The organism is Bacillus sp. NP157 (assembly GCA_018889975.1).
GTDB lineage: Bacteria > Pseudomonadota > Gammaproteobacteria > Xanthomonadales > Rhodanobacteraceae > Luteibacter.
Genome location: CP076546.1, coordinates 4,436,273 through 4,490,000 on the forward strand (window position 1 = coordinate 4,436,273; position 53,728 = coordinate 4,490,000).

54 protein-coding genes (1 of these 54 only partly in view) are annotated in these 53,728 nt (G+C 67.0%); 36 read left to right on the forward strand and 18 right to left on the reverse strand.

Translation table 11 applies throughout. The features are described from left to right. Window positions 1–22, forward strand: partial view of an amidohydrolase family protein gene (locus tag KPL74_20090; protein ID QWT20036.1) — the 3' portion only. The gene continues 1,280 nt to the left of window position 1, outside the view; the window shows 22 of its 1,302 coding nt (coding positions 1,281–1,302); its start codon lies beyond the left edge, outside the window; it ends in the stop codon at window positions 20–22. Between the two features lie 40 nt (window positions 23–62). Continuing rightward, on the forward strand, window positions 63–926 hold the full coding sequence (locus tag KPL74_20095) for a DUF4339 domain-containing protein (GenBank protein ID QWT20037.1): 864 nt from the start codon (window positions 63–65) through the stop codon (window positions 924–926). Here KPL74_20095 and KPL74_20100 read toward each other — a convergent pair. After that, entirely contained in the window at window positions 856–1,836 is a 981-nt protein-coding gene (locus tag KPL74_20100; GenBank protein QWT20038.1) for an SDR family NAD(P)-dependent oxidoreductase, read from the reverse strand. The two genes, KPL74_20095 and KPL74_20100, sit on opposite strands and share 71 nt — an antisense overlap. A 76-nt stretch (window positions 1,837–1,912) precedes the next feature. Between KPL74_20100 and KPL74_20105 the strand changes: the two genes are divergently transcribed. The 9 genes from KPL74_20105 to KPL74_20145 all read left to right on the forward strand — a co-directional run bounded on the left by KPL74_20105 (window position 1,913) and on the right by KPL74_20145 (window position 8,746). Continuing rightward, complete coding sequence (locus KPL74_20105) at window positions 1,913–2,842, forward strand: AraC family transcriptional regulator (GenBank protein ID QWT20039.1); 930 nt, start codon at window positions 1,913–1,915, stop codon at window positions 2,840–2,842. A gap of 72 nt (window positions 2,843–2,914) precedes the next feature. Then, window positions 2,915–3,646 (forward strand): hypothetical protein, encoded by a 732-nt coding sequence (locus KPL74_20110; protein ID QWT20040.1) that lies wholly within the window; start codon window positions 2,915–2,917, stop codon window positions 3,644–3,646. Window positions 3,647–3,693: 47 nt separating this feature from the next. After that, the gene (locus KPL74_20115) at window positions 3,694–4,500 is read left to right on the forward strand and encodes a DUF4339 domain-containing protein (GenBank protein ID QWT20041.1); all 807 of its coding nucleotides are present in this window, start codon (window positions 3,694–3,696) and stop codon (window positions 4,498–4,500) included. A 109-nt stretch (window positions 4,501–4,609) separates the two neighbouring features. Then, window positions 4,610–5,227: a guanylate kinase gene (gmk, locus tag KPL74_20120; protein ID QWT20042.1), complete on the forward strand. Its 618-nt coding sequence runs from the start codon at window positions 4,610–4,612 to the stop codon at window positions 5,225–5,227. Beyond that, window positions 5,224–6,036, forward strand: coding sequence for an ATP-binding cassette domain-containing protein (locus tag KPL74_20125; protein QWT20043.1), 813 nt, complete (start codon window positions 5,224–5,226; stop codon window positions 6,034–6,036). The genes gmk and KPL74_20125 overlap by 4 nt, the downstream gene beginning before the upstream one ends. Continuing rightward, a complete protein-coding gene (mlaE, locus tag KPL74_20130; protein QWT20044.1) occupies window positions 6,033–6,800 on the forward strand; it encodes a lipid asymmetry maintenance ABC transporter permease subunit MlaE in 768 nt (255 codons plus the stop codon). The genes KPL74_20125 and mlaE overlap by 4 nt, the downstream gene beginning before the upstream one ends. A gap of 58 nt (window positions 6,801–6,858) precedes the next feature. Continuing rightward, window positions 6,859–7,746: an outer membrane lipid asymmetry maintenance protein MlaD gene (gene mlaD, locus KPL74_20135; protein QWT20045.1), complete on the forward strand. Its 888-nt coding sequence runs from the start codon at window positions 6,859–6,861 to the stop codon at window positions 7,744–7,746. A 20-nt stretch (window positions 7,747–7,766) separates the two neighbouring features. After that, a complete protein-coding gene (locus tag KPL74_20140) occupies window positions 7,767–8,456 on the forward strand; it encodes an ABC transporter substrate-binding protein (protein QWT20046.1) in 690 nt (229 codons plus the stop codon). Next, the gene (locus tag KPL74_20145) at window positions 8,453–8,746 is read left to right on the forward strand and encodes an STAS domain-containing protein (protein ID QWT20047.1); all 294 of its coding nucleotides are present in this window, start codon (window positions 8,453–8,455) and stop codon (window positions 8,744–8,746) included. The genes KPL74_20140 and KPL74_20145 overlap by 4 nt, the downstream gene beginning before the upstream one ends. Window positions 8,747–9,761: 1,015 nt before the next feature. On the opposite strand, the gene KPL74_20150 is transcribed toward KPL74_20145, so the two are convergent. After that, window positions 9,762–10,595 carry a VacJ family lipoprotein gene (locus KPL74_20150; GenBank protein QWT20048.1) on the reverse strand — a complete coding sequence of 278 codons (834 nt, stop codon included), beginning with the start codon at window positions 10,593–10,595 and terminating at the stop codon, window positions 9,762–9,764. 177 nt (window positions 10,596–10,772) lie between these two features. Between KPL74_20150 and rpoZ the strand changes: the two genes are divergently transcribed. From rpoZ to recG, 4 genes are all read left to right on the forward strand, one after another. After that, complete coding sequence (gene rpoZ, locus KPL74_20155) at window positions 10,773–11,063, forward strand: DNA-directed RNA polymerase subunit omega (GenBank protein ID QWT20049.1); 291 nt, start codon at window positions 10,773–10,775, stop codon at window positions 11,061–11,063. 116 nt (window positions 11,064–11,179) lie between these two features. Beyond that, window positions 11,180–13,360, forward strand: a complete 2,181-nt coding sequence (locus KPL74_20160) for a bifunctional (p)ppGpp synthetase/guanosine-3',5'-bis(diphosphate) 3'-pyrophosphohydrolase (GenBank protein ID QWT20050.1) — start codon at window positions 11,180–11,182, stop codon at window positions 13,358–13,360. 117 nt (window positions 13,361–13,477) lie between these two features. After that, the gene (locus KPL74_20165) at window positions 13,478–13,861 is read left to right on the forward strand and encodes a RidA family protein (GenBank protein ID QWT20051.1); all 384 of its coding nucleotides are present in this window, start codon (window positions 13,478–13,480) and stop codon (window positions 13,859–13,861) included. 22 nt (window positions 13,862–13,883) lie between these two features. After that, on the forward strand, window positions 13,884–16,001 hold the full coding sequence (gene recG, locus KPL74_20170) for an ATP-dependent DNA helicase RecG (protein ID QWT20052.1): 2,118 nt from the start codon (window positions 13,884–13,886) through the stop codon (window positions 15,999–16,001). On the opposite strand, the gene KPL74_20175 is transcribed toward recG, so the two are convergent. Further along, window positions 15,986–16,975 carry a mitochondrial fission ELM1 family protein gene (locus KPL74_20175; protein QWT20053.1) on the reverse strand — a complete coding sequence of 330 codons (990 nt, stop codon included), beginning with the start codon at window positions 16,973–16,975 and terminating at the stop codon, window positions 15,986–15,988. The two genes, recG and KPL74_20175, sit on opposite strands and share 16 nt — an antisense overlap. Window positions 16,976–17,112: 137 nt before the next feature. On the opposite strand from KPL74_20175, the gene KPL74_20180 reads away from it, so the two are divergent. The 6 genes from KPL74_20180 (at window position 17,113) to KPL74_20205 (ending at window position 22,102) form a co-directional block, all read left to right on the forward strand. Further along, window positions 17,113–17,706 carry a malonic semialdehyde reductase gene (locus KPL74_20180; GenBank protein ID QWT20054.1) on the forward strand — a complete coding sequence of 198 codons (594 nt, stop codon included), beginning with the start codon at window positions 17,113–17,115 and terminating at the stop codon, window positions 17,704–17,706. 71 nt (window positions 17,707–17,777) lie between these two features. Further along, complete coding sequence (locus KPL74_20185) at window positions 17,778–18,362, forward strand: YceI family protein (GenBank protein QWT20055.1); 585 nt, start codon at window positions 17,778–17,780, stop codon at window positions 18,360–18,362. A gap of 272 nt (window positions 18,363–18,634) precedes the next feature. Then, window positions 18,635–18,841 (forward strand): zinc-finger domain-containing protein, encoded by a 207-nt coding sequence (locus KPL74_20190; protein QWT20056.1) that lies wholly within the window; start codon window positions 18,635–18,637, stop codon window positions 18,839–18,841. 60 nt (window positions 18,842–18,901) lie between these two features. After that, entirely contained in the window at window positions 18,902–20,041 is a 1,140-nt protein-coding gene (locus KPL74_20195) for a glycosyltransferase family 4 protein (protein QWT20057.1), read from the forward strand. After that, window positions 20,038–21,318 carry an O-antigen ligase family protein gene (locus KPL74_20200; GenBank protein QWT20058.1) on the forward strand — a complete coding sequence of 427 codons (1,281 nt, stop codon included), beginning with the start codon at window positions 20,038–20,040 and terminating at the stop codon, window positions 21,316–21,318. Before KPL74_20195 ends, KPL74_20200 begins: the two co-directional genes overlap by 4 nt. Beyond that, window positions 21,308–22,102, forward strand: a complete 795-nt coding sequence (locus tag KPL74_20205; GenBank protein QWT20059.1) for a glycosyltransferase family 2 protein — start codon at window positions 21,308–21,310, stop codon at window positions 22,100–22,102. Before KPL74_20200 ends, KPL74_20205 begins: the two co-directional genes overlap by 11 nt. On the opposite strand, the gene KPL74_20210 is transcribed toward KPL74_20205, so the two are convergent. Continuing rightward, on the reverse strand, window positions 22,049–22,963 hold the full coding sequence (locus KPL74_20210; GenBank protein QWT20060.1) for a VirK/YbjX family protein: 915 nt from the start codon (window positions 22,961–22,963) through the stop codon (window positions 22,049–22,051). The two genes, KPL74_20205 and KPL74_20210, sit on opposite strands and share 54 nt — an antisense overlap. A 171-nt stretch (window positions 22,964–23,134) precedes the next feature. Further along, window positions 23,135–24,052 carry an LpxL/LpxP family Kdo(2)-lipid IV(A) lauroyl/palmitoleoyl acyltransferase gene (gene lpxL / locus KPL74_20215; GenBank protein ID QWT20061.1) on the reverse strand — a complete coding sequence of 306 codons (918 nt, stop codon included), beginning with the start codon at window positions 24,050–24,052 and terminating at the stop codon, window positions 23,135–23,137. A gap of 74 nt (window positions 24,053–24,126) precedes the next feature. Between lpxL and waaA the strand changes: the two genes are divergently transcribed. Beyond that, the gene (waaA, locus tag KPL74_20220; protein ID QWT20062.1) at window positions 24,127–25,398 is read left to right on the forward strand and encodes a lipid IV(A) 3-deoxy-D-manno-octulosonic acid transferase; all 1,272 of its coding nucleotides are present in this window, start codon (window positions 24,127–24,129) and stop codon (window positions 25,396–25,398) included. Window positions 25,399–25,405: 7 nt separating this feature from the next. On the opposite strand, the gene KPL74_20225 is transcribed toward waaA, so the two are convergent. From KPL74_20225 to KPL74_20235, 3 genes are all read right to left on the reverse strand, one after another. Then, the gene (locus KPL74_20225) at window positions 25,406–26,002 is read right to left on the reverse strand and encodes a hypothetical protein (protein QWT20063.1); all 597 of its coding nucleotides are present in this window, start codon (window positions 26,000–26,002) and stop codon (window positions 25,406–25,408) included. Between the two features lie 240 nt (window positions 26,003–26,242). Next, window positions 26,243–27,628: a TolC family outer membrane protein gene (locus tag KPL74_20230; GenBank protein ID QWT20064.1), complete on the reverse strand. Its 1,386-nt coding sequence runs from the start codon at window positions 27,626–27,628 to the stop codon at window positions 26,243–26,245. 35 nt (window positions 27,629–27,663) lie between these two features. Then, window positions 27,664–28,323: a protein-L-isoaspartate O-methyltransferase gene (locus tag KPL74_20235; GenBank protein QWT20065.1), complete on the reverse strand. Its 660-nt coding sequence runs from the start codon at window positions 28,321–28,323 to the stop codon at window positions 27,664–27,666. Window positions 28,324–28,679: 356 nt separating this feature from the next. On the opposite strand from KPL74_20235, the gene KPL74_20240 reads away from it, so the two are divergent. From KPL74_20240 to KPL74_20250, 3 genes are all read left to right on the forward strand, one after another. Continuing rightward, window positions 28,680–29,336: a TetR/AcrR family transcriptional regulator gene (locus KPL74_20240; protein ID QWT20066.1), complete on the forward strand. Its 657-nt coding sequence runs from the start codon at window positions 28,680–28,682 to the stop codon at window positions 29,334–29,336. An 80-nt stretch (window positions 29,337–29,416) separates the two neighbouring features. Further along, a complete protein-coding gene (locus KPL74_20245; protein ID QWT20067.1) occupies window positions 29,417–29,989 on the forward strand; it encodes a hypothetical protein in 573 nt (190 codons plus the stop codon). Between the two features lie 44 nt (window positions 29,990–30,033). Continuing rightward, on the forward strand, window positions 30,034–31,056 hold the full coding sequence (locus tag KPL74_20250) for a DUF2333 family protein (GenBank protein QWT20068.1): 1,023 nt from the start codon (window positions 30,034–30,036) through the stop codon (window positions 31,054–31,056). A gap of 167 nt (window positions 31,057–31,223) precedes the next feature. On the opposite strand, the gene ppa is transcribed toward KPL74_20250, so the two are convergent. The 7 genes from ppa to KPL74_20285 all read right to left on the reverse strand — a co-directional run bounded on the left by ppa (window position 31,224) and on the right by KPL74_20285 (window position 39,077). Next, window positions 31,224–31,757, reverse strand: a complete 534-nt coding sequence (gene ppa, locus KPL74_20255; GenBank protein QWT20069.1) for an inorganic diphosphatase — start codon at window positions 31,755–31,757, stop codon at window positions 31,224–31,226. A gap of 59 nt (window positions 31,758–31,816) precedes the next feature. Next, window positions 31,817–33,943, reverse strand: coding sequence for a prolyl oligopeptidase family serine peptidase (locus tag KPL74_20260; GenBank protein QWT20070.1), 2,127 nt, complete (start codon window positions 33,941–33,943; stop codon window positions 31,817–31,819). Window positions 33,944–34,136: 193 nt separating this feature from the next. After that, entirely contained in the window at window positions 34,137–36,185 is a 2,049-nt protein-coding gene (locus KPL74_20265) for a sodium-translocating pyrophosphatase (GenBank protein QWT20071.1), read from the reverse strand. Between the two features lie 307 nt (window positions 36,186–36,492). Continuing rightward, window positions 36,493–36,873, reverse strand: coding sequence for an RcnB family protein (locus KPL74_20270; GenBank protein QWT20072.1), 381 nt, complete (start codon window positions 36,871–36,873; stop codon window positions 36,493–36,495). 13 nt (window positions 36,874–36,886) lie between these two features. Further along, window positions 36,887–37,297, reverse strand: a complete 411-nt coding sequence (locus KPL74_20275; protein ID QWT20073.1) for an RcnB family protein — start codon at window positions 37,295–37,297, stop codon at window positions 36,887–36,889. Window positions 37,298–37,439: 142 nt separating this feature from the next. After that, window positions 37,440–38,726: an amidohydrolase family protein gene (locus KPL74_20280; GenBank protein ID QWT20074.1), complete on the reverse strand. Its 1,287-nt coding sequence runs from the start codon at window positions 38,724–38,726 to the stop codon at window positions 37,440–37,442. A 12-nt stretch (window positions 38,727–38,738) separates the two neighbouring features. Further along, window positions 38,739–39,077: a hypothetical protein gene (locus KPL74_20285; GenBank protein ID QWT20075.1), complete on the reverse strand. Its 339-nt coding sequence runs from the start codon at window positions 39,075–39,077 to the stop codon at window positions 38,739–38,741. 230 nt (window positions 39,078–39,307) lie between these two features. Between KPL74_20285 and KPL74_20290 the strand changes: the two genes are divergently transcribed. The 4 genes from KPL74_20290 to KPL74_20305 all read left to right on the forward strand — a co-directional run bounded on the left by KPL74_20290 (window position 39,308) and on the right by KPL74_20305 (window position 43,179). Next, on the forward strand, window positions 39,308–40,522 hold the full coding sequence (locus KPL74_20290) for a putative DNA modification/repair radical SAM protein (protein QWT20076.1): 1,215 nt from the start codon (window positions 39,308–39,310) through the stop codon (window positions 40,520–40,522). Continuing rightward, the gene (locus KPL74_20295) at window positions 40,522–41,931 is read left to right on the forward strand and encodes a UdgX family uracil-DNA binding protein (protein QWT20077.1); all 1,410 of its coding nucleotides are present in this window, start codon (window positions 40,522–40,524) and stop codon (window positions 41,929–41,931) included. Before KPL74_20290 ends, KPL74_20295 begins: the two co-directional genes overlap by 1 nt. Before the next feature lie 151 nt (window positions 41,932–42,082). Further along, a complete protein-coding gene (locus tag KPL74_20300; GenBank protein ID QWT20078.1) occupies window positions 42,083–42,352 on the forward strand; it encodes a transposase in 270 nt (89 codons plus the stop codon). Window positions 42,353–42,402: 50 nt separating this feature from the next. Beyond that, the gene (locus KPL74_20305) at window positions 42,403–43,179 is read left to right on the forward strand and encodes an IS3 family transposase (GenBank protein ID QWT20079.1); all 777 of its coding nucleotides are present in this window, start codon (window positions 42,403–42,405) and stop codon (window positions 43,177–43,179) included. Between the two features lie 57 nt (window positions 43,180–43,236). Here KPL74_20305 and KPL74_20310 read toward each other — a convergent pair whose 3' ends face one another. Then, entirely contained in the window at window positions 43,237–44,493 is a 1,257-nt protein-coding gene (locus tag KPL74_20310; protein ID QWT20080.1) for a 6-phosphofructokinase, read from the reverse strand. Window positions 44,494–44,693: 200 nt separating this feature from the next. Between KPL74_20310 and KPL74_20315 the strand changes: the two genes are divergently transcribed. The 6 genes from KPL74_20315 to KPL74_20340 all read left to right on the forward strand — a co-directional run bounded on the left by KPL74_20315 (window position 44,694) and on the right by KPL74_20340 (window position 51,367). Further along, entirely contained in the window at window positions 44,694–45,278 is a 585-nt protein-coding gene (locus KPL74_20315; GenBank protein QWT20081.1) for an adenylate kinase, read from the forward strand. A 72-nt stretch (window positions 45,279–45,350) separates the two neighbouring features. After that, complete coding sequence (mpl, locus tag KPL74_20320; protein QWT20082.1) at window positions 45,351–46,709, forward strand: UDP-N-acetylmuramate:L-alanyl-gamma-D-glutamyl-meso-diaminopimelate ligase; 1,359 nt, start codon at window positions 45,351–45,353, stop codon at window positions 46,707–46,709. Between the two features lie 10 nt (window positions 46,710–46,719). Further along, window positions 46,720–47,322, forward strand: coding sequence for an LON peptidase substrate-binding domain-containing protein (locus KPL74_20325; GenBank protein ID QWT20083.1), 603 nt, complete (start codon window positions 46,720–46,722; stop codon window positions 47,320–47,322). Window positions 47,323–47,335: 13 nt separating this feature from the next. Beyond that, the gene (locus KPL74_20330) at window positions 47,336–48,151 is read left to right on the forward strand and encodes an NAD(P)-dependent oxidoreductase (protein ID QWT20084.1); all 816 of its coding nucleotides are present in this window, start codon (window positions 47,336–47,338) and stop codon (window positions 48,149–48,151) included. A 314-nt stretch (window positions 48,152–48,465) separates the two neighbouring features. Continuing rightward, a complete protein-coding gene (locus KPL74_20335) occupies window positions 48,466–49,710 on the forward strand; it encodes a sigma-54 dependent transcriptional regulator (protein ID QWT20085.1) in 1,245 nt (414 codons plus the stop codon). A gap of 406 nt (window positions 49,711–50,116) precedes the next feature. Next, complete coding sequence (locus tag KPL74_20340; protein QWT20086.1) at window positions 50,117–51,367, forward strand: acetylornithine/succinylornithine family transaminase; 1,251 nt, start codon at window positions 50,117–50,119, stop codon at window positions 51,365–51,367. 132 nt (window positions 51,368–51,499) lie between these two features. Here KPL74_20340 and hemL read toward each other — a convergent pair whose 3' ends face one another. Both hemL and thiE read right to left on the reverse strand, forming a co-directional pair. Beyond that, complete coding sequence (gene hemL / locus KPL74_20345; GenBank protein QWT20087.1) at window positions 51,500–52,783, reverse strand: glutamate-1-semialdehyde 2,1-aminomutase; 1,284 nt, start codon at window positions 52,781–52,783, stop codon at window positions 51,500–51,502. Beyond that, window positions 52,780–53,430 (reverse strand): thiamine phosphate synthase, encoded by a 651-nt coding sequence (gene thiE / locus KPL74_20350; protein ID QWT20088.1) that lies wholly within the window; start codon window positions 53,428–53,430, stop codon window positions 52,780–52,782. The genes hemL and thiE overlap by 4 nt, the downstream gene beginning before the upstream one ends. Before the next feature lie 130 nt (window positions 53,431–53,560). Between thiE and KPL74_20355 the strand changes: the two genes are divergently transcribed. Continuing rightward, window positions 53,561–53,716, forward strand: a complete 156-nt coding sequence (locus KPL74_20355) for a rubredoxin (protein ID QWT22642.1) — start codon at window positions 53,561–53,563, stop codon at window positions 53,714–53,716. Window positions 53,717–53,728: the final 12 nt, after the last annotated feature.

Sequence of the window (53,728 nt, forward strand, 5' to 3'; positions counted from 1 at the left end):
GGCGGTGTACAAACGGCCCTGACGGGGCATACTCCGCGCAATCACACCCACAGGGACGTCGCATGGAAGGCGCGGGTTACATCTGGCTCGGCGATCCGGACGGCCGCAAGCAGGCATACGGCGAAGACGTGCTGCGCGATGGCATCGCGCACGGGAAGGTCGATGCCGCCGCGCTGGCATGGCGCGAGGGCATGGCGGGCTGGCAACCGCTCTACCGCGTGCTCGGCATGGCCGCGCCGGCCGGCTTGCCCGGGACGGACGTCGAAGGCGAGCAGGCCTTGCGCGACGCCCTTCCGGAGCCGCCCGGCCTGCACTGGACCTGGTTGCTCCTCCTCATCGTCGCGACGCTGGGTTTCGGCGGGCTGGCCTGGGGGTTCGTCCAGGCACGCTGGATACGACGGATCGATCCGGCCAACAAGGCAGCGTGGCTGCTGGCGATCGCGGCACCTTGCTGGGCGATCCATCTCTATTACCTCTCCACGCTTCCCTGGGTTGCACCACCCCTGCCGCCGCTCGGCCTGATGTTGCTCGAGGTGCCTGCCGCCATGGGCGGCACGGCGTGCGTGCTGCTCGCATGGTTCGCCATGGCAAGAAGCCTGCGCCGCCGGCTGCCCGCGTACGGCCTGGTGCCCGATATCGACAGCGCGTACGTCATCTTCTTCAACGTGCTCTACATCCAGGGCCAGCTGCGCTGGATCCGGCGCTGGCGGCATACCGGCGACACGCTGCCAAGGCCGCCGCGGCTCATCCTGTGGCTGGTCATGGCCGTGGCCTGCGTGGGCCTGGTCGCCTTGCAGGTAGCCAACACGATACGCATGGCACGGGAGATGGCTCCCGTGCCAGCGCCGCATGCCGTCAGGCAATGCCCACGCCCGTCTCCTTCTCACTCAGCTCCCACAACGCGTCCGCCGCATCCGGATCGATAGCGTAGGGGCGCACGCCGTGCAGGTTGCGCAGGTCTTCCGCGGCCACGGTGGCATCGTCGAGCATCGGTGCGATGTCGCTGTCTTCCAGGTAGAGGCCGCCCTTGCCGTCGAGCATCGGGCTGGTCGCCGCCCACACGCTGGTCGCCGCGCCCTGCGCCACGCTCTTCATGCCGCGCGCCAGGTCGACCACCGGCTTGCCCTCGTCGTCGATCGCGCCGAAGTTGCGCATGTCGTCGACGCTCATGTAGCGGGCCAGGTCGGTCACGATCGCGCCGGGGTGTAGCGAGAACACCCGGATGCCATCGGCCTTGCCGCGCGCATCGGCGCCCACGGCGAACAGGATGTTGGCCGTCTTCGACTGCCCATAGCCGAGCCACGGATCGTAGTCGCGGCGTTCGAAATGCACGTCGTCGAACACGACCGGCGAGTAGCGATGCCCGCGCGAAGACACGGCGACGACGCGCGCACCCTTCGCCCGGCGCAACGCGGGCCACAGCCGCGCGGTGAGCTGGTAGTGGCCCAGGTGGTTAGTCGCGAACTGGCGCTCGTAACCGCGTGCATCGCGTTCGAGCGGGCAGGCCATCACGCCGGCGTTGTTGACGAGGATGTGCAGCGCTTCGCCGCGGTCGAGCACCTGCCTTGCGAAAGCGTCGATCGAGGCCGGGTCGGCCAGGTCCATCGGCAGCACGTCGATGCCGGCTTCGCCGTCGAGGGCCTTGCGCGCCTTGGCCATGTCGCGGGCCGGCACGATCACGCGGGCACCGGCGTCGCGCAGGGTGCGGGCGGTTTCCAGGCCAAGGCCCGCGTAGCCGCCGGTCACGATGGCGTTCTTCCCGGTGAGATCGAGGCCGGCGATGACGTCGGCGGCGGTGCTGGCAGCGTTGAAACCGGAGGGGATGGGGGTCTGCATGGGAGGCTCCTTGGTGGGTGCCTAACCAAGGTAAGGGCGCTGGCCGGGACGATGAATGCTTGAAAGTGCGCCATGCATGCGCAATCGTACGGATATGAGCGACGACCCGATTACCTCGATCCTGCGCCTGGCCGAGTTCGAATCGGTGATGTCCGGCGGCTTCACGGCCGGCGGCGACTGGGCCGTCGCCTTCCCGCCGCCCGACAAGCTGAAGTTCTTCGCCGTGGCGCGCGGTCGCGTGGTGATGCGGATCGAGGGCGAGCCCCGCGACATCGCCATGACCGAGGGCGACGTGATCCTGCTCGCCGCGCCGCGCCCCTTCGTGCTCGCCAGCGATCCGGACCTGCCCACGCGTTGGGCCGGCGATTTCGAGTGGCACGGCGCCGAGCGCCTCGTCGCCTTCAACGAAGGCACCGAGACCCTGCAGATCGGCGGGCACGTGCGGGTGCATCCCGCCTACGAACCCATGCTGCTCGCCGCATTGCCGCCGTGGATCCTGATCGACGGCAAGGCGCCGGAGGCCGCGACCATGCGCTGGCTGATCGACCAGATGGTGACCGAGAGCCAGCAGGCGCTGCCCGGCTCGGGCCTGGCCCAGGCGCAGCTGGCCCACCTGCTGTTCGTGCAGGTCCTGCGTGCGCACATGGCCTCCGGCGACCTGCTGCCGCCGGGCTGGCTACGCGCGGTCGCCGACCCGCGCCTCGCGCCCGTGCTGCGCCGGATGCACGCCGACCCCGGCAAGGACTGGCGCCTGGACGAACTCGCCCGCCTCGCCGCGATGTCGCGCACCGTGTTCGCCGAACACTTCCGCAAGGTCTCCGGCAGCGCACCGCTGACCTACCTCACCGAATGGCGCATGCGCCTCGCCTGCCAGGCCCTGCAGCGCGGCTCGGTGCCGGTCGCGACGCTGGCGCGAGACCTGGGCTACGGCTCGGAGAGCGCTTTCAGCCATGCGTTCAAGCGCGTCATGGGGGTCTCCCCGGCACGCTACGCGCCAGCCGCCTGAGCTTGCGGCATACTGCCCGCGGAATGGGGCAGGGGTGCCCCTGTCACCGCATGGATCCAGGGGAAAGGGACGATGGCCGAGGAAAGGCAGGTCTGGTTGAAGCAGGGGGAAAACACCTATGGCCCTTACGACGAGTCGCTGGTCCAGCGCTGGCTCGACGAAGGGAAAATCCGTCCGGATGTGCTCGGCCGTGGCGACGACGGCGAGGCATGGGTGGAGGTCGTTGAACTGGTCGGCGACACCGTCACGCGCTTTCCCGCGAGAGGCGCCGCGCTCCCCGAACCGGCCGGTCCGGGCTGGGGCCTGGTCCTCATGCTTTGCCTGGTCACGCTGGGCTTCATCGCCTGGGTCTGGGCCTTCCTCCAGGTGAACTGGGTACGCCGGATCGATCCCGGCAACCGCTCGCGCGAATGGTTGATCGCCTCCGCAGCCGGCTCCATCGCGGTCATCGCGTTGCGTGAAACGTTCCTGCTCGGATCGCTTCCTTACGAAACGCGGATCACGTTGCTCCGCGTCGCCATGGTGCTGAACATCGGGACCATCGCCGCGTACCTCGCCTCGGCGTATTCCATGGTGCATTCCATGCGGCGCGTGCTGCCCATGTATGGCCTGCGCCCGCAGGTCAGCGGCATCACGCTGTTCTTCTTCAACACGATCTACCTGCAGGCGCAGATGGACTGGGTGCGTCGTGCACGCACGGATCCCGCGGCCGCCGCGCCGGTGTCCACCCCGGCGATATGGGCGGTATGCCTGCCGCTCTTCACCATCCTGAGCTTCCTCGTCATGACGATGGGTAGCCCGTGACTCTTTCGTACCGTAACGTTGTCGTACCCCTGGGGAATTGAAAGCCGATGAGCGACGAAAGGAAGATCTGGGTAGGCCGTGATGGCCAGCGTTTCGGACCTTACGACGAACCCACGCTGCGTGCCTGGATCGCCGAGGGCAAGATCGCGGCGACGGCCATGGGCTGGCACGACGGCATGGCCGAATGGCGGCCGCTGCACGAGATCCTCGGGATCCCGTTGCCGCCGCCGATGATGGGTGGCGTGGCCGCCGTCCAGCACAGTGACCTGCCGGCGCCGCCGGACCTGCACTGGTTCCTCATCGCCGTGATCGACATGTTCACCGGCGGCCTGATGAGCCTGGTCTGGATCTTCCTGCAGTCGTCCTGGATCAAGAAGATCGATCCGTCCAGTCGCGCGACGCTGTGGCTGATCGTCTCGGTGTGCCTGCTGCCGCTGGGCTGGTTGCTGATGATGGGGTCGATTTTCGGCTCGTCCGCGCTGCGTAGCGGGAGCCCACCGGACTTCGCGGACTTCGCCCATGCGATGGCGCTGTTCCCGCTGGTGATGCTCGTCGGCCTCGGCAGCCTCGTGTTCCGCTACATCGCCATCTTTTCCATGGCCCGCTCCATGCGCGAAAAGCTGCCGGCCTACGGCCTGGTGCCAGATATCGGCGGCGTGACCCTGTTCTTCTTCACCCACTATTACCTGCAGGCGCAGATGACCTGGGTGGCTCGCTGGCGCACCACGGGCCAGGTCGACCCGCCGGCGAACAAGGTGGTTTTCTGGATCCTGCTGTCGGTGTGGGCCGGTTTCATGTTCCTCGTGGTCATGGCGATGTCGCTGGCCATGTTCGGCAGCGTCAACCACGGCTGAAACGGCGTCGGAACCCCGGCGAAAGGCGTCGGGGCCACGATTCCGGCTACAATCCCGCTTTGCGATGCGTTCCGGGAACGGCCATGAACCCCCAACGAGATCCCCGCGGATGAGCGACGGCACCCTGTTCGTGGTGGCCGCGCCGTCGGGTGCGGGCAAGTCCACGCTGGTCAATGCGCTGCTCGAGCGCGAACCGCAAATCTCCCTGTCCATCTCGCACACCACCCGCCCGCCGCGGGTGGGCGAGGAATACGGCCGCCACTACTTCTTCGTCGAACGGCCAGACTTCGAGCGCGAAATCGAGGAAGGCATCTTCCTGGAACATGCCGAAGTGCACGGCAACCTCTACGGCACGTCGCGCACGGTGGTCGAGGGCAAGCTGGTGTCCGGCGTGGACGTGCTGCTGGAGATCGACTGGCAGGGGGCCCGCCAGGTCCGCAAGGGCAAGGGCGATTGCGTCAGCGTGTTCATCCTGCCGCCGTCGCGGGTGGAACTTGAGCGCCGCCTGCGCGGTCGAGGTTCGGACGCGCCCGACGTGATCGAGCGCCGCCTGTTCAATTCCCGCGAGGAGATCGCCCATGCCCACGAATTCGACTACATCATCGTGAACGATCGCTTCGAAGATGCGCTGGCCGACCTGCAGTCCATCGTCCGCGCGGTGCGCCTGCGCTCGGCGTGGGCGGCGAAACGCCACGAGTCCCTGATCGAGGAACTGCTCGCACCATGACCGACGACGCCATCGTCCGCGTACGCGGCCTGACCACGGTCCTCAACGGCAAGACCATCTTCGACGCACTGGACCTCGACATCCCGCGCGGCAAGGTCACGGCCATCATGGGGCCCAGCGGCACCGGCAAGACCACCCTGCTCAAGCACATCACCGGGCAGATGCGCGGCGATGCCGGCACCGTCGAGGTCGACGGCCAGAACGTGCCCACGCTGTCGCGCGAGAAGCTGTTCGAGCTGCGCGAACGGATCGGCTACCTGTTCCAGAATTCCGCCCTGCTGACCGACTTCGACGTGTTCGAGAACGTGGCGTTCCCGCTGCGCCAGCACACGAAGCTGCCGGAAGAGCTGATCCGCAACATCGTGCTGAACAAGCTGCAGGCCGTGGGCCTGCGTGGCGCCGCGCGGCTGGAGCCCACCGAGCTCTCCGGCGGCATGGCCCGCCGCGTCGCTCTGGCCCGCGCCATCGTGTTCGACCCGGCGCTGATCCTCTACGACGAGCCCTTCGTCGGCCTGGATCCGATCGCGTTGAACCAGGTGTTGCTGCTCATCCGCACGTTGAACGAAACGCTCGGCATCACCAGCATCCTCGTGGCGCACGAACTGGCCGCGGTGCAGAAGGTGGCCGACCACGTGTATCTCATCGCCAACGGCAAGGTCGTCGCCCAGGGCGCGCCCGACAAGCTGGCCAGCGACGGCTCGCCGTGGACGGCGCAGTTCTTCGGTGGCGAGCCCGATGGCCCGGTTCCGTTCCAGTACCCGGCCGGCGATTACGCCACGGCGCTGGGTTTCCCCGGAGGCAAGGCATGACCACCCGGGACGACAACGTCGTCGCCCGCAGCCTGGCGCAGATCGGCGCCTGCGGGCTGTTCCTGCTGACCATCCTGGCGGCCATCCCGCGCAGCATGAAGCACGGCCGTGAAACGCTGCGGCAGATCTGGTTCGTCGGTGCGATGAGCCTCACCATCGTGATGACCTGCGGCCTGTTCGTGGGCATGGTGCTGGGCCTGCAGCTGTACGACGTGCTGTCGATCTTCGGCGGCACCTCGGCGACCGGCACGGTCGTCGCGATCGCGATCTACCGCGAACTGGGACCGGTGGTCACCGCACTGCTGTTCGCCGGCCGCGCCGGTACCTCGGTCACCGCCGAGATCGGCCTGATGCGCGCGACCGACCAGCTCGACGCCATGGAAATGATGGCGGTGGATCCGGTCGCTTACGTGGTCGCCCCGCGCTTCCTCGCCGGCGTGGTCGCTTTGCCGCTGCTGGGCATCGTGTTCTGCGCCATGGGCGTGTTCGGTGGCCACCTGGTCGGCGTGACCTGGCTGGGCATCGACAACGGCACCTTCTGGTCGAACATGACCGCCGCGGTGGACGTCCACAAGGACATCATCGACGGCGTCCTGCTCAAGTCCATCGCCTTTGGCATCGTGGTGTCGCTCATCGCGGTGTTCCAGGGCTACACCACGCCGCCCACCAGCGAAGGCGTGGCTTATGCCACGACCCGTACCGTGGTCGCATCGTCCATCGCCATCCTGGCGCTGGACTTCGTCCTCACCTCATTCCTGATCTGAGGCCACGGAGGCCCGCCATGACCATAACCCTTCCTGTTTCCCATTCGAGGATCGTGCCGTGACCCAGAGACGTTCCTATGCCGTCGGCACCGGCCTGTTCATCGTGCTTGGTTTTGCCGCGCTGGCTTATCTCGCCACCCAGACCACCTCCGTCGCCAACCAGCACGGCGGTTCCACCTATAACGTGGAGACCCGCTTCGCCAACGTCGGCCAGCTCAAGGTCCGCGCCCCGGTGAAGGTCGCCGGCGTCCGCGTCGGCTCGGTGCAGTCGATCGAGCTGGTCCCGGGCAAGGAAGAGGCCAAGGTGACCCTGGCCATCGACAATGCCCAGAAAGACATCCCCGACGATTCGGTGGCCACGATCTACACCAGCGGCCTGCTGGGCGACCAGTACATCGGCCTGCAGTTCGGCCATTCGAAGAACCCGGTGAAGGAAGGCAGCGAGCTGGCGTTTACCCGCCCGGCCCAGCAGCTGGAAGAGATGATCGGCAAGTTCTTCGGCGGCGGCAGCGCCCCGGACCGCCTCGGTGGCACGTTCCATGTCAGCGGCAACTTCACCAATATCGGTGGCTTGCAGCCGGGCGCGGCCGTGAAGATGGCTGGCGTGCCGATCGGCAGCGTCGAGTCGGTGGTGGTCAAGCCGGGTTCGGTGGAAGCCACGGTGACCCTTGCGATCGACAAGACTTACTCCCAGATACCTGATGACTCGGCCGCTGCCGTATTCACAAGCGGTTTGATCGGTAGCCAGTATGTTGCGATCCAGCCCGGCGGCTCGCCGAGCTTCCTCGCCGACGGCGACGAGCTGGTGCTTACCCAGTCCGCGCTGCAGCTGGAAGACCTGATCGGCAAGTTCCTCGTGAACGGCTCGCCGGGCGACAACAAGAATGGCAACGGCCAGGGCAATGCCCAGGGCGGTGCCCAACCCGATAACGCCGGCAAGAAGTAAGCCGGGCCAGGAGATACCGCATGTTGCGTCAGCTTTCCCTCGCCATTGCCCTTGCCGTCGGCACGGTCGCCGCCGCCCCGGCCTTCGCGCAGGCGGCAGCCCCGGCTGCGGCCACCCAGGGCATGCAGCCCCAGCAGGTTGTCCAGCAGATCTCCGATGACCTGTCCAAGGCCATCGAGGGTCACCAGGCCGAGCTGAAGAACGACAAGGAGAAGCTGATCGCCGTCATCGACGATACCTTCCTGCCGCACTTCGACATCGACTACGCCTCGATCCTTGTCCTGGGCCAGAACGCCACCAAGGCGACTCCGCAGCAGCGCGAGCGCTTCGCCAAGGCGTTCTACAACTCGATCACCCACCGCTATGCGGAAGGCCTGCTCAACTACACCCGTGGCCGCGTGAAGGTCCTGCCGTTCAGCGGCGACCTGAACAACAAGCGTACCGTGGTGCGTACCCAGGTCATGCTGGACGACGGCAAGTCGGTCTCGGTCGACTATGCGTTCCGCAAGAGCCAGAGCGGTGACTGGAAGGCGTACGACGTGATCATCGAGGGCATCTCGTACATCACGAACTATCGCAACCAGGTCGATGCCGAGATCAAGAAGGAAGGCCTCGACAAGCTGACCGCGGACCTGGAGCAGAAGGGTTCGCAGGCGATCGACGAGATGAAGCAGGATGCCGGCGGCAACGCGGCCGGTGGCGCTAAGTGACCCAGCCGGCTTTCCAGCTGGCCGATGCGCCGGGGGCCCTCGCGGTCTCCGGCGCGTTGACGTTTGCGACGGCGGCGGCTGCGCTTGAGGCGGGCCGTGCGCAGATTGACCGGCTGAAGCCGGCGACGCTGGATCTTGCCGGCGTGACGCAGGCCGACAGTGCCGGCCTCGCGACGGTGCTGGCCTTGCTGGCGCATGCCCGCCAGGCGGGCGGTGTCCTGAAGGTGGCCAACGCCCCCAGGGGCCTCGAAGCCCTGGCCCGCGTCTCTGGCGTCGACACGCTTCTCTAAGCGTTTGCCGCATTGCGGCCATGTCCAACGGCCTCCGGCCGAACCTCAGCCCTGTAGGAGCGCGCCTGCGCGCGAATGCCGTCCGCGCGGCGCTCGAACATGGTCGCATGACAGCCCTCGGTGCCTACCCTCGCTGCTCAGACAGCGTTCTGGCGTGCGATAGGGAGGGGCTGCTCCGCAGCCCGTTTTCTTCATTGGCCTACGGCCGCGCACCGGGTGCCGGGCGGAGGTTTCTGACTCGACATCCTGTCTCGGCAGAAACGGCCGGCCGTCGTGGCCGGCCCCCTGCGGGCTTTTTCCGCCCGCCACCCTCGCCGCCACGAACTCGCCTCGAGGGTAGGCACCGAGGGCTGTCTTCATCCGTGTCGCGACCGGGTTGGACGGCCGCTGCGTCGGCGATCCCGACGCAGCGGCAGCTCTCGTAGGAGCGCGCCCGCGCGCGAACCCTCAGCTCGGCTCCGAGCGAATGAGGCCATGCATTGATGCACGCCATCGGTTCACCCTACGACACCATCGTTCGTGGGCGGCAGGTTCGGCGTGGGTCGAAACCATTGAGCTACGACGCGGAAGAGCCAGGACACGTCTTCGATGTGTTTTGAAGACGCGCGTGCGGGTCGGTGACCCAGGTTCCTGCATGACCGCGTTGTTGGCTGTTCGCGCGCGGGCGCGCTCCTACAGGAGCTGCCGGCTGGTGGCGTGGCTGTCCCACCCAGCTCGCGGCAAGGATGAGGAGAGCCCTCGGTGCCTACCCTCGAGGCGAGTTCCGCACAAGCGAGCGGCCGTAGGCCGATTAAGTACATGGGCCGCGGCTGCGGCCAGCGTTGTCGAGCGCGGAGGACCTGTCTGAGCAGCGAGGGTAGGCATCGAGGGCTGTCCTGCGGGCAGGTTCGAGCGCCGCGCGGACGGCCATCGCGCGCAGGCGCGCTCCTACAACAGCCATGCCAGCGCCGTGATTCGGCCGAAGGCCGTGGCCGCACCGTGGCATTAAAAAAGCCGCCCGGGGGCGGCTTTTGGGTCAGTCGGGGTTCTGGCCGTTTTTTCGTTCCCAGTTGTGCTGCTCATTGAGCAACGCATCGGGGTCGAAATCCTTGTTGCTATCGTTCAGGCCCTGCATCTGCTCGATCACGTCCGCCGGCGGATTGCCGTCGTAGATCTGATAGAGGCGCTGCTGGCGATACGCATCACGCATGAACACATACGGATCGTAAGCCGAAGCCAGGAAGCTCTCCGCATCGATCGCACGGGCACGCAGCGTCACCAGGTACAGCACCGACGGCACGTAGTACTCGCCGTGGTGGAAGTCGTGGTTACGCGACAGGTAGCTCAGCGGGTCGAAGAAGTAGCTGTCCACCGGCAGCTTCCACACGTCGCGGACCGTGGTCGGGCCGACGAACGGCAGGACCAGGTAGTCACCCTCGGGAACGCCCCAGCGGGCCAGGGTCACGCCAAAGTCGCTGTCGTACAGCGGCATGCCCAGCTGGCTGGCCGGGTCCTTGAAGCCAAGGAAACCGATGCCGAGGTTAACCACGAAGCGGCCGGTGGTGACGGCGGCCTGGCCCGGACGACCCTGCAACAGCTGGTTACCGATGGTGATCGGCAACCGGATATTGGTGTAGAAGTCGCTGACGGCCGTGCGTACGCCCGGCGTGGTCACGTTGCGGTAGCCGACAGCCACGGGGCGGATGATCGCCTTGTCGAGCTTGTCGTTGAACGCGTAGACCTTGCGGTTGACGTGCTCGTTCGGGTCGTCGGTGCGCGGCGGGGCAATGTGGCACGCGGCCAGCAGGGCAATCGCAGCGAGGCCGATCGCGTTGCGAATCAGCCGTTTAAAGGAAGATGAGGGAACCATCGGGGTGACTCTGGGGGTGGGGCGATGCTTTAGTGTACCGCTTAGTTTTATTATTTGCACTAATGCCCATCCTTCCTGGTCAGAACCCGGCATGATACCCCTCCCCCTAATGGACAGCCAACGGCCCGGACCGCTAAACTGCACGGTCATAAGTGTCTTTGTTGTCAAGGATTTGAAATGGCCCGTATTACTGTCGAAGACTGCCTCGAGGTAGTCGACAATCGCTTTGAGCTCGTGCTCATGGCGACCAAGCGCGCTCGCCAGCTCTCCAAGGGCGCCGAGCCGACCCTCGATCCGAACAATGACAAGCCGACCGTGCTCGCCCTGCGCGAGATCGCGGACCGTCGCGTCAACGAGCAGATGATCGACGAAATCGATCGTGCCGCGCGTGAGCGCGCCGAGCGTGAAGCCCTCGAGTGGGCCGCCACGGAAGTGGACGATGACCTCTCGAAGGGCGGGGATGACTGATGTCGCCGGGTCCTTGTCGGCCCAGCGTCCATCTGCTCACTGCGCACGTTGAAGCGCGGCCTTCGGAGCCGCGCGCGGGAGGCCATGCCGCCTGATCCCAGGCGCGAGGCATTCCCATGGAAGTCATTCCTGCCAAAAAACTGACCGACGTCTCCGACGACACCCCGGTGCCGGCCTATGTGCAGGCGCTGGAAGAGCGCGTGGGTGCCTACCTGCCCAAAGAGCAGGTGTTGCGCATCCGTCGCGCCTTCCTCGTCGGTGCGCTCGCCCACGACGGGCAGACGCGCAAGTCGGGCGAACCGTACATCACCCATCCGGTGGCGGTGGCGCAGGTGCTGGCCGAACTCGGCCTCGATGCCGAGACGATCATCGCGGCGATCCTGCACGACACGCTGGAAGACACCCAGCTCAGCCGTGAGGAACTCGCCGGTGCGTTCGGCGAAACCGTCGCCGAACTGGTCGACGGCGTCACCAAGCTGGACAAGATGCGCTTTTCCAGCCGCGCCGAAGCCGATGCGGAAAGCTTCCGCAAGATGCTGCTGGCGATGGCACGCGACCTGCGCGTCATCCTGATCAAGCTGTCCGACCGCCTGCATAACATGCGTACGCTGGGTGCGAAGGATGGCGCGTCGCGCCGCCGCATCGCGCGCGAAACGCTCGAAATCTACGCGCCCATCGCCCAGCGCCTGGGCATGAACAAGTTCAAGGCGGAATTGCAGGACCTTGGCTTCAAGGCCCTCTATCCCGACCGCCATCGGATCATCGGCGAGCGCATCCGCGCCGCGCTCGGTAATCGTCGCGAGGCCATGGCGAAGATCGAGATGGCGCTGGAGGGCCGGCTCGCCGCCGACAAGATTCCTGGCCGTGCGGTCAGCCGGATCAAGTCGGCCTGGAGCATCTATTCGAAGATGCGCAACGAGCACAAGTCGTTCGCGCAGCTCATGGATGTCTACGGCTTCCGCGTCATCACCGACTCCGCCATGCATTGCTACATGGCCCTGGGTTCGGTGCACGGCCTGTACAAGCCGGTCGATGCACGCTTCAAGGATTTCATCGCGATCCCGAAGGGCAACGGCTACCAGTCGCTGCACACCGTGTTGCTGGGGCCGTTCGGTGCGCCCATCGAAATCCAGATCCGCACCTCGGAAATGGAATCCGTTGCCGAGCGCGGCGTGGCGGCGCACTGGGCGTACAAGACCGATTCCGGCCCGGCCAACTCGGCGCAGCTTCGCGCGCGCGAGTGGATCTCGGCGCTGGCCGACAGCCAGGCGCATACGTCGTCCAGCACCGAATTCCTGGAGAACGTGAAGATCGACCTGTTCCCGGACGAGGTCTATCTGTTCACCCCGCGCGGCGACATCTTCTCGCTGCCGCGCAATGCCACCGCGCTGGACTTCGCCTACGCCGTGCATACCGACGTGGGCGACCACGCCGTGGCCGCGCGCGTCGACAAGAAGCTGGTCCCGCTGCGCACGCGGCTGGTCTCGGGGCAGGTCGTGGAAGTCATCACCGCGCCCTCGGCCGTGCCCAACCCGGCGTGGCTGGAAGCCGTCGTCACCGGCAAGGCGCGCACCGCGATCCGCCAGTACCTGAAACACCTGCAGCACGAAGACGCCGTGGACTTCGGCCATCGCATGCTCGATCGCGCGCTCGATGCGCGCGGCCTCAGCCTGGATGCCGTGCCGCCGGCCGTGCTCGATCGTTTCCTCGACGAGTCGAAGTTCAAGCGACTGGAAGAACTGCTCTCCGAAATCGCGCTCGGCAACCGCTTCGCCGACCAGGTCGCCGCGCAGCTGGTCAGCGTCATCGGCCCCCGCGACAGCCACCCGCAGGCCTCCACCGAGCACAGCGTCGAGAAGATCCGGATCAGTGGTGCCGAACGCGGCGTGCTCAGCTTCGGCAACTGCTGTCACCCGCTGCCGGGCGACGAGATCATCGGTTTCCTGTCGTCGGGCAAGGGCATCGTCGTGCACCGGGTGGAATGCCCGAACGTCGCCGAGTTCCGCAAGACGCCCGAGCGCATCGTCGCCATCGAATGGGACCGCGACGTCTCCGGCGACTACCGCGCCGAACTGCGCATCGAAGTGCTCAACCGCCCGGGCGTCCTCGCCACGGTCGCGGCCGCGATCGCCGACGCAGGCTCGAACATCGAGAACGTCGAGTACATCGAGCGCGACAGCACGGCGGCGACGCTGCTCTTCGCGATCGAGGTCAAGGGCCGCAAGCACCTGGCCGACGTAATGCGCCGCGTACGCCGCACCGGCGTGGTCAGCGGCGTCTATCGCCACCCCCTGTAGGAGCGCGCCTGCGCGCGAATCGGCGCACGTCCGGCGCATCGAACCGACGCACGATCCAGCGCACGATCCAGCGCACGATCCGGTTAATATCGTTGCCTGACCCCACAAGGCATCCCCATGACCCGCAGCATCATCGCCACCGACAAGGCTCCGGCCGCCATTGGCCCGTATTCGCAGGGCGTTCGCGCCGGCAACACCGTGTATTTCTCGGGCCAGATCCCGCTGGATCCGGCCACGGGCAGCCTCGTCGAGGGCGATATCACGGTGCAGACCCGGCGTGTGTTCGACAACCTGGTCGCCGTGGCCGAAGCGGCTGGCGGCAAGCTCTCCGACATCGTCCGCGTGGGCATCTACGTCACCGACCTGGGCGACTTCGCCGCCGTGAACGCGGTGATGGCCGAGTACTTCCAGCAGCCGTACCCGGCGCGTTCCACCATCGAAGTCTCGGCCCTGCCCAAGGGTGCGAACGTCGAGGTCGACGCGATCCTCGTCCTGCCGTAACCGCAAGGCCGCCGCCATTCCCGTGGCCCGTATCGCCAGCCCTTCGTCCGCCGCGCCGTCGGCGGATCCGGGTCGCGCGCCGCTGACCACGCTCGGCGGCGTCGGGCCAGCGCTTGCCGAAACGCTGGGCAAGCTCGGCCTGCGCGAGGTGCAGGACCTCTGGTTCCACCTGCCGCTGCGTTACGAAGACCGCACCACGGTCGTGCCGATCGCCGAGCTGCGCCCGGGCGATCGCGCCCAGGTCGAAGGCGCGGTGGATGTCGTCGAGCGTACGTTCCGCGGGCGCATGCAACTGAAGGTGATCATCAGCGACGACTCCGGCCGTGCGCTGTTGCTGCGCTTCTTCCACTTCCGCAAGGCGCAGGTGGAGCAGTTGCAGAAGGGCACGCGCGTGCTCTGCTTCGGCGAGGTGCGCCAGGGGCCGCAGGGCCTGGAGATCGTCCACCCGCAGTACCAGCGCATCGAGAACGACGAACCGGTGGTCGTCGACGAGCGGCTGACGCCGGTCTATCCGGCGACGGAAGGGCTGGGTCCACGCCGCCTCGCCAGCGTCATCGCCAAGGCGCTGCATCATCTGCCGACCGACGACCGGCTGGAGCTGATTCCGGAGGATGTCGGCCGGCCGCTGGGCCTGACCTCGCTGCGCGATGCGCTGCTCTACGTGCATCGCCCGCCCAACGATGTCGACCTGCGCCAGCTTGGCGAAGGTGCGCACCCCGCGCAGAAACGCCTTGCCTTCGAGGAGTTGCTGACCCAGCACCTGACCCTGCGTCGCATGCGTGCGGCGGTAAAGAAGCGCAAGGCGCCGGCGTTGAAAAGCGCAGGTGTCTTGCGCGAGCGCCTGCTGGCATCGCTGCCCTTTGCCCTGACCAGGGCGCAGTCGCGGGTCGCCGCGGAGGTGAATCGCGACCTGGTGCGTGCGCATCCGATGCTGCGGCTGGTGCAGGGCGACGTGGGCAGCGGCAAGACCGTGGTCGCCGCACTTGCCGCGCTTGCCGCGGTGGAGGCCGGCTACCAGGTCGCGCTGGTCGCGCCGACGGAACTGCTCGCCGAGCAGCACCTGCGTAACTTCCGTGCCTGGCTTGAACCGCTCGACCTGCACGTGGAGTGGCTCGCGGGCAAGGTGCAGGGCAGGGCACGCAAGAGCGCGCTGGCGCATGCCGCCGAAGGCAGCGCGCATATCGTCGTCGGTACCCATGCGTTGATGCAGGAAGGCGTCGCCTTCCAGAAGCTCGGCCTGGTGATCGTCGACGAGCAGCACCGCTTCGGCGTGCACCAGCGCCTGGCCCTGCGCGACAAGGGCACCCGTGGTGAACAGATCCCGCACCAGCTGGTCCTCACCGCGACGCCGATCCCGCGCACGCTGGCGATGAGCGCCTATGCCGACCTCGATGTGTCGTCGATCGACGAACTGCCACCGGGGCGTACGCCGGTGCAGACCGTGGCGCTTTCCAACGAGCGTCGCTACGACGTCATGGAGCGGATCCACGCCGCCTGCATGGAAGGCCGCCAGGTGTACTGGGTCTGCACGCTGATCGAAGAGAACGAGCAGATGAACGCACAGGCGGCCGAGGTCGCCCACGCGGAGCTGGTCGCCGGGCTGGAAAACATCAGCGTGGGGCTGATCCACGGCCGGATGAAGCCGAAGGAAAAGCAGGCGGTGATGGACGCGTTCAAGCGTGGCGAGATCGCCGTGCTGGTCGCGACCACGGTCATCGAAGTGGGCGTGGACGTACCCAACGCCAGCCTGATGGTGATCGAGAACAGTGAGCGGCTCGGCCTTGCGCAGCTGCACCAGTTGCGCGGCCGTGTCGGCCGTGGCGCCATCGCGTCGTCGTGCGTGTTGCTTTACCAGACGCCGTTGTCGCGGCTCGCGAAGGAACGCCTGCAGGTGATGCGCGAGACCAACGACGGCTTCCGCATCGCGGAAAAAGACCTCGAACTGCGCGGCCCCGGCGAGGTGCTCGGCACTCGCCAGACCGGCCAGCTACAGTTCCGCATCGCCGACCTGGCCCGCGACGCGCACCTGATGCCGGACGTGCAACGCGTCGCCGAAGCGATGATGCGCGACCACCCCGCACGCTGCGAACGCCTGATCGCCCGCTGGGTCGGCGACGCCGCCCGTTACGTCGACGCGTAAGCCGCCGCAAGGCCCAGGTGTTCGCGGACACGCATGGCTACCCACGCGGTCTCGCGCAGCACCGGTTGCACCGGTGGGGTGCTGGCGTCGATGGCGTGCAGGCGGCGGGTGTCGCGTAGCTCGGCGTGGAAGCGCTCGAGCTTCGCCGGCAGGGGCTGGGTCGCCAGGGTGTGCACGGGGCGGCCGGTGGCGCAGGCTTCGCTCAGCATGTTGACCGAATCGGCCGTGACCACCAGTCGGTCGGCCCAGCCGAGCACGCCGGGGTAGGGATTGGGATCGTCGTCGCCGGGCGCCCAGAAGAAACCCGGCATGCCCTGCACGGCGGCGCGGACCATCGGCAGCAATGCCGACGGCGTGCGTCGCGAGGCGAGCACCATCACCGAACCGCCCTCGCTGGCATGCCGGCGCTTCACGCCTTCCAGCAACGCCGCGAGTTCCCCCGCATCCATCGTGCCGCCGTGGCGCGGGCCGCCGAGCAAGACGCCCAGGCGGGGGCCGGGCAGGTCGCCGAATTCCGCGAAGGCCTCGCGTGCATCCGCCAGCCACGCGTCGTCGACCGGGTTGAGCGAGCCCAGCGGGGTCAGCACGTTGTCGCCGTGCAGCTGGTCGTGCTTCGGTGCGACCACCAGGTCCCAGGCGTCGGTGCCGACGCGCGGGTCGAGGATCTGCACGGCCAGCGTGCGGCCTCCGGATCCGTCGCGGACCTGCCGGGTCGCCCACGCCGCGGCCCGGCCGCAGCCGATCACCAGGGCCGGCCAGGGCGGCCGCAAGCCCCCTGCCTGGCGGGACAGGGCAAGCCGCGAGCCGGGTAGCAGGCGCGGCGCAAACCAGGCCCACGGCGCGCGCAGGTCGACCACGATCTCGCGGATCGACGGGGTCAGCGCCTCGGCCAGGGCAAGGGCCTGGCGGCGGTTGCCGGCGGCGCCATCGGTCACCACCCAGCACGAACCCGGAGCGAGCGAAGTGGCACTCACGCGGGGTCCGGTCGGTCGATTGTTGTCGATTTCGGCACAGTTCGTTCCTTAGCCGACCAGTCCACGAGCCCACGAGCCCGCTTACACTGTCGGAATGCCGGGCTCGTCCGGCGCCCGATCACTGTACAAGGAAATCCATGAGCGCCCCGTTGCCCGATGCCTCGCTTGACCAGCTTTTCCGCAACGCCCGCACCTTCAACGCGTGGCAGGAGAAGGACGTCACCGACGAACAGCTGCACCAGCTGTACGACCTGGTGAAGATGGGCCCGACCTCGGCGAACTCGTCGCCGATGCGCCTGGTCTTCATCAAGTCGAAGGACGCTAAGGAACGTCTCAAGCCGTTTCTCTCTGAGAACAATCTTGAGAAGACCATGCTGGCCCCGGTGACCGCCATCGTCGCCACCGACTTCTCGTTCCACGACCAGCTGCCGAAGCTGTTCCCGCACGTGGACGCGCGCAGCTGGTTCACCGGCAACGAGCCGCTGATCCAGGCCACCGCGTTCCGCAACTCGTCGCTGCAGGGTGCCTACGTGATCCTGGCCGCCCGCGCGCTGGGGCTGGATTGCGGCCCGATGTCGGGCTACGACCAGGCCGGCCTCGATGCGGAGTTCTTCGCCGGCTCGCAGGTCAAGTCGAACTTCCTGATCAACATCGGCTACGGCAACCCGGACAAGAACCTCTTTGGCCGCCTGCCGCGCCTCGATTTCGAAGAAGCCGCCCAGGTCCTCTGAACCCCTTTCCCGCGGTGGCGTCGACGCCCCGCAGATACTGGCCGTACCCACCCTACTGCAGGAGCTACATCATGCGCGCTCTCCGTTACGTCGCCCTCGCGGGCCTGCTCGCCGTCGCCGGCAATGCCGCCGCCGCCCCGGTCACCTACAAGCTCGACCCGGGCCACACCATGGTCCTGTTCAGCTGGAACCACTTCGGCTTCTCCAACCCGACCGCCAACCTCGGCAGCGTCGACGGCACCCTCGTCTATGACGAGAAGGACCCGACCAAGGCCACCGTCGAAGCCACCCTGCCGCTCACCGGCCTGGACACCTTCGTGCCGAAGCTGGACGAGCACCTGAAGTCGGCCGATTTCCTCGACGCCGCCAAGTTCCCGACCGTCACCTTCAAGAGCACCAAGGTCGCGACCGCGGGCAAGGACAAGCTGAAGGTCACCGGCGACCTGACCGTGCACGGCGTGACCAAGCCGGTCACCCTCGACGTCACCCTGAACAAGATCGGCCCGCACCCGATGATGAAGGTGCAGACGGTCGGCTTCGACGCCACCACCACGATCAAGCGCTCGGACTTCGGCGTCGGCGCCTACGTCCCGAACGTGTCGGATGAGATCAAGATCCGCATTACCACCGAAGCCCACGACGCCTCGGCCAAGTAACGCTTTAGACGCACTGTAGGAGCGCGCCTGCGCGCGAAACCTACAACGCGAAAAAACCGCCCCTCCCCCGAGTGGGCGGTTTTTTTTGTTCCGGTTACCCCTTTTCCAGGGGCCATACACCATTTTTTGAAAAGATCCGGTGCGCCGGGCCATCCCCCGCCCCCCTTCGCGCGCAGGCGCGCTCCTGCACGAGCGGGCCGACGCAGGGTCTGGTGCGTTCCTGCTAACATCATGGGCGTCCCCGGTTTCACCGCATCGCCCGGAGTTATCCCATGCGCCCCAATCCCGCGGCCGCGCCGCTTATCCCGGCGAACGCCGAAAATCGTTACGAAGTGACGCACGCCGACCTTCCGCTGTCGTGCCCGATGCCGGGCATGTACCTGTGGAATTCGCATCCGAAGGTGTACCTGCCCATCGTCGACGAGGGCGGCACCTCGAAGTGCTCGTACTGCGGCGCGAACTACGTACTCAAAGACTGACCGGCCCGGGCGGGCACGCATCCTGCATCGCCCGCTAATTCCTCTCATCCGGACCGAAGCATGGCCACCGTCTTCCCCTCCCGGACGATGACCGTCGTACAACTGGTACCCGCCCTGCATTCGGGCGGCGCTGAGCGTTCGACCCTGGAAATTGCCAAGGCGCTGGTCGAGGCGGGGCACCGCTCGGTCGTGGTTTCCGCCGGTGGCCGGCTGGTCGCCCAGCTCGAAGCCGAAGGCAGCGAGCACGTCACGCTGCCGATCGGCCGCAAGTCGCTGGGCACGCTGTTCACCGTCGGCAAGCTGCGCCGCGTGTTGCGCGAGCTCAAGCCGGACATCGTCCATGCCCGTTCCCGCCTGCCGGGCTGGATCGGCTGGTGGGCAATGAAGGGCGTGAAGCCGCGCCCGCACTTCGTCACCACGGTGCACGGCCTGAACAGCCCGGGCCACTACAGCAGCATCCTGCTGCGTGGCGAGCGGGTCATCGTGGTCTCGCAGACGCTGCGCGACTACGTGCTGCGGCACTACCCGAACGACATCTCCACGGCACGCATCGCGGTGATCCCGCGCGGCGTCGACACCGAAGCGTTCCCGTACGGCTATCGCCCCGACGACTCCTGGCAGCGGGCGTTCTTCGAGGAATACCCGCAACTGGAAGGTGGGCCGCTGCTCACCCTGCCGGGTCGCGGTACGCGCCTGAAGGGCCACGCGGACGCCATCGAGCTGATCGCCGACCTGCAACACCGGGCGATCGATGCGCGGCTGTTGTTGCTGGGCGCCGACGAACCGGGGCGCGAAGCCTACGTCGCCGAGATGCGTGAACTGATCCGTGCGCGTGGCCTTGGCGACAAGGTGGTGATCTCGCCGGCGCGTCCGGATATCCGCGACGTCTACGCCATGTCCAGCCTGGTGCTGCAGCTGTCGCAGCGGCCGGAGTCGTTCGGTCGCACCGTGGTCGAAGCGCTGGCGATGTGCCGCCCGGTCATGGGTTACGCGCACGGTGGCGTCGGCGAACTGCTGGCCGAACTGTATCCGGCCGGCCGCGTGCCGCTCGGCGACCGCGAACGCCTGGTCGAGCGCGCCGCGGAACTGCTTCGCTTCGCACCGCCGATCCCGCCGCCGCGCAGCTACCGGCTGGTCGACATGCAGGCCGCCACCCTGGCGATGTACGCCGAGGTGGTCGAAGGCGTGCCGGCCGCGTGAGTGGCGCGTCGCTCACGGCGAACCTGCGCGCCGGCCTGAAGTCCCCGTTGTTGCCCATCTGGCTGGTCCCGGCGCTGTTGCCGGTGGGCCGCAGCGCCGAGTTCGGCGTGTTCCTCTGCCTGGTTGGCAGCCTCCTGCTGCTGGTCCGCGAGCCGGGGGCGATCCGCCACCATCCCGGTGCGAAGCTCTTCCTGTGGTTGTTCGCCGCGTATGCCGGCGCCGCGCTGGTCTCGGCGGTGGATGCCGTTGCGCCCGGTAAAAGCTGGGGCACGGTCGCCGGCATCCTGCGCTTCGCGCCGCTGGGGATCTATACGTGTTTCGCCATGCGCCGGCCCGGCAAGGTCCGCAGCCTGTACATGGCCACGGCCGTGGTCGTGGCGATCTGGGTCGTGGATGCGTGGGTGCAGGCACTCACCGGCGTCGGCCTGGCCGGGCATTCCGATCCGGAGCGACTGTCCGGCATCTTCGGCCGCGACAACCTGAAGCTGGGACCCGCGCTTGCCGCGTGTTCGCCGTTCCTGCTCTGGGCGGCGGGCGAGCGCTGGGGTCGCCGCGGGCTGGTCATCGCCTACCTCATCACGCTGGGTCCGATCCTGCTGGCCGGCTCGCGCGCCTCGTGGCTCTGCTACGGCATCGTTGGCCTGGCCTTCCTCTGGCGTGAAGCCGGCAGCGCGAAACGCTTCCTCGTGGCATGCGCCGCGGGCGCGCTCGCCGTCGCCCTCGCCGGCACGCTGGCCTGGCAGGTCTCGCCGCGCTTCCGCGAACGCATCGCGCACACCTTGCCTGCGCTCAACGGCACCGAGGCCGGCGTCGACGCGGCCCTGACCGGTCGCCTCGGCATCTGGACGACCTCGCTGCGCATGTACGCGGCACACCCGATCAACGGCGTGGGCGTGCGCAGCTTCCGCGTCGCTTATCCGGCCTACGCCACGCCGGGCGACCACTTCCTCACCATCGAGAAGTGCTCGGACGGCGAGGGCGCCTGCCATGCCCACCAGGTGCTGCTGGAAGTCGCCACGGAAACTGGCACGCTCGGCCTGCTGGCGTGGCTCGCGGCCGCGGTGCTGGCGCTGCGCGCCTGGTGGCGCGCCGGGGTGGAAGCGCGCGAGCGGGCGTTCCCGCCGTTCGTCGCCCTGCTGGCGATCCTTTTCCCGTTGAACACGCACATGGCGTTCTACTCCGCGTGGTGGGGCCTGCTCGCCGCGTGGCTGCTCTCGGTATGGTGCGCGGCGCTGTATGCCGACCTGGGGGATCCGGAGCCGCGGCATGCCGCGTGAGCCGCTCTCGGTCGTCGTCACCACGTTCAACAACGCCGACACCATCGGTGCCTGCCTGGCCTCGGTCGCCTTCGCCGACGAGATCGTCGTGCTGGACTCCGGTTCGACCGACCTGACCCGCCAGATCGCCGAGCAGGCCGGCGCGCGCGTGGCCGTGCAGCCGTTCGCGGGCTACAGCGCACAGAAGCAGGCCGCCATCGACCTGGCGACGCATCGCTGGGTGTTGCTGCTGGATTCGGACGAGACCGTGCCGGCGGCCGCCGCGGCGTGCGTGCGCGAGGCGCTCGAATCACCGGCCGTCGCAGGCTACGAACTGCTCCGCCGCGAATGGGTGTTCTGGCGCTGGCAGCCCGGCCGTGCGCGGCTGAACCACTACGTGCGCCTGTTCGATCGCACGCGCGCGCGGATGAGCGGGCACGAGGTGCATGAGAGCGTGGTGGTCGACGGGCCGGTGCGCCGGCTCGATGCGATCCTCGACCATCACGGCGAACGCGATATCGAAGGCCGCGTCGAGAAAGCCAACCGTTATTCGTCGTTGCAGGTACGCGACCGCCACGTCCGCGAACCTTCTGCCTTGCGCCTGCGCATGGTGGTGTATCCCACGGTGGCCTTCGTCCGCTATTACTTCGTGCGTGGCCACTGGCGGGGCGGCTGGGCCGGATTCATCGCGGCCCGCGTGCACGCGTTCTACGCCTTCCTCAAATACGCGAAGCTCTACGAGCTGCGCGTATCACGCCGCCATCGGCATGGCGGGACGGTAGAAGCCGAACGGCGCGACGACTAGCTCGCACGCTTCCTGGCGCAGCGCCTCGCGACGGCGGAACTCGCTGCGCCGCTTGCTCTCCACTTCGGCTTCGTCGCGCACCGGCTCGCGGGGTGGCAGGCGATAGAAACCATGGTCGGACAGTTCGCCACCGGCTTCGATCCAGAAGTTGTCGTAGTCGGCCTTCACCTTGTTGGCGATGCCAGCGAACACGTGGCGATCGTTACCGATGCCCAGCACGTTCTGCACGTCGAAGGCGTCGGCCAGGGCACGCACCATCGACAGCAGCAGGTTCTTCGGGCGCAGGCCATGGCACTGCTTCGTCAACTCGCGCACGGCGTCGCGACCGGCCTGGTTGGCTGCGCCCTGCAGGCAACCGATGACGATGCTGCGTCCGCCGTCCACGAACGAGAACTGCACGTACGACAGTTGCAGGCCGCTTTCGTCGGTCAGCGACAGGGCGAGCTCGCCCTCGCGGCCACGGCGGTACGGCGCCTTGAGGATCAACGACAGCTTGCTGCCGTCGCGCAGGGTCAGCTTGCCGGCCAGTACCTGGCGTTCGCGATACAGCATGTGGAACAGCGCGCGCGGGAAACGCGCCAGGGCGAAATCGTAGTGGTCGCGGATAGCCTGCAGGCGCTGCTCGATCGTCCACGCCTTGCTGATGTAGCGGTGCTGGTAGCGTTCCACCAGCACGGTATCCAGCTCGGTGATGCCCGCCATCGCTGGCGACTCGAGGAAGCCCAGCCACTCGCCGTGCGCACGCCAGCGCGCGATGGAGCGGCCGCAGTACGAAGCGATGGCAGAGAAGGCGTGCGAGGACGAGCTATGCCAGGCGGCACGGCCGCGCAACGATCGCGCAAAGCGGAACAGGGACTGCATGGGTAAGTCCGTTTCGTCGGGGAACGACGGACGTTTTACGCTGCGAATTTTTCGCCGGACTTTCGCGAAATGACGCGATTTAGCCGCGGTTGCCGCGTAGAAAGTTTCGGGAAAGTCCGGGGAAAGACTCGCCCTCCGACATGCCCCTGCGTCGCAGGTTGCCGCCCCGTTTCAGTAGATCTTCGGCTCGCCCGGCGGCCGGGTCTTGAAGCGCTTGTGCACCCACAGGTATTGCTCGGGCGCTTCGCGCACCATCTGCTCGATCTGCGCGTTGACGCGCGCGGTGTCGGCCGCGGCATCGTCCGACGGGATGCCTTCCATCGGGGCACCCAGGCGCATGGCATAGCCTGAATCGCCGGGCAGTCGGCGGTGGTAGAAAGGAATGACCACGGCACCGGACAGGCGGGCGAGGTGGTGGGTCGCGGTGATCGTCGCCGCACGTACGCCGAAGAACGGCACGAACACATTGTCCTTGCTGCGCATGTCCTGGTCGGGCGCATACCACAGCGTGCCGCCGGCTTTCAGGTAACGCACCGTGCCGCGGATGTCGTCCTTCTCGAACATCGCCGCGGCGTAGTGCAGGCGCGAGCGCAGCACGGCGAACTCGAACACGTCCGAATCCATCCGCCGGTACATGCCGGCGATGCGGATCCGTTGCGACACCAGCCGCGCGCACAGCTCCAGGTGCGAGAAATGGCCGCCGACCAACAGCACGCCGCGGCCGGCGGCACGGGCCGCCTCGAGGTGTTCCAGCCCTTCGACGGTGACCGGCACTTTGGCGATGGCGCGGTCCGAGCCCATCCAGCCCAGCGCGAACTCGGCCAGCATCATGCCGACGTCGCACAGGTTCGCGCGCACCAGCGCCTTCTGCTGTTCGGGATCGAGCTCGGGGAAGCACAGCGCGATGTTGGTGGCGGCGATCCGCCGGCGCTCGCGGTTGAGGTGCAGGGCGAGCCGCCCGGCGAGCCGGCCCAGGCCCATCAGCCAGCGGAAGGGCAGGTGGGCGATCAGCCAGATGACGCCGACACCCAGCCACGCCGGCCAGTTCCGCGGCGCGAGCAGGCTTCGGGTCAGGGCGGGGCGGGGCATACCGGGCATGGCCGGCCATTGTAGCGGAGTGGGGCGGCTATACTGCCCGGCCACCGACGAATCCCGGGGAACGCGTGCTGCTGCGCCTGCTCTACAACCTGGCCATGTACCTGTTCACCCCGCTGGTGATGCTGCGCCTGATCGGCCGCGGCATGCGCTACGGCGATTACCACGTGCGCTGGCGCGAGCGCTTCGGCAGCTTCCGCGAGCCCCGGCTGGCGGGATGCCTGTGGGTCCACGCCGTGTCGGTGGGCGAGGTCAACGCCGCCGAGCCGCTGGTGAAGGCGCTGATGGAGGCCTATCCGCGCGCCCCGATGCTGGTCACCACGGTGACGCCTACCGGTTCGGAGCGGGTCCGCCAGCTGTTCGGCGATTCGGTCCACAGCGTCTACCTGCCCTACGACCTGCCGTTCGCCGTGAAGCGCTTCCTGCGTAACACCCGGCCGCGGCTGGCGGTGATCGTCGAGACCGAGATCTGGCCGAACCTGTACTTCGCCTGCCGCCGGCACGGCATCCCCCTGCTGATCGCGAATGCGCGGCTTTCCGAGCGCTCGCTCCGCGGCTATGCACGGATGAGCTCGCTGGTCCGCCGCGCCCTGCGCTGCGTCAGCCACATCGCCGCGCAGTCGCGCACCGACGCGGCGCGCTACCGCCTGCTCGGTGCCGAGCCCAGCCAGCTCACCGTCTGCGGCAACCTCAAGTTCGACATGCCGGTGCCCAGCGCGGCGCTGGAGGCCGGTACCGCGATGCGCGAAGCCTGGGGCCAGGGCCGCCCGGTGTGGATCGCCGCCAGCACGCACGAGGGCGAGGAGATGTGTGTGTTCGAGGCACACACCGAGGTGATGCGCCGGTTGCCCGATGCGCTGCTACTGATCGCGCCGCGCCACCCGGAACGCTTCAAGGCCGTGGAGGCCTCGGTGCGCAGCCTCGGCTTCAACGTCGCCACGCGTAGCGCCGACGGCGTGCCGGGCCACAACACGCAGTGCTTCGTCATCGACTCGATGGGTGAGCTGCTGCGCTTCTTCGCCGCGTCCGACGTGGCGTTCGTCGGTGGCAGCCTCGTCTCCATCGGCGGGCACAACGTGCTCGAGCCCGCCGCGCTGGGCAAGCCCGTGCTGGTGGGGCCGTACACCTTCAACTTCGAAGAAATCACCCAGGCCCTGCTCGACGAGAGCGGCGGCCAGCGGGTCAAGGACGGCACCGAGCTGGGCGCCGAGGTCTTGTCACTGCTGCGCGATGGTACGCGCCGCGCGGCGATGGGTGCCGCCGCGAGGCGCGTGTTCGAGAGCGAGCGGGGCTCGGTCGGCAAGGTGATGAAGCTGGTGGATAAACTGCTACAGGAGTAGCGGTGGCTTAGTCCATGTAGGGGGACGCGCCCACCGCGGAGTTGCACGAGAAGCGTGCCTCCACCTTCGTTTCGCCGTTGGCGCGCGGCACGCCATACGCAAAGCTGGCGAAGCGCACGCGCCGGCCGGCGTCGGCGCATGTCTGGTGGATGTGTGCCGTGATGGCCCCATGGGCGGCTCGCAGCGGCCCGGTGGCTTCGACCATGCCCGGCCTGGGCGGCATGCCGTTGCCGATGACCGGCGTGACAACGGGCGCGGGCGCATCGCCGACCGTGAGGTTCCCGGCATCGCCCATCAGATGACACGTGGCATAGCCGCTCATGCGCACTGCACCTTCGCGGGTGTCGAACTGGCTGCGCTTGGCGCCGTCGTGATACTCGGAGAGGACGCCATCGCGGTCATCGCATGCGGCCAGCATGGCGCGCCACAGGGCGCTGGCCACCTCGGCGTGGGGCGTGCCGAGGCGTGCTTTCTGCAGGATGTCGATCTCGATGGCGGAGACTGGCGCATGGCCGCTGACGCGCGGCGCGCTCGTGGCGACGGCGACGGCGGGAAGGGCGGCGAGCGTGAGGGCGAGCGAAAGGGCAAGACGGGATGAGGTCATCGGATTCTTCCTTGGGGTCGTGGCGCACGAGGGTCCGCTCGTGCGGTGGGTCCCAGGCCACCGGTTTGGCCTGGCGAGGTCATTCTGCCGAAGCTTGTTGCGACTTGAAGTACGCGCATGCCGGGGGCATGCGTCAGTGAATCGGCTGCCGCGCTGTGGGCTGAACGCTACACGCTGGCGTCATGGCCAAAAAAAACGGCCCTTCCGGGCCGTTTTTTCTAACGCTTAACCATTCACGCTTCACTGAAGCAACGAATTCACCGCTTCCAGGTCCTTCACGTCGACCGTGCCGGCGCTCTGCTTCAACAGCAGCTTGTCGAGCACGAACTGGTGGCGGGACTGCGAGTAGTCGCTCAGCGCGGAGGTCAGGTTCTGCTGGGCGATCAGCACGTCGACGATGGTGCGCGTGCCGACTTCGAAACCGGCCTGGGTCGCGTCACGCGCGCTTTCGGCGGATTCCACGGCGGCCTTGGTCGCTTCCACCTTGCTGATGCCGGCCACCACCGAGCGATAGTAGTTCAGCGTGTCGCGAACCACCTGGCGACGGGTGGATTCCAGCGAATCCTGCGCCGCATCGCGCTGGTAGATCGACTGGCGGACGCGCGACTGCGTGGCGCCACCGGAGAAGATCGGCACGTTGAGGGTCAGGCCCACCGAGGTGGCACCGCGACCGTTACCGGACAGCGCGCTGGAGCCCGCCGTGCCGGTGCCGGCGCCGGCGTTCTGGTACCACGTCGAGCTCTTGCTGTAGCCCACGGACGCATCGACGGTCGGCAGGTGGCCTGCACGGGCGGACGAAATGCTGTGCTCGGCCGAGTCGACGTTGTACTGCGCGGCGATCACGGTCGGGTTCGACTTCACGGCTTCCGAGACCCAGGCCTTGGCGTCGTTCGGCGAGGGCGGATCCATCGGCAGCTGCTCGCGCAGCTTCTTCAGGTTGTCCGCCGGCTGGCCGGTGATCTGGGTCAGGGCTTCGCGCGAGTCGGCGAGAGTGTTCTCTGCCGTGATGACGGAGGCAACCGCCGTGTCGTGCTGGGCCTTGGCGTCCTGCACGTCGGTGATCGCCGACAGGCCGACGTCGAAGCGCTGCTGCGCCTGTTCCAGCTGACGGGCCAGGGCCTGCTCGTTGGCCTTGGCGAAGGTCAGGGCGTCGTCGTTGGTCAGCACCTGGAAATAGGCGGTGGCCACGCGGGTCGACAGGGCCTGCAGCGCGGCGTCGTAGGTCGCGTTCTGCGAGTCGGACGACGAGCGGGCGGCCTTCACGTCAGCGTACTTGCTGAAGTCCACGACGCTCTGGGTGACCGTGGCGCTCAGCTCGCGGGTGCGCGTATGGCCGATATCGCTCGAATAGCCGACGATCGTCTGGTTGTCCGCGCCATAGATCGGCTGGCGGGTCGGGCCGGCCGGGTCGCTCTGGTTGAGGCTCAGCTGGGCGTTGACCTGGGGCAGCAGCAGGGCGCGTGCCTGCGTGACGCCCTCACCGGTCGCCAGGCGGGTGGAATCCGCCTGCGACAGCACCGGATCGTTGGCCCGGGCCTGGCGATAGGCGTCGAGCAAGTCTTCTGCGTGGCTTGCGAACGGTGTCGCTGCCAGGGCCAGCGCGACGGTGAGGAGCTTCAAGCGCATGGTTTCGCCTCGTGGGTGATGGGGATCTTGGGGAGTCAGAGCACGAAGCGCTTTACCGGCGCAGCATGCGCCAGGTAAGGAAGGTCCGTTTCAAACAGGGATTCCTCGCGGAAGCGACCCTCGCCCTCGTGGGTGAGGAGCACGGCCGTCTGCGCCGGCGAATCGCCGCGCACCACGAACATGCGACCGCCCGGCTTCAGCCAGCGGACGAACTTCGCGGGGATCTCGTGCACCGCGCCGGTGACCACGACGACGTCGAAAACGCCGGCCGGCACGTAACCGTTGACGGCCTCGGCGGTCTCCACCGTGGCGTTGGCGACGCCCGCGGCGGCCAGGCGCTGGCGCGCGGCGTCCACGAAGTCGGCATGCATGTCGATGCTGGTGACCTTGCCGGCCAGGTTGGCAAGGCAGGCGGTCAGGTAGCCCGAACCGGTGCCGATCTCGAGCACTTCGTCGGTCTTGTTCAGGGCGATGGCCTGCAGGACGCGACCTTCGATGACCGGCTTCATCATCACTTCGTCGTGGCCCAGCGGCAGGTTCAGGTCGGCGAACGCCACGTTGCGGTGGGCCGGCGCGACGAAATCTTCGCGGCGGATGGCCTTCAGCGTGTCGAGGACCGAGTACTCAAGGACCTCCCAGGGGCGGACCTGGTTCTCGACCATGTTCTGGCGGGCCTGCTCGAAATTCATCGCCATGGTGTTCAATCCCGTACGAAAAGCTGGAAAAAGGTTCGAAAGGATAAGCGGTTAGGGCCGTTTTTCCCAATGTGTAAAGGCTGCGGTGCCGGTGCGCCCCCGCGAAGTGCCGGAAGTCACCGGACGGGCCTGACGGAAGTCATGCCCCTCGGGCCACACCCCCACGCCGGCTGAACGGCAGGTGGGACGGGGCCCGGGCCACCATGGAGACCGCGGCACGCGGCCCCACATCATTCTAAGGTAGGACGGCGGTTCCGCTCCTGTATCCAGTTGTCGCGTCCAAGACGCAACACACTGGAAATAACTGAACCGCTGCGTATAATAAAGTCATAACTTTTGTTTGTGAAGGTGCAGCCATGAACGCCAGCCCGAAAATGAAGACCCAGGGCCCGGGGCGTCCGAAAGACATGGAGAAGCGCGCGGCTATCCTGGATGCCGCCAAGGCGCTCTTCACGCAGGGCGGCTTCGCGGGTACCAGCATGGACGCCGTCGCCGCTTCCGCCGGCGTCTCCAAGCTCACCGTTTACAGCCATTTCGGCGACAAGGACAACCTTTTCCGCGAGGTTATCCGCGCGCACGTGCAGGAACGCCTGCCCGACGACCTGTTCGACTTCAGCAGCGGCGCCGACATCCGGGCGACGCTGACCGCCATCGCCAGCCGCCATGCGGCGATGGAAACCAACACGGAATCGGTCGGCACCTTCCGCGCCATCCTCTCCGACTGCCAGTCCGGCGGTAATCCCCGCTTTGGCCGGCTTGTCTGGGAAGAGGGTCCGGTGCGCATGCACAAGCTGATGAGCCGCCTGCTCGGCGACGCGGTCGAACGCGGCCAGCTGGACATCGCCGACGTCAGCCGCGCCACCACCCAGTTCCTGGCCCTGCTCAAGGGCGACCTGCTCATTCGCCGCCTGTTCGGTTGCGAAGACTGCGCCGTGCAGTTTGCCGAGGAAGTGAACAACAACGCCCTCGCGGCGGTTGAGATGTTCATGCGCGCCTACGGGCCGAGGGCGTAACAACGCCCTTCACCCGGCCTTCCCGGGTCGCGCCATAACGTTTCGCCATTCCCTACCCAACTCCTCCAGGAGCACAGGCAATGGCTGCAACGAAACCCTTCGTCACCGATATTGAGAACATCCGGAAGCGTGCGCGCGAGCACATCGACAACGGTGCCGTCACCGCAGGCTATCGTGGCGACCGCGAAACGGTGATCAAGCTGCTCAACGAAGCGCTCGCGACCGAGATCGTCTGCGTGCTGCGCTACAAGTACCACTACTACATGGCGCCGGGCATCCACTCGCAGAGCGTGAAGTCCGAGTTCCTCGAACACGCAAACGAAGAGCAGGTGCATGCCGACCGCATCGCGGAGCGCATCACCCAGCTCGATGGCACGCCGAATTTCAACCCGGAAGGCCTGCTTTCGCGTAGCCACGCGGATTACGTCGAGGGCGTCGACCTGATCGACATGATCAAGGAAGACCTCGTCGCCGAGCGCATCGCGATCGACAGCTACCGCGAGATCATCACCTACATCGGCGACGACGATCCGACCACGCGCCGGATCATGGAAGACATCCTCGCGCAGGAAGAAGAGCACGCCGAAGACATGGCGACCCTGCTCGAGAACCTGGGCAAGAAGGGCGAGATCGCGGCACCGGCTCCGCGCTGATTGGGTAAGCTGGCGGCCACCGCTCGTTTCGGAGAAGGATCATCATGAACGCGACCGCCACCCCCACGCCTGCGCCGCGCCGACGTCGTCGCCCGCTCAGCCTGCTCATCGCCGTGCCGCTCGCGGTGCTGGTGCTGTTGCTGCTCTTCTTTATGTGGTGGTGGGACAAGGAGCCGGAGCAGTTCGACCCGCTGCCGGTGACCACGGCGCACATGAAGGAGATCGGCCGGCCGGTGAGCACGGGTGCCGTCACGACGTACACGCTCATCGAGTCGGTGCGGACGCTGATGGACAAGCGTGGCGGCTACCTCAGCAACGACAAATTCCCGCCCGGCGCGTTCATGGACAACATGCCGAACTGGGAATTTGGCTCGCTGACCGCCTCGCGTGACCTGGCCCGGGCCCTGCGCAACGACTTCAGCCGTTCGCAGACCCAGTCCACCGAGGACAAGGCGCTGGGCGAGGCCGATCCGCTGCTCAACAGCCCGAACGATCGCTGGCTGTTTCCCAGCTCGGAATCGCAGTACGGCAAGGCCACGGACGACCTGGAGGATTACCTGGGCCGCCTCAGCGATAGCGAAGACGGCAATGCGCATTTTTATGCGCGCGCGGACAACCTCGCCGATTACCTGCAGACGGTGTCGGCCCGGCTGGGCTCGCTGTCGCAGCGTCTCTCGGCCAGCGTGGGCCAGTTGAAGGTCGACGCGGCGCCGAATGCGGACGTGGCGGGCAATGCGGGCGCGGCGAAAGCCGTTTACGTAAAGACGCCCTGGAACAAGATCGACGACAACTTCTACGAGGCGCGCGGTTACACGTGGGCCTTGCTCGAGCAGCTGAAGGCGATCCGCCACGACTTCGCACCGATCCTGCGCAGCAAGAACGCCGACGCCAGCCTGCAGCAGGTGATTCGCGAACTGGAAGAATCGCAGAAGTCGCTGGGTAGCCCGGTCGTGCTGAACGGCTCGCCGTTCGGGTTCTTCGCGAACCACTCGCTGGTGATGGCGAACTACATCTCGCGCGCCAACGCGGCAATCATCGACCTGCGCGGCCTGCTCGGCCGCGGCTGACGAAAAAAGCCCGCCGATCGGCGGGCTTTTCTTTTGATTTTGTAGGAGCGCGCCTGCGCGCGAAAAGGTGTTCCAGCCAAACCGTTTCTTCCAGCCAAACCGTTTCTTCCAGCCAAACCGTTTCGTTGGCGTTTCGCGCGCAGGCGCGCTCCTACATTGGGCTTTTCTTACTTGGAAGCCTTGTAGCGGTCGATGCCGGCGACGATCTCGGCCTTGGCTTCTTCGGCGCCGACCCAGCCTTCGACCTTGACCCACTTGCCCTTCTCGAGATCCTTGTAGTGCTCGAAGAAGTGGCCGATGCGCTCCAGCCAGTGGCCGGACACCTGCTTGATGTCGCGGATGTGGGCGTAGCCGCCGAACACCTTCTCGACCGGCACCACCACCAGCTTCTCGTCTGCACCGGCTTCGTCGGACATCTTCAGCATGCCGACCGGGTAGCAGCGGATCACCGAACCCGGCACCAGCGACAGCGGCAGGATCACCAGGGCATCGAGCGGGTCGCCGTCGCCGCCCAGGGTGCCCGGCACGTAGCCGTAGTTGCACGGGTAGCGCATCGGGGTGGAGAGGATGCGGTCGACGAAGATCGCGCCGCTGTCCTTGTCCACTTCGTACTTGACCGGCTCGGCATCCTTGGGGATTTCGATGATGACGTTGATTTCGTCCGGCACATTCTTGCCGGCGGGGACGAGGTGCAGGCCCATGGGGGGTTCCTTGAGTCGTTAGGGGGTTGTCAGCCCCCAAGGATACCGCTGGGCGGCGATTATTTCAGGTGGTCCCAGAGGTAGACGTAGCCCAGGGCGTTCATGAAGGCCGCCTGCTTGTTGTCCGCCGCGGCCCCGTGGCCGCCCTCGATGTTCTCGTAGAAGCTGGCATCGAAGCCCATCGACTGCATGCGGGCGGCCATCTTGCGGGCGTGCACCGGGCCCACGCGGTCGTCGCGGGTCGAGGTGGTAAACAGCACGGCCGGGTAGTGGGTGCCCTTGTGCAGGTTGTGGTACGGCGAGAAGGTCTGGATGTACTTCCATTCCTCCGGCTTGTCCGGGTCGCCGTACTCGGCCATCCAGGAGGCGCCGGCCGACATGTGCGGGTAACGCTTCATGTCGAGCAGGGCGACCTGGCTGACCACCGCGCCGTAGAGCTGCGGGTACTGGGTCAGCATGTTGCCGGCGAGCAGGCCGCCGTTGCTGCCGCCCATCATGCCCATGTGCTTCGGCGTGGTGATCTTGCGGTCGATCAGGTCCTGCGACACCGCCGCGAAGTCCTCGTAGGCGCGCGGACGGTTGGCCTTCAGCGCCGCCTGGTGCCAGCGCGGGCCGTACTCGCCGCCGCCGCGGATGTTGGCGATGACATACACGCCGCCCTTTTCCAGCCAGGCGCGGCCGGGGCCGGCGAGGTAGGCCGGCTGCAGCGAGATCTCAAAGCCGCCGTAGCCGTAGACCAGGGTCGGGTTGCTGCCGTCGGCCTTCATCGTCTTCGGCGCGATCTCGAAATACGGCACCCTCGTGCCGTCCTTCGACGTCGCGAAGTGCTGGCTCACGGTGAACTTCGACGCGTCGAAGAACGCCGGCGTGTGCTTCAGTGCTTCGCGGTCGCCCTTGCCCAACACGCCGTGGTACAGCGTGGTCGGCTGCAGGAAGCCGGACACGGTGAGGAAGTAATCGTCGCTCTCGTCCGCATCGATGCCGGTGGCGGTCATGGTCGACAGCGCCGGGGCACCGCCCAGCGAATCCACCTTCCACGCACCGGTGCTGGCCGGGGTCAGCACCTGGACCTCGCTGACCACGTCGCGCATCAGGTTGAGGATCAGCCGGTTCTTCGTCCACGAATGGCTGGCCAGCGAGGTGTGCTCGTCAGGCGTGAACAGCACGGTGATCTCGCGCTTGCCGGCCATGTAGTCGTCGAATTTCGCCGCGAGCAGCGAGCCGGACGGATAGCTCTTGCCGCCCACCTTCCACTCGGTGCGCGGCTCGATCAGCAGCCATTCGCGCTCGACATCGGTCTCGGCGTCGTTCGGCACGTCGATCTTCGTCAGCTTGCCGTCCTGGCCGCGGACGAAGGTTTCGCTGTTGTAGAACTCCAGCGCGCGCTGGACGAACGAGCGCTCGAAGCCCGGGGTGAGATCGCGGTAACCCGAGATCGACATGTCGGTCTTCTTGCCTTCGTACACCGTGGCGGCGGAGGCCAGCGGCGTGCCGCGCTTCCATTCCTTGACGATGCGCGGGTAGCTCGAATCGGTCATCGAACCGGGGCCGAAGTCGGTGGCGACGAACAGGTGGTCCTTGTCGATCCAGGCCACCTGGCTCTTCGACTCGGGCAGGCTGAAGCCATCCTTCACGAACGCCTTGGTGGCGAGGTCGAATTCGCGGATCACGTCCGCATCCGCACCGCCGCGCGACAGCGACACCAGGCAGAAGCGGTCATCCGGCTTCAGGCACTGCGCGCCGTGCCACACCCAGTTTTCCTTCTCGCTGGCGGAGAGGGCGTCCAGGTCGATCACGGTTTCCCACGCCGGGCTGTCCTTGCGGTATTCAGCCAGGGTGGTGCGGCGCCAGAGCCCCTTAGGGTGCTGCTTGTCGCGCCACAGGTTGTAGAAATGGTCGCCGATCTTGCTGACCATCGGGATCTTCGCGTCGGAATCCAGCATCTCCAGGATGCGGGCGTCCAGTGTCTTGAATTCGTCGCTCGACGCATAGGCCGCGACCGTCTTCGCGTTCTCCTGCTTCACCCATGCGAGCGGCTTCGCGCCGTCGATGTCGTCGAGCCAGAGGTTTTCGTCATCGCCCGAGGCCTGTGCGGCGGGGGCGGCGGGTGTCTTGGGGGTGTCGTGTGCCTGGGTCATGCCACTCAAGGTAAGGGCGATGGCCAGTGCAATCCAGCGTCGATGCATGGGTGGGTCCTGGAAGGGCAAGCGGTTCCGGGGACCATAGCGCACGGCGGGCGTTGGGGTGCCCATGACTTTTGGGGGGTAAAAAAGGCGTTGAGAGTGCCGAGTTGAGAGTAACGAGGGAAAAGCAGGGCAGGAGCCGTCCCTTGCTTCCCCTCGCTACTCGTTACTCTCAACCCGATACGCTCTATTCCAATCAGAGCAACGGAATCAACAACAACGCCACGATGTTGATGATCTTGATCAGCGGATTCACCGCCGGTCCCGCCGTGTCCTTGTACGGGTCGCCCACGGTGTCGCCGGTGACGGCGGCCTTGTGGGCGTCGGAGCCCTTGCCGCCGAAGTTGCCGTCTTCGATGTATTTCTTGGCATTGTCCCACGCGCCGCCGCCGGTGGTCATCGAGATGGCGACGAACAGGCCGGTGACGATGGTGCCGATCAGCACGCCGCCGAGTGCCTGCGCACCGGCTTCGGCGCCGCCCAGCCACTTGAAGCCGAAGATCACCACCACCGGCACGAGCACCGGCAACAGCGAGGGCACCAGCATCTCGCGGATCGCCGAGCGGGTGAGCAGGTCGACCGCACGCGAATAATCCGGCTTGGTGGTGCCTTCCATGATCCCGGTGATCTCGCGGAACTGCCGGCGCACTTCCTCCACCACGGCACCGGCCGCGCGGCCCACCGCCTCCATCGCCATGGCCGCGAACAGGTAGGGGATCAGGCCGCCGATCAGCAGGCCGATGATCACGTAGTGGTTGGACAGGTCGAAGCGGATGTCCGCACCGCCGAAGTGCAGGTTGAGGTTGTGCGTGTAATCGGCGAACAGCACCAGCGCGGCCAGGCCGGCCGAACCGATCGCGTAGCCCTTGGTCACCGCCTTGGTGGTGTTGCCCACGGCGTCCAGCGGGTCGGTCACGCCACGTACTTCCGCGGGCAGCTCGGCCATCTCGGCGATGCCGCCGGCGTTATCGGTGATCGGGCCATAGGCGTCCAGCGCCACCACCATGCCGGTCATGCTGAGCATGGCCGTCGCGCTGATCGCGATGCCGTACAGGCCGGCGAGCTCGAAAGCGCCCCAGATGGCCGCGCAGACGGCGAGCACCGGCAGGGCCGTGGATTTCATCGAGACGCCAAGGCCGGCGATGATGTTGGTCGCGTGGCCGGTGGTAGACGACTGTGCGACGTGGCGTACCGGGCGATACTCGGTCGCCGTGTAGTACTCGGTGATCACCACCATCGCGCCGGTAAGCACCAGGCCGATGATCGCGCAGCCGAACAGGCGGCCGGTACCGAAGGCGCTGTCACCCATCAGTTGCTCGGTGATCGGCCAGAACGCGATCGCCGCCAGCAGCGCGGAGACGAACACGCCGGCGTACAGCGCGTTCATGATCTTGCCGCCGCGGATCTTTACGAAGAAGGTACCGATCACCGACGCCACGATCGATGCGCCGCCCAGCACCAGCGGATAGAGGATGCCGTAAGGACCGACTTCGGTCGCCAGCACGCCGCCGAGCAGCATCGTCGCGATCAGGGTGACCGCGTAGGTCTCGAACAGGTCGGCGGCCATGCCGGCGCAGTCGCCGACGTTGTCGCCCACGTTATCGGCGATCACCGCAGGGTTGCGCGGGTCATCCTCGGGAATGCCGGCCTCCACCTTGCCGACCAGGTCCGCGCCGACATCCGCACCCTTGGTGAAGATGCCGCCGCCCAGGCGGGCGAAGATCGAGATCAGCGACGAGCCGAAGGCCAGGCCGACCAGTGAGTGCAACACGTGGCCCCGCTCGTAGCCGAGATGGGTCAGCACGCCGTAGTAGCCGGCCACGCCCAACAGGCCGAGGCCAACGACCAGCATGCCGGTGACCGCACCGCCGCGGAAGGCGACCGCCAGGGCAGAAGAAAGGCCGCTCCGGGCGGCCTCTGCGGTACGAACGTTGGCGCGAACGGAGACGTTCATGCCGATGTAGCCGGCTGCCCCGGAAAGCACCGCCCCCAGCGCGAAGCCGATGGCCGTGCCCCAGTCGAGGAAGATGCCAAGCAAGAGGAAAAGGACGATGCCGACAACGCCGATGGTGGCGTACTGGCGATTGAGATAGGCACGCGCGCCTTCCTGGATGGCGGCAGCAATTTCCTGCATTCGTTCGTTGCCCGGCGAACGCGCCAGGACCCAACTGACCGAAAACGCGCCGTACAGAATCGCTACGACCGCACATCCCAGCGCGATCCATAAACCGTACTGTTGCAGCATCGAAGCCTCCCCGAATTGTGGGAGCCCTTACAGGGCCCGAGCCGAGTATAGGCAGGGGAGGCCGGGAAACGTGTTGTGCGGTGCAGAATCGTAGGAGCGCGCCTGCGCGCGATGGGTGGTGCGAGATGGGCCGGGTTTGGGCGAGCCGGACTTGGTCGAGCCGCATGTGGGCGGGTCACATCCGGTCGAGCCCAACCTTGGCGAGCCGAACCTGGTCGAACCGAACCTGGGCGATGAGAGCTTCCTGCTTCATCGCCCTGTTGGCTGTTCGCGCGCGGGCGCGCTCCTACATGTGTCGAGCTACCTGTTACTGCTGGAGCACGATGTCGGTGATGATGCCAGTGGCCACGGCGACCAGCAGGAACTGGCCGTCGTTGTCATCGCGGACCCAGTGGTAGCCGCGCGGCGGTTCGCGCAGGCGGCGGGTGCGCCAGTCGTCGACGACGACGACGCGACCGTCGTAACGGTGGCCGCGCTGCCAGTCGTGATGGGCGTAGCCCGGCGGCGGACCGCGGTGGTCGTCGCGATGATCGTAACGGTGGTCATCGCGATGGTCGTCGCGGCGATCGCGGTCATCATGGTGATCGCGGTCGTCATGGCCCGGGGGCGGCGGCGGATCCCACGCGAAGGCGGGAGCGACCACGCCGGCCGTGGCGAGGCAGAAAACGAGTTTGCCAAGCATCTTCATGGTGTCTCTCCGGTTAGCGCGTAGCGATATCGAGGATCACGCCAGTCGCGACCGCGACCAGCAGGAAGTCATTGTTCTCACGAACCCAGTGATAACCGCGTGGCGGCTGGCGCAGGCGGTAGCTGCCGTAGTCGTAGACCACCACGTTGCGGCCGTAATACCGGTGGCCGCGCTCCCAATGGCCGTAGTAACGCGGCGGGGGCGGACGGTGGTAGTAGCCCGGGCCACGGTCATAGTGGCCGTAATAGCGCGGCGGGGGCGGCGGACGATGGCCGTGCCAGCCGTTGTCGTGGTGCCAGTCACCGCGGCCGCGGTTGTCGTAACCGTGGTGGTCACGGCCGCGATCATGGTCGTGGTCCGGCGCGGCGAACGCCACCGAGGTGGTGGCCAGCGCCAGGGCAGCAAGGGCAGTACGCAGCATCATCTTCATACGGGTTCTCTCAGTGACGATCCGCAACGAGGACCGACGACCCGCACTTTAGGAATGGAAAGCTGAACGGAAGAGCCCGGATTTTGAAAGGGCCATGAAAGCATTAAGTAACGCGACAGCTATTGAACTGCTCCGTTCAGTAAATCGACCCGGGGTGGAACTCAAGTGTCAGATTCGACGGGCTTTCCGGCAGGAACAGCTCGGTGCGCCGTTCAGGTGTGCGGGCCACGATTTTGCCGCCGCGAAGCACCAGCAGGCGGTTGGCTTTCAGGCGGATCGCCTCGTAGGTGTCGCCGGCCTGCAGCAGGACCGCATCGGCACGGTTGCCCGGTGCGATGCCGTACCCGTCGAGGCCGAGTACGCGCGCGGCATTCGCCGTCACCGCGTCGAAGCAGTAGCCGACGCCGGCGCTCGAGGTCATCTGCGCCACGTGCAGGCCCATGTGCGCCACGTCGAGCATGTCGGCCGAGCCCATGCCGTACCAGGGGTCCATCACGCAATCGTGGCCAAAGGCGACGTTGACGCCGGCCGCCAGCAATTCCGGCACGCGGGTAATGCCGCGACGCTTCGGATAGGTGTCGTGGCGACCCTGCAGCGTGATGTTGATCAGCGGATTGGCGATCGCATGCACGCCCGCTTCGGCGATCAACGGCAACAGCTTGGACACGTAGTAGTTGTCCATCGAGTGCATCGAGGTGAGATGCGAACCGGTGACGCGGCCCTGCAAACCCGTGCGGATGGTCTCCGCCGCCAGCGTCTCGATATGCCGGGACCACGGATCGTCGGACTCGTCGCAATGCATGTCCACGCGCAGGCCGCGCTCCGCAGCCAGTTCGCACAGCCAGCGGATCGACTCGGCGCCATCGGCCATGGTCCGCTCGAAGTGCGGGATGCCGCCGACGACGTCCACGCCCATGTCCAGCGCGCGGACCAGGTTCGCCTTCGCCGTGCGCGAGCGCAGTAGGCCATCCTGCGGAAACGCGACCAGCTCCAGGTGCAGGTAGGGGGCGACCCGGCGCTTCACTTCCAGCAGGGCCTCGGTGGCGAGCAGGCGGTCATCGCATACGTCGACATGGCTTCGGATCGCCAGCAGGCCCTGGGCGACGGCCATGTCGCAGTAGGCGAGGGCGCGCTTCACCAGCGCGTCGATGGTGAGGTCGGGTTTCAGCTCACCCCACAGCGCGATGCCTTCGAGCAGGGTGCCCGACGCATTGAGCCGCGGCAGGCCCAGCGACAGCGTCGCATCCATGTGGAAGTGCGGGTCGACGAACGGCGGCGCGAGCAGGCGCCCCTGCGCATCGATTTCTTCCACGCCATTCGCCGGCAACCCGGGCTGGATCGCGGCGAAGCGCCCATCCTCGATGCCGACGTCGACATCGCGGCGTCCGTCGGGAAGGGTGGCGTGGCGGATGATCAGGTCCATCGGGTTTCCAGGTCAGGCGGATTCGGCGTCGACGAAGCTCACGCTCATGCGCACGGGCTTCGTGGCGATCTGCGTCGTAAGGCCATGCAGCACCTGCGACAGCGCATTCATCGTCGGATTGCCCGATGGGCTCAGCTGGCGGTGCAAGGTCTTTGCATGGGTGCCCGTGGCGTGCGCGAGCTCTTCAAAGCCTACGGCATTGGCGAGCGTACGCAAGATCGAGCGTGCCGCCTGTGCGTGGCCATCCGCGAGCAGCTCCACGGCTTCGCCGACGAGGGCCATCGCGAACTCGGGCTCCGCCTTGATGCGGGCGATGACACGCAGGCGGGGGTCGACAGTCATCGTGTTCATCGTGGTGTCCTCATTGATCGTTGTCTGAACTGCTAAGAGCCAAGTCCCGGCAACAGGCATCGCTTGCGGCGTTTGTATTCCACTACGAGGGCTTGCGCCTTCCGGCATAAGCGCTTTCTAAAGTAGCACATACGCTACTATTGGCTCGCGTCGGCGCAGGCCCCGACATCGCGTAGGCGCTCACCGTCTTCACGCAGGCCAGCGCGCGACGCGGCACCATAAGCTTCCCCATGAAACTGTCCGACAAACTCGCCATCCTGGCCGACGCCGCCAAGTACGACGCCTCGTGTTCGTCGAGCGGCGGCAAGGGCCGTAACTCGCTGAAAAGCGGGGGCATCGGCTCGACCGAAGGCATGGGTATCTGCCATGCGTACGCGCCGGACGGACGCTGCATTTCGCTGCTGAAGATCCTGCTGACCAACTTCTGCGTCTACGACTGCGTGTACTGCGTGAACCGCCGCAGCAGCAACGTGCAGCGCGCGCGTTTCACCGCCGAGGAAGTGGTCACCCTCACCCTCGAGTTCTACCGGCGCAACTACATCGAAGGGCTGTTCCTGTCGTCGGGGATCATCCAGTCGCCCGACTACACGATGGAGCAGCTGGTCCGTGTCGCGCGCTCGCTGCGCGTAGACCACAAGTTCGGTGGCTACATCCACCTCAAGACCATCCCCGACGCCTCGCCGGAACTGATCGACGCCGCCGGACGCTGGGCCGACCGCCTCAGCATCAATGTCGAGATGCCGACCGAAGTGGGGCTCAAGTCGCTGGCGCCGGAGAAGGACCTCGGCGACATCCGCAGCGCGATGGGCCGGTTGCGCCTGTCCATCGACGAAGCGAAGGCAGAGAAGAAAGCACCGCGGTTCGCCCCGGCCGGCCAGAGCACGCAGATGATCGTGGGTGCCGATGCGGCCAGCGATCGCGACGTGCTCACCGCCAGCACCAACCTCTACACCAACTACCGGTTGCGCCGCGTCTACTACTCGGCATTCAGTCCGATCCCGGATGCGTCGAAGATCCTGCCGCTGAAACCGCCGCCGCTGGTGCGCGAGCACCGCCTCTACCAGGCCGACTGGCTGATGCGTTTCTACGGTTTCGGCGCCGACGAGATCGCACCGCCCGGCGACAGCGGCATGCTCTCGCTCGACGTCGATCCGAAGCTGGCGTGGGCGCTGCGCCATCGCGAGCAGTTCCCGGTCGACGTCAATCGTGCCCCGCGCGACATGCTGCTGCGCGTGCCGGGCCTCGGGGTGAAGACCGTCGACAAGATGATCGCCATGCGTGGCCATCGTCGGATCCGCTATGACGACCTCGTCCGCCTGCGCGTGCCGGTGAAGAAGGTGGCGCCCTTCGTCGAAACTGTCGACCACCGTCCACGCGGTGACCGCGAGAGTGCCTTCCTGCATCGCGACCTGCGCGAACCGTCGCAGCCCGACCTGTTCGGCTGATGCTGCGGGTTACGCTCGACGACCCGTCCGACCTGGGGGAGTGGCGCGGCAAGGCACGCGCGTTGCTGCTGGCGGGCATCGATCCGCGCGACGTGGAGTGGGGCGGTAGCGGCCTGTTCGGCGGCGACGATCCGATCCCCGGGCCGCTCGCGACGACGCCACCGGCCGTCCCCCGCGACTTCCTCCGCCTTGCCGACACCGTGCTGGCGCATAGCGATCCGCGTCGCCACGCGGTGCTCTACCGCATGCTGTGGCGCCTCGCCCACGGCGAAAAAGGCTTGCTGGCGATCGCCACCGACGACGATGTCGCCTGGGCGCATGGCTGCGTGAAGCAGGTCAGCCGCGACATGCACAAGATGAAGGCCTTCGTTCGCTTCCGCGAACTGGCGGTGGACGATGGCACGGTATACGTCGCGTGGTTCGAACCGGGACACGACATCGTGCGCCGGGTGGCACCGTTCTTCGTGCGCCGGTTCACCGGGATGCGCTGGTCCCTGCTGACCCCGTCCCGCACGGCGCACTGGGATGGCGAAAGCCTCACGTTTGGACCGGGCGCCAGCCGCGCGGACGCCCCGTCCGGCGATGCGCTGGAAGACCTCTGGCGCACCTACTACGCGAGCATCTTCAACCCGGCCCGGCTCAAGGTCGACGCGATGCGGCGCGAGATGCCGGTGAAGTACTGGAAAAACCTGCCTGAAGCGTCGCTGATCCCCGGACTGGTCCGCGATGCATTGCCGCGGATGCAGGCGATGGTGGAACGGGAGGCGACGATGCCGAAGAAAAAGTTCGCACCGCTACAGAAACCCGTGGAAGACCTGCCGGTGGGTAGCGTGGCCGAGCTGCGCCGGCAGGCTAAGGATTGCCGGGCCTGCGACCTGTGGAAGCCGGCGACGCAGACGGTGTTCGGCATCGGCCCCGACGACGCGCGCATCGTGGTGATCGGCGAACAACCGGGCGACCAGGAGGACCTGGCCGGCAAGCCCTTCGTCGGCCCGGCCGGCAAGTTGTTCGACCAGGCGCTGGGCGAGGCCGGAGTGGACCGCGCCGCGCTGTATGTCACCAACACGGTGAAGCACTTCAAGTTCGAGCCACGTGGCAAGCGCCGGCTGCACAAGCGTGCGAACGCGGAAGAACAGGCCGCGTGCCGGCCGTGGCTCGCCGCGGAAATCGACCGGATCAAGCCGGACGCGCTGGTCTGCCTCGGCGCCATGGCCGCGCAGGCGGTGTTCGGATCGTCGTTCCGGCTGATGCAGCAACGCGGCGAGTGGATCACCCTCGCCGACGGACGCCGCGCCATGGCGACGGTGCATCCGTCGTATCTGTTGCGGCTGCCTGATGAGGCGGAGCGCGAGGCGGCGTATGCGGCGTTCGTGCGCGACCTGGGGTTGATGCGGGATGTGTTGGGGTGAGGGTGTAAACCATCGCGCGCAGGCGCGCTCCTACACGGTCTCGATACCCTTGTAGGAGCGCGCCTGTAGTGGCCTAATTCCCATGGACCACGAGGTAGGAGCAAACTTTCTACCGAGGTGATCCATGGGATATCGAGTTGTAGACCCTTCTGTGCAGAAGGAAGCCGTACGCCTGGTGGTGGACCAGGGGCAGCCGGTGTTGGCTGTGTGCAAGATGTTTGGGCTGGGTCCCACTGCGCTTAGGCGCTGGGTGGCTGCCGAGCGCGAGCGTCGGAGCCATCCGCCTGGCAAGGCCGAGCAGGACAAGGAAATGGCCGCGCTTCGCAAACGCGTTGCCCAGTTGGAGGGCGAGGTCGAATTCCTAAAAAAATTCGATGCCCTTCTCCAAAATCCGCCGCCTGGCTGGTCACGCAAGCGGTAGATGCGGCGAGGGGCACGATCCCGGTAAGGCGGGCTTGCGCGGTGGCGGGCGTGTCCCGCAGCAGCTACTACGCCGGGCGGCGCGAGCGACGCGAGCGGACGATCGGGCCGGTGCTAGCCAAGGCTGCGCGGACGTTACACGAGCAGGGGCGATGCAGCCTGGGGTCGCGCCGGCTGTCGGCGAGCTTGCGTAATCAGGGCCATGACGTTGGTCGCTACAGGGCCCGGACCCTGATCAAACAGCTGGGCCTGAAGCGTCGGCGCCGCCCGTACGCCCACTATCGACGAGCGACCAAGCCAGCCATCGTGGCCGACAACGACCTCAATCGCGAGTTTGATCCTGCCGCGCCGGATGTGGCCTGGGCCGGTGACATCACGCAGGTTCGGGTGGGGCGGCGATGGCTGTATATCGCCATCGTGATGGACCTGTTTTCCCGGCGCATCGTGGGCTGGGCAACCGGCTCGATGGCCGATGCCTACCTGGCCGAGCAGGCTCTGGAGCTGGCACTGGCGCACCGGCAACCGCAGGGGCCACTGCTGTTCCACTCCGACCAGGGCTGCCAGTACAGCGCGCAACGATTCGTCGACTTCCTCGCCCGGCGATCCATCCGGCAGAGCATGAGTCGCCGCGGAAACTGCTGGGATAACGCTGTCGTCGAACGCTTCTTCCACACCCTGAAACACGAATGGATGCCGACCAGTGGCTACGCGACGTTCGACGAGGCCACGAAGGACTTCTCCAGCTTCCTGATCTATTACGACCAGCAGCGGCCGCACTCGCGGCTAAACGACGTGCCGCCAGCCACCTTCGAGTGGCTGGCGGCATAAAACGCCTACGGCGTGGTCCACGAGGACTTGACCACTACAGCCTGCGCGCGATGCTTTTTATGCCGGAACGAACTTCTTCAACTTCTTCGGCACCGACGTGTTCTTCAGCGTCACATACACCGGCAACCCATCCGGCCCATACGGCGGCGGCGCTTCGCCAACGATCAGCGGCGCAAGGTAACGCCGCGCCGCCGCGGTGATCCCGAAGCCATCTTTCGAGATGAAGTTCTTCGGCATCTTCTTCTCATGGTTGGCGATCTTGTCCAGCGGCGCGGCCTCGATCTTCCACTTATAGGGATCTTCCGACGTGCGCACGATCACCGGCATCACCGCGTTCAGCCCTTCGGCGGCGTATTCCACGGCCTTCTTGCCCACCGCGTAGGCCTGTTCGACGTCGACCTTCGAGGCGATGTGGCGGGCGGAGCGCTGCAGGTAGTCGGGCAGGGCCCAGTGGTACTTGTAGCCGAGCCGGTCGCGGACCAGCGCCGCGAGCACCGGTGCGCCACCGCCCAGCTGGGCGTGGCCGAAGGCGTCGCGCGCACCGGAGTCGGCGAGGAACTTGCCGTCGGCACCCTTCACGCCTTCCGAGGCCACCACGGTGCAGTAGCCGATCTTCTCGACGGTCGCCTTGACCTTGGCCAGGAAGGCCTCGGGGTCGAACACGTTCTCGGGGAACAGGATCACGTGCGGCGCATCGCCCGGCTTGTCGCCGGCGAGGCCGGCCGCGGCGGCGATCCAGCCTGCGTGGCGGCCCATCACTTCGATGATGAAGACCTTGGTCGAGGTATCCATCATCGAGACCACGTCCAGGCTCGCCTCGCGCACGGCGATCGCCGTGTACTTGGCCACAGAGCCGAAGCCGGGGCAGTTGTCGGTCACCACCAGGTCGTTGTCGATGGTCTTCGGCACGCCGATGCAGTTCACCTCGTAGCCCAGCGCCTGGCCGATCTTCGAGACCTTGTTCGCAGTGTCGGCCGAATCGTTGCCGCCGTTGTAGAGGAAGGTGCGGATGTCGTGCGCCTTGAACACGGCGATCAGCCGCTCGTATTCGGCGCGGTTCTCTTCCAGCGACTTCAGCTTGTAGCGGCAGGAGCCGAACGCGCCGCCGGGGGTGTGCCTCAGCGCGGCGATGTTCGCCTTCGCTTCCTTCGTGGTATCGATCAGCTCTTCGCGCAGGGCGCCGAGGATGCCGTTGCGGGCGGCGTAGACCTGGATGCCCTTGTCGCGGGCGGTCTCGATGACCCCCGCCGCGGTGGCATTGATCACGGCGGAGACACCGCCCGACTGGGCGTAAAGGAGTTTGCCGGCGGCCATGCTGCGCTTCCTTCTGGTTCGGTCGAAGCCCAGAGCGTAGCGCTTCCGGCGTCGGCGTGGCTTGAAGGGCAGGGCCGCGGCGCCTTGCCACGCCTGTGTAACAGCCGTTTGACGCGGCGCCGCCCGTGCCGTTACCTTGGGACCCATTTTATTGTGTCCGGCGGCGGGTTTATCCCGTTCGCCCGACGAACGGAGCATCAATGCGACTCGTGCTATTCGGCGCCCCCGGTTCCGGGAAGGGTACCCAGGCCACCCGCCTGAAGGAGCGCCTCGGCGTCCCGCACATCTCCACCGGCGATCTTCTGCGCGGTGAGATCAAGGCTGGCACGGAGCTGGGCCTCAAGGCCAAGGGCCTGATGGACGCCGGCCAGCTGCTGCCCGACGACATCATGCTCGGCATCATCGAGCACCGCCTGGGCGAGCCGGATGCCAGGCCGGGCTTCATCCTCGACGGCTACCCGCGCAACCTGGCCCAGGCCGACGCGCTGGATACCGTGCTGGCCCGCATCGGCCAGCCGCTGGACGTGGTGGTCAAGCTCGACGTGCCCGATGCGGCCATCGTCGACCGCTGCGAAGTGCGCTTCGAGAAGGAAGGCCGCCCGGACGACAACCCGGACACGGTCAAGAAGCGCCTGGCGATCTATGCCGACCAGACCGCCCCGGTGGCCGAGTTCTACAAGCAACACGGCAAGCTCCAGGTCATCAACGGCGTCGGCGAGCTCGACGACGTGACCCAGCGCGTGCTGGACGTCCTGCCTGGCGGTGTCCAGGCGGCCAGCGCCTGATCCCCCCGGCCCGCCGGCCTTGCCGGCGGGCCTCCACGGCACGCCCCGTGCCGCGCCCAGACGAGCCCCTCCATGCGCGTCCATATCCTTGGTATCTGCGGCACCTTCATGGGCGGCGTCGCCGCGCTTGCGCGCGAGCTGGCGCTCGACGTCGAGGGTTCCGACGACAACGTCTACCCGCCGATGAGCACCCAGCTCGAAGCGCTCGGCATCGGCCTGATGCAGGGCTACAAGGCCGAATACCTGCAACCGGCGCCCGACCTGGTCGTGGTCGGCAACGCCATGGTCCGCGGCAACCCGGCCGTGGAATACATGCTCGACGAAGGCCTGCGCTACATCTCGGGCCCGCAGTGGCTGGGCGAAACCCTGCTCGGGGGCCGCGAAGTGCTGGCCGTGGCCGGCACGCACGGCAAGACCACGACCACCAGCCTGCTCGCCCACCTGCTCGAGCAGGCCGGGCAGGATCCCGGCTTCCTGATCGGCGGCGTGCCAGGCAACTTCGACGTCTCCGCGCGTCGTGGCGGCGGCAAGCCCTTCGTCATCGAAGCCGACGAATACGATTCGGCGTTTTTCGACAAGCGCAGCAAGTTCGTCCATTACCGGCCGCGCATCGCCATCCTCAACAACCTGGAATACGACCACGCGGACATCTTCCCCGACGTGGCCGCGATCCAGCGCCAGTTCCACCACCTGGTCCGCACGGTGCCGGCGAACGGTCGGCTGATCGTCAATGCCGAAGATCCGTATCTCGCCGAGGTGCTGGCGATGGGCGCGTGGACGCCGGTGGAAACCTTCGGCATCGACAGCGGTGACTGGCGCGCCGAACTGCTCGCCGCCGATGGTTCGCACTTCCGCGTCAGCCGTCGTGGCGAGGTGCTCGGCGAGGTGTCGTGGCCGTCGCTGGGGCGGCATAACGTGATGAACGCGCTGGCTGCGCTGGCCGCGGCCGCCGCGGCGGGCGTCGATCCCGTCGGCCTGCTTCCGGCGTTCGCCAGCTTCGCCAGCGCGCGCCGTCGCATGGAGCTGATCGGCGAAGCCCGTGGCGTCACCGTCTTCGACGACTTCGCCCATCATCCGACGGCGATCGCGACCACCCTGGCCGGCCTGCGCGCGCGGGTCGGCAAGGCGCGCATCCTCGTCGCACTGGAGCCGCGTTCGAACAGCATGCGCCTGGGTGCCCATGCCGATGCATTGGCTCCCTCGCTCGCCGACGCCGATCGCGTGGTCTTCCTGCACCGGCCGGAACTCGCCTGGGATGCAGGCAAGGTCACCGCTGCGCTGGATGGCCACGGCAGCACGGCGCCCACGGTCGATGCACTGATCGACGCCCTGCTCGGCGAGGCCCGCGACGGCGACCACGTCGTGTTCATGTCCAACGGCGGCTTCGAAGCTGCGCCCCGGCGCTTCTTCGACGCGCTCCGCGCAGGTTAGACTCAGGGGCATGGCCGCGACCACGCCCGCACACGACCTCCCGCTATTTCCCCTGGCGAACGTCCTTTTCCCGGGCGGCCACCTGCAATTGCGCATCTTCGAACCGCGTTACATCGACCTGGTCCGCGAATGCGCACGCACCGGCAAGGGATTCGGCGTCTGCCTGATCCTCGACGGCCGCGAGGCGGGCCAGCCCGCCGTGCCTGCCGCGGTGGGCACGCTGGCGACGATCACGGACTTCCACACGCGCGACGATGGCCTGCTCGGCATCGTCGCCGAAGGCGGGCAGCGCTTCCGGGTCACCCGCACGCGCGTGCGTTCGGACGGCCAGGTGCGTGGCGACATCGCGCGCTGGGAACCCGAGCAGACCCAGCCGGTGCCCGCGGAACTGGGCTTGCTCACCACCATCCTCGAGCGCCTCGCCGAACAGATGGCCCCGCCCTGGCGCCACGACGTGGCCGGGCGCGCGGACGACGCCAGCTGGATCGGCTTCCGCCTGTGCGAGTTGCTGCCGCTGGATGCGAACGAATGCCAGCACATGCTGGAACTCGACGACCCGCTGCAACGACTCGCCGAACTGCGTGACATCCTCCCGCGCTTCCAGCGCGCCTAGGTAACCAACCGCCATGACCTCGCTCGCCGGGAAGACCCTGTTCATCACCGGTGCCTCGCGCGGCATCGGCCTGGCTATCGGCGTGCGCGCGGCGCGCGACGGTGCCAACGTCGTCATCGCGGCGAAGAGCGGCGTGCCCAATCCGAAGCTGCCGGGCACCATCCACACTGCCGCGGCGGAGATCGAAGCGGCGGGTGGCAAGGCGCTCGCGCTCAAGGTCGACATCCGCGAGGAAGCCGAAGTGCGCATGGCCGCGGCCACCGCGGCGGAGCGCTTCGGCGGTATCGACATCGTGGTGAACAACGCCAGCGCGATCTGGCTGGCCGGCACCGAAGGCACGCCGATGAAGCGCTTCGACCTGATGCACCAGGTCAATACGCGCGGCACCTTCCTGGTCACCCAGTCCTGCCTGCCGTTCCTGAAAGATGCCACGAACCCCCACGTGCTGATGCTGTCGCCGCCTTTGAGCATCGATCCGCACTGGTACGCCCCGCACGTCGCCTACACGATCGCCAAGCTCGGCATGAGCCAGTGCGTGCTCGGCATGGCACCGGAATTCGCGCCGCTCGGCATCGCGGTGAATGCGCTGTGGCCGAAAACGGTGATCGCCACGGCCGCGATCGGCATGATCGATGGCGTGAAGCCCGAACATTGCCGGAAACCCGAGATCGTGGCCGATGCGGCCCATGCGATCCTCACCCGACCCGCCCGCGAGTTCACCGGGCGCTTCTGCATCGACGAAGATCTGCTGCGTGAAAACGGCGTGAGCGACTTCGATCACTACGCGGTCACGCCGGGCCAGCCTCTACTACCGGACTTGTTTCTCTAGCAAGCGCGGAAGGCCGCCAGACGCTCTCTCTGAGCTAGCCCGTTTGGTGTATGGCCGCTTTCGGCATGCCGGGGTAACTTCGCTCAACGTCACATGTACTGACATCACACGTGACGGTGTGGGGCTTGCCGGCCTGCAGGGGGTGCCGGCGGCGGGTCCATGGTGAACCCGCTTCAGCCGGCAGCAGGCCACTGAACAGGTGTTGAGGAGCAGGCATGTCGCGCGGGGAATCGACGGGGCGTTGCGTCGTCTGGGTTGGAAGGCCAAGCGTTGAAGAACATTTCGGTTTGATCCGGGCAGGCTGGCGAACGCTGGTGGCTGACCCGGCACGGCTCGATACCGGGCTGCCGGAATGTGGCGACACGGCGATTGCCGTGGTCGACCTTCGTGCTGGCGCCCAGGCGGCCGTGCGCGTATTGCAAGAACTTCGTGACACCCATCCGGGCCTCGCGTGGATCGGGCTGACTGGCCAGCGTACGCCGGCCAACGACCCCTCGATCCTGCATGTCCTGCCACAGGCTTTCGAGCTGATCGAGGGTGCGTCGTCGCTGCAGGCGCTGCGCCAGGCCCTGCAACGGGTCCCCGCCGACGGCATTCCCGTGGTGGTGCTCGACGACGACCAGCCCAGCGTGATGACCGGCCATAGCGCCGCGATCCGCTCGCTTTCGCAGAACATCCGCAAATTTGCCCCCGTGGAGCTTCCCCTGCTGATCACCGGCGAGACCGGGACCGGCAAGGAGATGGCGGCCCGGGCGCTGCACCAGCTTTCCGGACGCAGGGACAAGCCGTTCGCCGCCATCAATTGCGGCGCGCTGCCGGCCAACCTGGTCCAGTCCGAACTGTTCGGCCACGAGCGGGGCTCGTTCACCGGCGCCACCGCGCGGCGCATCGGCCATTTCGAATCGGCCGATGGAGGTACGGTCTTCCTGGATGAAATCGGCGACCTGCCGCTGGACGCCCAGACCAACCTGCTGCGCGTGCTGCAGGAAGGCACCATCGAGCGGATCGGCAGCTGCCAGTCGATCAAGGTCAACGTGCGGGTCCTCGCGGCCACCCACGTCGACCTGGAAAAGGCCGTCGCACAGGGGCGCTTCCGCGAAGACCTGTTCTACCGCCTCAACGTGCTGCGCCTGCGCATGCCGCCGCTGCGCGAACGCAATGGCGACATCGAACTGCTGGCCCAGCACTTCCTGGATGCGTTCCGCGAGAGCTACGGCACCCGCGCGCGCGCCTTCAGCACGTCGGCGCGCAAGGCCATGAATGCCTTCGCGTGGCCGGGCAACGTACGTGAACTGATGAACCGCGTGCAGCGGGCGGCGGTGATCGCCGACGACGCGCTGATCACGCCCGAAGACCTCGAGCTCAACGCCGACCTGCCGGGGATCGACCGCGACAGCCTCGGTAGCGCACGCACCTCGGCCGAGCGCGAGGCCATCGTGGATTGCCTGCGCGCGAGCGCCTTCAACATCAGCGAGTGCGCCCGCCGGTTGCGGGTCTCCCGCGTCACTGTCTACCGCCTCTGCAAGAAGCACCAGCTGGCCCTCGATCAGTTGCGCTAGAGGCTCCGTCCCGCTGAAAAGAAAACTCCCGGTCCTCTGGGGGACCGGGAGTTCCCATTCGTCGTCCGGCTTGGCAGGGTCGTCGGGCGAGCGAACATCGCGGCATGGTGGCCTCCCGGTAAAGGGAGCAAGGCGCATGCCACGCAGGCCACACTTTGATTCGCAAGGAATTTTGGTCTCCCGGCGTTCAGCCGGACGTTGCCGCGGTGTTGCGATCTGTAACAGGCCGTAACACGCGCGGAACAGCCGTTGTCCGCGCGGCCCGCGCCTTATACGATGGGGTTTCCCGCTGGCGGCGTGTCGTCGCGCGGGTATCGGATCGATGTCGGACCGCAGAGCGTACCGTGCGATTCCATCCGTACCTGTTTGGGGCCAGGCGCTGCGGCCGGGCCCGGGAGTTGTTTTCATGTCGTCGCATCCTGTCGAACCCTCCGATCTCATCGGCCTGGGCAAGCGCTATTGGCTGTCTGTCTACCGTCCCCGTGATGTCATCCTCGACCACGGCAAGGGCGCGCGCGTGTGGGACACCGAGGGCCGCGACTACCTCGATTTCGGCGCCGGCATCGCCGTGAACGCCCTGGGCCACCAGGAGCCGGAGCTGGTCGACGCCCTGGTCAACCAGGCGCAGAAGCTGTGGCATGCCAGCAACGTGTTCTGGACCGAGCCGCCGCTGCGTCTCGCCGAGGAACTGATCGAACACGCACCGTTCGCCGAGCGTGTCTTCCTGTGCAACTCGGGCACCGAGGCCAACGAGGCCGCGATCAAGCTCGTGCGCAAGTGGGCGGCATCGCAGGGCCGTGCGCCCGAGAACCGCGTCATCCTCACCTTCCACGGTTCGTTCCACGGCCGCACGCTGGCGTCGGTGACCGCCACGGCGCAGCCGAAGTACCAGGAAGGCTACGAGCCGCTGCCCGGTGGCTTCCGCTACGTGGCGTTCAACGACGAAGCCGCGCTGGAAGAGGCCTTCGCCAGGGGCGGCGTGGCCGCGGTGATGATCGAGCCGGTGCAGGGCGAGGGCGGCGTCACGCCGGCCGCGCCGGGCTTCCTGAAGAAGATCCGCGAACTGTGCGACGCGCACGATGCCTTGATGGTGCTGGACGAAATCCAGTGCGGCATGGGTCGCACGGGCACGCTGTTCGCGCACACGCATGACCACGTCACGCCGGATATCGTCACGCTGGCCAAGGCGCTGGGCGCGGGTTTCCCGATCGGCGCGATGCTGGCCGGCCCGAAGGTGTCGGAAGTGATGCAGTTCGGCGCGCATGGCACCACGTTCGGCGGCAACCCGATGGCCGCCGCGGTCGCTCGCGTGGCGCTGCGCAAGATCGCTTCGCCCGCCATCCTGTTGAACGTGGAGCGCCAGGCCAACGACATCCGCAAGGGGCTGGAGAAGTTCAACCACGAGCTCCAGCTGTTCGCGGAGATCCGCGGGCGTGGGCTGATGATCGGCGCCGTGCTCGATGGCGCCTTCAAGGGCCGTGCAGGCGAAGTGCTCGACATCGCCGCCGCGCATGGCCTGCTCATCCTGCAGGCCGGCCCCGACGTGCTGCGCATCGTGCCGCCGCTCAACATCACCGATGAAGAAACGGCCGCAGGCCTCGAACGCCTGCACGCAGCACTGGCCGAGTTCGCCACCCGCGAAGCCAAGGTAGCCTGATCCCAAACCTGTAGGAGCGCGCCCGCGCGCGACCGGATATCCGCCGCACCCTCACACCCGGCGTATCACCTGGGCGTGACGGGGGCTTGCTGCGATAGGGCGAACCCATCGCGCGCAGGCGCGCTCCTACAGTCAGGCTCTCAGCGTGGCGAAGACTTCGTCGGCGATGGCGATGGTTTCGTCGATGATCGCGTCGCTGTGGGCGCTGGAGACGAAGCCGGCTTCGAAGGCCGACGGTGCGAGATACACGCCGCGCTCGAGCATGCCGTGGAAGAAGCGATTGAACGCGGCGACGTCGGCTGCGGTTGCCTGTGCGTAGCTCTCCACCTTTTCGTCGGTGAAGAACAGGCCGAACATCGCGCCCACGCGGTTTACGCTGAAGGGAATGCCGTGCTTCTTCGCCGCGGCGGAGATGCCGTCGGTGAGCTTCGCGGTACGCGCGGTGAGGTCGTCGTAGAAGCCGGGTGCCTGGATCAGTCCGAGCATAGCGAGGCCCGCGGCCATCGCCACCGGGTTGCCCGACAGCGTGCCGGCCTGGTACACCGGGCCCGCCGGCGCCACCTGCTCCATCAGGTCGCGACGGCCACCGTAGGCGCCGACCGGCATGCCGCCGCCGATGATCTTGCCGAAGCAGGTCAGGTCGGGCGTGATGCCGTAATGCGCCTGCGCACCGCCGAGGGCGACGCGGAAGCCGGTCATGACCTCGTCGAAGATCAGCAGCGCGCCGTGTTCGGTGCACAGCTCGCGCAAGGCCTGCAGGTAGCCATCCTTCGGCGCGATGCAGTTCATGTTGCCGGCGACCGGCTCGATGATCAGGCCGGCGATTTCCTTGCCTTCCTGGGCGAACAGCAAGCGCGCGGCGTCGATGTCGTTGTAGGGCAGGGTCAGGGTGAGGTCGGCGGCGGCCTTCGGCACGCCGGGCGAGGTCGGTACGCCGAAGGTCAGCGCGCCGGAGCCCGCCTTGACCAGGAAGCTGTCGCCATGGCCGTGGTAGCAGCCTTCGAACTTCACGATCTTGTTGCGGCCGGTGGCGCCGCGGGCCAGGCGGATCGCCGACATCGTGGCTTCGGTGCCCGAATTGACCATGCGCACCATGTCGATCGACGGCACCAGCTTGACGATCGCCTCGGCCATGCTGACTTCCGACGGGCCGGGCGTGCCGAACGACAGTCCATTCTGGGCGGCCTCGACCACGGCCTCGCGCACGGCGGGGTGGTTGTGCCCGACGATCATCGGACCCCAGGAGCCGACATAGTCGATGTAGCGCTTGCCTTCCACGTCCCACAGGTAGGCGCCGTCGGCGCGCGCGGTGAAGAACGGTTCGCCACCGACCGACTTGAAGGCACGGACGGGCGAGTTCACGCCGCCGGGCATCAGCTGGCGGGCACGGGCGAAGAGTTCGTGGTTGGTGGTCATCGAATGATTCCGGGGCGGTTATCGAAAAGGTCGGCGAAGCGGCGCGCGGCCGCCTGGATATCGGGGGCGGAGAAGATGGCGGATACGACGGCCACGTAGTCCGCGCCCGCATCAAGCACAGGCTGCACATTGTCGGGGGTGAGGCCGCCGATCGCCACGACGGGAAGGCCCAGCTGGGCCGCCTGCGTCAATACGTCGAGACCGATGGTGGTCGCGTGCGGCTTGGTCGGGGAGGGGTGCATCGCGCCGAAGCCGATGTAGTCCGCGCCCGCATCCCTCATCTGGATGGCGCGCTCCAGCGAGCCGTAGCACGAGGTCCCGATGATCGCGTCCGGCCCAAGGAGGGCCCGCGCCTCGGCCACCGGCATGTCGTGGAAGCCGAGATGCACGCCCGCCGCGCCAATCTCCCTGGCCAGCGAGACGTCGTCGCCGATGATCAGCGGGACGTCGTGGCGCGCGCACAGGCTGGCCAGTTCCGTGGCTTCCTGGCGGCGGCGGGTCGCGTCGGTGGTCTTGTCGCGGTACTGCAGGAGGCGGATCCCGCCAGCCAGCGCCGCCTCCACCGCGGCGAACAGGTCGTCGCGCGGCCCGTCCGTGATGGCGTAGACGCCCTTGCCGGGCAGTCGGGTTCGGAGGAGGGTGCTCATGGATGTCCTTCAGGGCTGTGTAGGCGTCGCGCTACCGCGGTCACGCCGGGGATGACAGAATGCGAGACTTTCCAGTGGAACAGTAAGCCAGGCCATGAGCAACGACACCGAAACCACCCTGCGCAAATGGATGTGCGTCGTCTGCGGCTTCATCTATGACGAAGCGCTGGGCTTGCCGGAAGAGGACATTGCACCTGGCACTCGCTGGGAAGATATCCCGGATACCTGGACCTGCCCGGACTGCGGCGTGACCAAGGACGACTTCGAAATGGTCGAAATGGACTGATCGGCGCCCGCC

Bases quoted from the DNA above. Each gene is read 5' to 3' on its own strand.
- KPL74_20140 (QWT20046.1), top strand. From the start codon at position 7,767: ATGTTGCGTCAGCTTTCCCTCGCCATTGCCCTTGCCGTCGGCACGGTC.
- KPL74_20265 (QWT20071.1), bottom strand. From the start codon at position 36,185: ATGCTGCAACAGTACGGTTTATGGATCGCGCTGGGATGTGCGGTCGTA.
- KPL74_20310 (QWT20080.1), bottom strand. From the start codon at position 44,493: ATGGCCGCCGGCAAACTCCTTTACGCCCAGTCGGGCGGTGTCTCCGCC.
- KPL74_20195 (QWT20057.1), top strand. From the start codon at position 18,902: ATGGCCACCGTCTTCCCCTCCCGGACGATGACCGTCGTACAACTGGTA.
- KPL74_20285 (QWT20075.1), bottom strand. From the start codon at position 39,077: ATGAACACGATGACTGTCGACCCCCGCCTGCGTGTCATCGCCCGCATC.
- mpl (QWT20082.1), top strand. From the start codon at position 45,351: ATGCGCGTCCATATCCTTGGTATCTGCGGCACCTTCATGGGCGGCGTC.
- KPL74_20115 (QWT20041.1), top strand. From the start codon at position 3,694: ATGAGCGACGAAAGGAAGATCTGGGTAGGCCGTGATGGCCAGCGTTTC.
- KPL74_20110 (QWT20040.1), top strand. From the start codon at position 2,915: ATGGCCGAGGAAAGGCAGGTCTGGTTGAAGCAGGGGGAAAACACCTAT.
- KPL74_20165 (QWT20051.1), top strand. From the start codon at position 13,478: ATGACCCGCAGCATCATCGCCACCGACAAGGCTCCGGCCGCCATTGGC.
- KPL74_20270 (QWT20072.1), bottom strand. From the start codon at position 36,873: ATGAAGATGCTTGGCAAACTCGTTTTCTGCCTCGCCACGGCCGGCGTG.
- KPL74_20240 (QWT20066.1), top strand. From the start codon at position 28,680: ATGAACGCCAGCCCGAAAATGAAGACCCAGGGCCCGGGGCGTCCGAAA.
- KPL74_20275 (QWT20073.1), bottom strand. From the start codon at position 37,297: ATGATGCTGCGTACTGCCCTTGCTGCCCTGGCGCTGGCCACCACCTCG.
- KPL74_20125 (QWT20043.1), top strand. From the start codon at position 5,224: ATGACCGACGACGCCATCGTCCGCGTACGCGGCCTGACCACGGTCCTC.
- KPL74_20205 (QWT20059.1), top strand. From the start codon at position 21,308: ATGCCGCGTGAGCCGCTCTCGGTCGTCGTCACCACGTTCAACAACGCC.
- KPL74_20235 (QWT20065.1), bottom strand. From the start codon at position 28,323: ATGGCGATGAATTTCGAGCAGGCCCGCCAGAACATGGTCGAGAACCAG.
- lpxL (QWT20061.1), bottom strand. From the start codon at position 24,052: ATGCCCCGCCCCGCCCTGACCCGAAGCCTGCTCGCGCCGCGGAACTGG.
- KPL74_20245 (QWT20067.1), top strand. From the start codon at position 29,417: ATGGCTGCAACGAAACCCTTCGTCACCGATATTGAGAACATCCGGAAG.
- KPL74_20295 (QWT20077.1), top strand. From the start codon at position 40,522: ATGCTGCGGGTTACGCTCGACGACCCGTCCGACCTGGGGGAGTGGCGC.
- hemL (QWT20087.1), bottom strand. From the start codon at position 52,783: ATGACCACCAACCACGAACTCTTCGCCCGTGCCCGCCAGCTGATGCCC.
- KPL74_20315 (QWT20081.1), top strand. From the start codon at position 44,694: ATGCGACTCGTGCTATTCGGCGCCCCCGGTTCCGGGAAGGGTACCCAG.
- KPL74_20250 (QWT20068.1), top strand. From the start codon at position 30,034: ATGAACGCGACCGCCACCCCCACGCCTGCGCCGCGCCGACGTCGTCGC.
- KPL74_20225 (QWT20063.1), bottom strand. From the start codon at position 26,002: ATGACCTCATCCCGTCTTGCCCTTTCGCTCGCCCTCACGCTCGCCGCC.
- KPL74_20325 (QWT20083.1), top strand. From the start codon at position 46,720: ATGGCCGCGACCACGCCCGCACACGACCTCCCGCTATTTCCCCTGGCG.
- gmk (QWT20042.1), top strand. From the start codon at position 4,610: ATGAGCGACGGCACCCTGTTCGTGGTGGCCGCGCCGTCGGGTGCGGGC.
- thiE (QWT20088.1), bottom strand. From the start codon at position 53,430: ATGAGCACCCTCCTCCGAACCCGACTGCCCGGCAAGGGCGTCTACGCC.
- KPL74_20150 (QWT20048.1), bottom strand. From the start codon at position 10,595: ATGGTTCCCTCATCTTCCTTTAAACGGCTGATTCGCAACGCGATCGGC.
- KPL74_20355 (QWT22642.1), top strand. From the start codon at position 53,561: ATGTGCGTCGTCTGCGGCTTCATCTATGACGAAGCGCTGGGCTTGCCG.
- KPL74_20230 (QWT20064.1), bottom strand. From the start codon at position 27,628: ATGCGCTTGAAGCTCCTCACCGTCGCGCTGGCCCTGGCAGCGACACCG.
- KPL74_20100 (QWT20038.1), bottom strand. From the start codon at position 1,836: ATGCAGACCCCCATCCCCTCCGGTTTCAACGCTGCCAGCACCGCCGCC.
- KPL74_20330 (QWT20084.1), top strand. From the start codon at position 47,336: ATGACCTCGCTCGCCGGGAAGACCCTGTTCATCACCGGTGCCTCGCGC.
- rpoZ (QWT20049.1), top strand. From the start codon at position 10,773: ATGGCCCGTATTACTGTCGAAGACTGCCTCGAGGTAGTCGACAATCGC.
- KPL74_20160 (QWT20050.1), top strand. From the start codon at position 11,180: ATGGAAGTCATTCCTGCCAAAAAACTGACCGACGTCTCCGACGACACC.
- KPL74_20280 (QWT20074.1), bottom strand. From the start codon at position 38,726: ATGGACCTGATCATCCGCCACGCCACCCTTCCCGACGGACGCCGCGAT.
- KPL74_20260 (QWT20070.1), bottom strand. From the start codon at position 33,943: ATGCATCGACGCTGGATTGCACTGGCCATCGCCCTTACCTTGAGTGGC.
- KPL74_20190 (QWT20056.1), top strand. From the start codon at position 18,635: ATGCGCCCCAATCCCGCGGCCGCGCCGCTTATCCCGGCGAACGCCGAA.
- KPL74_20290 (QWT20076.1), top strand. From the start codon at position 39,308: ATGAAACTGTCCGACAAACTCGCCATCCTGGCCGACGCCGCCAAGTAC.
- KPL74_20210 (QWT20060.1), bottom strand. From the start codon at position 22,963: ATGCAGTCCCTGTTCCGCTTTGCGCGATCGTTGCGCGGCCGTGCCGCC.
- KPL74_20185 (QWT20055.1), top strand. From the start codon at position 17,778: ATGCGCGCTCTCCGTTACGTCGCCCTCGCGGGCCTGCTCGCCGTCGCC.
- mlaE (QWT20044.1), top strand. From the start codon at position 6,033: ATGACCACCCGGGACGACAACGTCGTCGCCCGCAGCCTGGCGCAGATC.
- KPL74_20180 (QWT20054.1), top strand. From the start codon at position 17,113: ATGAGCGCCCCGTTGCCCGATGCCTCGCTTGACCAGCTTTTCCGCAAC.
- KPL74_20095 (QWT20037.1), top strand. From the start codon at position 63: ATGGAAGGCGCGGGTTACATCTGGCTCGGCGATCCGGACGGCCGCAAG.
- KPL74_20340 (QWT20086.1), top strand. From the start codon at position 50,117: ATGTCGTCGCATCCTGTCGAACCCTCCGATCTCATCGGCCTGGGCAAG.
- ppa (QWT20069.1), bottom strand. From the start codon at position 31,757: ATGGGCCTGCACCTCGTCCCCGCCGGCAAGAATGTGCCGGACGAAATC.
- KPL74_20105 (QWT20039.1), top strand. From the start codon at position 1,913: ATGCGCAATCGTACGGATATGAGCGACGACCCGATTACCTCGATCCTG.